The sequence below is a fragment of the Ekhidna sp. genome (assembly GCF_040223195.1).
Lineage (GTDB): Bacteria > Bacteroidota > Bacteroidia > Cytophagales > Cyclobacteriaceae > Ekhidna.
This window is the reverse complement of the sequence record NZ_JAVKDX010000017.1, coordinates 230,686-287,651: the sequence shown is the minus strand read 5'-3', so window position 1 is coordinate 287,651 and position 56,966 is coordinate 230,686. Positions and strand designations below refer to the sequence as shown.

Here is a 56,966-nt window from a genome sequence, read left to right as displayed (position 1 = left end):
TCATGCCCTTATTCAGTTCCTCCTGGGTTCCAGGCATGATATCGTGTACCATGCCTCTCCATTTCAGCTCTTCTACAAAATCTTTCATTGTGACCGTTTATATGAGCGGCAAAAATAGGAGGGATGTGCCTTTGGTTCAACAAAAAGAAATTCTTTGTGACTTCAGATTAAATATTCATTCAAATTTGAGGCAAATACGGCTTGAATGATCTGGATGAGCCTATATATTTGTTGCCGGTCTGAGATAGCACCAGTAAATCTTCATTCATGCGTATTGCAGTATTATCACGAAACCCCAACTTATACTCAACCAAAAGGTTGATGGAGGCAGGCAGGAAGAAAGGTCATGAGATGATCATCATCGACCACTCCAAATGCAATATTGAAATAGAAAAGAAGAAACCCAAGATATATTATAAAGGTGAACAGGTAAATGATGTGGATGCGATCATCCCCCGGATAGGTGCCTCTGTTACGTTTTTTGGAACAGCGGTGGTGCGCCAGTTTGAAATGATGAATGTATTTTCTACCACTGAGTCTGTTGCGCTGGTGCGATCCAGGGATAAGCTGAGAAGCCTTCAGATTTTAGCAAGAGCCGGCCTGGGCTTACCAAAGACCGTTTTTACTAATTATTCTAAGGATGTGGAAACCCCTATCAATGCAGTTGGAGGAGCTCCCTGTGTGATTAAGTTATTGGAAGGGACTCAGGGGCTCGGAGTGGTTTTGGCTGAGACCAAAAAGGCAGCAGAGTCGGTTTTAGAAGCTTTCAACGGGCTACAAGCTCGCGTGATTGTTCAGGAATTTATCAAAGAAGCTGGTGGGGCGGATGTTCGGGTTTTTGTAATTGGTGATCGAATAGTGGGTGCGATGAAGCGGCAGGGTAGAGAGGGTGAGTTTAGGTCTAATCTTCACCGGGGTGGTTCTGCCCAAATTATTGAGCTTTCAGATGCAGAGGAACGTGCAGCACTTAGGGCGGCTAAAGCGATGGGACTTGGTGTTGCCGGAGTGGATATGCTTCAGTCCAGCAGGGGGCCGCTCATCCTGGAAGTAAACTCATCGCCTGGATTGGAAGGAATAGAGGCTGCTACTCAGAAGGACATTGCCGGGGAAATCATCAAGTACATTGAACGCCATGTGGATTACGATGATGAATAATTTATTGATAATCAATAGGTTAATTTTTTATCAAATTATATAATTCTCCTTACTTTATTTCCATAAAAAATTAATAATCAGATAGTTAAGTTTATTTACTTTGATTAATTATTAAAGATTTTTAATTTTCTGCCTAAATCAGTAAATTCAAACTCATGCGGGCAATCTGGAAAGGACATATTCGGTTTTCAATGGTCACCATTCCGATAAGGATTTATAATGCCATTGACACTGCGCAGAAGCTCAATTTCAACCTGCTTTCCAAGGAAACTAACAATCCGGTTAAATACGAAAAGCGTGACAAAGTAACGGGCGATGTGCTCCGTCAGGAAGATATAGTTAAAGGTTATCAGTATGAGCCCGGTCAGTTTGTGATTGTGGAGCCGGAGGATTTTGAAAAAGTGAAGCTCAAGAGTACGAAGGTGATTGAGATTGAGGGGTTTGTGGATGCGAAGGAAGTACATGAGACGCTTTATGATTCACCCTATTTTGCCGGCCCGGATGGAGATGTGGCAAGCAAGACCTATGCATTATTGAGTCAGGCTCTCAGAGAATCGGGAAAAGTGGGAGTAGGGAAAGTAGTACTTCGGGATCGGGAGAGTGTGGTGTTGCTGACTCCCCATGATCGGGGAATAATGATCTACAAGCTCAGATATCCCAACGAAGTACGCAGCATCAAAGACGTGCCCAATGTGCGAATAGAGGAAGATGCTGATGAAGAACAGCTCAAACTTGCTAATATGCTCATCAAATCGATGACCAAAAAGTTTAGGAAGATTGAGTTGGAAGACAAATACAATGATGCCCTCCGGGAGATGATTGAGAGCAAGATTCAGGGCAATGAGGTGGTATCTTATGTAGAAGAGGAACCAGAGGTGGTAGATATCATGACGGCCCTGAAGGCCAGTATAGACCAGGCAAAGCAATCCAAGAAGCCAATGAAAAAGGCAGATAAGCAAATCGAAGAAAAAGAAGAGAAGCGAAAAGCAAGCTAATCCATGACCAAGGTTGTTCAGTTTCCGGTATCCCCCCCTCAAAAGCTAGGCCCTAAGAAGGCACGGAGAAGAAGGCGTCCTAATCTGGAGGATTTTGGTCAGTTGAACATGTTTGACGAACTATCAGATACTCCTGTGGTATCCCTCCCTAAGGCAGGATCTTTTTTTGAGGAAGCCATCAGACTTGATGAATTGGGTGAGGAAGAGGCTGAAAAGTATTACCTGCTGGCCATCGAAAATGATCAGTCAGCCGAGGATGCATTATGCAATCTTGGGATTCTTAAGTCAGGTCAGGGTGATCTCACTAAAGCTATCGACTATCTGACGCAGTGTCTGAAGATGAACCCACGACACTTTGAGGCGCACTACAATCTGGGTAACGTGTATTCAGATTTGGGGAACCTGGAGCTGGCCAAGGTTCACTATGAATTGTCTACCCAGATTGAGCCGGAATATCCCAACAGTTACTATAACCTTGGTTTGGTACTGATATCCCTCAAAAAGTATCGGGAGGCCATCCTAAGTATAAATAAATACGTAGAATTAGCTCCAAGCTCGGAGCATCAGATCGCAAATGAATTAATCAAGACCCTTAACGCCATATCCAAATGACCAAAGACAAACACCCTGTACTGAGCGAACATTTCGAGAGACTCAAGGAGTTGATGCCAGATGTATATGCCAAGCACTTTAGAGAAGAGCGAGAGACCAAGAATCAAAAACTATTTCGGATGCTGAAGCATTCGTTGGGGGTTATTGAAGCTGTCTATTTGCAAAATTCTGACAATTTCTCGCTATCGAAGGCAGAGGAATACAGTAAGATCATTGAGGAGCTTGAACAGCTCGGGTATAACTATTCAGGACAGCCTGAGCTGATGAGCCTGGCAGCAAGGTACATGATTATGAAGTCCAAAAAGCCGATGGAAAAGGCACTGGGCTCGCTGGCAAGGGAGGATGGTGAGGATCGTAAGGCAATGTAATTTTTAGCTTAATGTGAAAGCTGGTTACGTCTTTTGTTCGTAAATAGCTGAAAAGCATAGTCTTGATTAGTATTATTATTCCTACGCTTAACGAAGAAAAGTACCTTGGGTCACTTTTGCGATTTTTGCAGTACCACGCTGACCGAAGCAAGTACGAGGTTATTGTGGTAGATGGTGGAAGTGAAGATCAGACGCCTCAAATAGCCAAATCTTTTCAAATAGTCCGGTTTTATCAATCCAATCAAACTTCCCGCGCCCATCAAATGAACCAAGGAGCGAAAGTCGCCAAGGTTGATATTCTTTATTTCGTTCATGCGGATGTGAAGCTTGTTGAGAGCTTCGTTGATGATATATCCAAGGAAATAAATAGCGGAACGGAAAGCGGTTGTTATCGCTATCGATTTACAAAGCCACACCATCCGCTACTTCATATCAACGGTTTCTTTACCCGATTTCCTTTTTCCTGGTGCAGAGGAGGGGATCAAACATTGTTTATTTCAAAGGATCGTTTTGAGCAATTGGGAGGGTTTGATGAATCCTTTGTGATTATGGAAGATTACGAATTTTTGGATCGTCTCAGCAAAGCAGGAATTTGTTTCAAGGTAATTCCCCGGAGTATTGAAGTCTCAGCCAGAAAGTACCTGAACAACTCGTACTGGAAAGTGCAAATGATCAATCTTAAAGCCATGAGTATGTATAAAAGGGGGGTGTCACCTGATGCAATCAGGTCCTTTTATCGCACGGAGTTGAATTAAAAGCAGCCCTTCATCCATTCCACAGACTTCTTCGCCAAAAAGGTCATCACATCTTCTTTGGACATTCCGCTTTTCTTGGGCACATTGAAGGAATGATCTGCGCCATCAATTACCTCCATCGAAGATTTAGGAAGGTTAGCCTGAACCTCTTTGATCAGCTCCAGATTAGCAAGCTTGTCTCTTGAACCCTGAAGAAATAGCTGGGGTTGGCGGATCTTTCCCAAATGATCTGCCCGATCCTTGGAATCTCTTCCTGGCGCATGCAATGGAAATCCATAGTATATGACTCCTTTCACATCCACATCTACTTCTGCAAGGAGGTGAGATGCCATTCGACCACCATATGATTTACCGGAGATGAATACAGGCATGCCAGGATACTGAGCTTTGATGTGCTCCACAATCAACTCCCAGGTCTTGATATTGGTTTTGGGTGAACCCGGCGATCTTCTCCCTTCCTCCATGTAAGGAAAATTGAATCTGATTGTGGTGACACCCAGATCAGCTATTTTTCCAGCCAATGAGTGCATAAACGGGTGATGCATACCAGCACCCGCTCCGTGAGCCATAATCAGGATTGCCAGCGGTCTGGGTGCAGACGTTTCTTCCGCACTGATTTTTCCAAGTTTGTCATTTAAGAATAGCTCCATAGGGTAAATTTAAGTCATGGAATTAACTGTACTCGGGTGTGGCGATGCGTTTGGAAATGGAGGTAGAAATCACACCTCTTTTCTTTTTTCGGCAGGCAATGAGCGGGTTTTGCTCGATTGTGGAGCGAGCACGCTCATTCGATTAAAGCATGAAAAGATTGATCTGGAAGAGATATCCACGATTATCATCAGCCATTTTCATGGGGATCACTACGGGGGTATTCCTTTCTTTTTGATTAGTAGCATGTTTGAACGTCCACGTGTAAATCCACTCTCTATTGTAGGTCCGGAAGGGATAGAGGGAAAAGTATATGAGCTTCAGGAGACCATGTATCAGGGAACCTCGGAGAAGATTTCTGACTTCAAAATCAGCTTTCATGAATACCGACAAGGTGCGGAACTGGAATTAGGGGATAAGATCATTAAAGCCTGGAAAGTGGAACACAGCCCACCATCTAATCCTCATGGTATCCGGCTGGAGTGGAAAGGAAAGAAGGTTGCTTTTACAGGAGATACCTCCTGGACAGACCATTTATTGGAACTGGCTGATGAAACCGATCTCTTTATTTGTGAGTGCAATTTTCTCAACAGGCCGAGTTTCGGTCATCTGTGTTATGCAGAAATTCGGGAGAAACTGAGTTTGTTAAATTCAAAGCAGGTGTGGCTGAGCCACATGGCGGATGAGGTGATAGCATCAGACGAGGTGGAGCTAAACAGGCTGTCGGATGGTCTTAAGATCAATTTATGAAAAACCATAGATCAATCATCTGGTTTATTCCTGCCCTCACCATAGCGCTGGGGATATTTCTTTTATCCACTATTCTCTCTGTGCCAGTGCAGGTGAAGGATGTAGGCTACTTTGATAAAATAGAGCATTTCTTTGCCTATTTCGTTCTGGTTATCGCTTTTCTAGTAGCCTTCAAAAAGACCAACACGATATCACTGCAAGCTTCCGTTTTGCTTGTGCTTGGAGCCAGTATATATGGATTTTTATTGGAATTAGCTCAATATTCCCTGTTTCCCGACAGATACTTTGAATGGATTGATGCCGGAGCTAATGTGCTTGGAGTGATAGTAGGTTTTACTTTGTTCAAATTGCTTGTTCGTGAGTAAGCCAAAACTTTATTTCATAATTCATAAGCCCTTTAAGGTCTTAAGCCAGTTTACGGATGAAGCTGGTAATCCTGGGTTGAGGAGCGTCTTCCCTGATCTACCCAAAGATGTGTACCCCGTGGGGCGTCTGGATCTGGATAGTGAGGGGTTGCTCATTCTTACCAACGATAAATCGCTAAATAACAAGCTCTTAAATCCAAAATTTCAGCACAGCAGAACCTATTGGGTGGAAGTAGATGGGGAGACAAATGCTAAGGCACTAAAGGAATTAGCTGGCGGAGTGGAAATTAACATTAACGGAAAAACCCACCGGACTTTACCAGCACACGTTCGCTTTATACAACCTGAGATGGCAGAGCGAAATCCACCGGTGAACTACACTAAACATCCACAAAGAACCTGGCTGGAAATCAAACTGACGGAGGGTAAAAATCGACAAGTGAGAAGGATGACAGCCAAGGTAGGTTACCCGACGCTTCGCTTAGTGCGTGTGGCCATCGAGGATTTGAGATTGGAGCCTTTGAAGTCCGGGGAGATTACTCAAATAAGTGAGAGGGTGTTGAAGAAGAAACTAAATCTGTCATAACCTCCATTCCAGCGAATACCCGACCGCTACCAAGCAGGTAGAAAACTGTTTCTCAAAATGAGGCTTGCAGGATTTTCGTAAACAATTCTTATGGTTTCTTTATTTTAACTGCCCGCTTATATACTCTCGGGGAGCCAATGATAATTTTCGTAGTTTCCCAAAACCTGGCTAGCGGCTTGGGCCTACTCTCGTCCTTCTCCACCGACTCAAAAAACCTGATGATCTTTTTCAGGGTATTGTCGAGCAGTGAGAGATAAAGTACAATCGTCATAAACCAGATAAATGCAATGTTGAAGTAAAAGGTAGAGACTTCCACATCCCCAAATACCTTGAATGGAGCATAAAAATGCGCCCTCCCAATGGAAGAGTATGGTCTCATATAAATAGGATCCTTTTTCTGAATCAGCTGATCCTCTCCACGATAAACCATATCCAGATGGGCTCTATTCATCAGCAAGTCTGCCAAAAACTGGTTATGATACTTCTGCTCCAACTCGATAAATCCATCCCTACCCAATTTCTCCACCATCTGCTCATATAGCTTATCACGCTCTTGTTGGGCTTTCAGGTATTCGTTTGCAAAATGATCCCTGGCACTTTTTAGATAGGAATCCAGTCTTTCTGAGATAGAGGTGCTGAAATACTCCGGAGTTATCTGGTCCTGATAAGGAAACGGTCGCAATCCATGTACTTCCGAAAGGCCTCTGACGTCATTATTGAGAATGGTAAAATTTTGCTCTTTATTGCTCCAGTCTGCACTATCACGATAAATTTCCCTATTGATGTTTATGAGCTCAGGCACCATAAAGGAACGGTAGGCAGAGTTTTTACTTATTCGTTGATTGACATCAAAAAAGTGCTTTTCATATTCATTGTACCGAAACTGGGCAACAGCCAGAGCCTCATAGGCCCAGCGGGATGCCATCATATCACCCACAATTGGGACGTTTTTCTGATTGTTCAGCGAATGATGCAGCTCATCAAATTTGATCATGGCGCCTCCCAGCAATAGCTGAGGGACGAGGATGAAAGGGATGAGAATGTAAATATTGATCACCGAATTCAGTGCGGATGAGATGTTCAGCCCAATCAGGTTTGCAAAGCAGGAAACTGTGAAAAGCACCGCCCAATAGTAGATGGTCATGCCATGGATCTCCAGAATAAAATTTCCGATCAACACAAAGGTGAGTGTTTGAATGGCCGATAGCACAAACAGAAACATCACTTTGGAATTGATATAGCTGAGTCTTGAGAGATTAAGGAAGGATTCACGCTCCAGTATTTGCCGGTCTTTGTAGATTTCCTGTGCGCTGACAGTGAGCCCCATGAAGAGTGAAACCACGATTGACATAAACAGGTAGACGGGCAGGTTTATGTTTTCGGAGAATGCATACACTTTTTCAGGCGAGTACTTGGAGAAGTACCCAAGGATAAATGCGAGAAGGGGCGCTTCAAACAAGTTGATAAGAATGTATTGTCTATTGGCAATCTTTGATAGCAGATTCCGCTTGCTGAATATTTTGAATTGATGCCAGCTATCCGGGATGCGGAAATTGGTAGGGGGTAGTACTGATTCATATTTCAGCCTGACCAGCTTCGGTAATATGTTCTCCTTGTACTTAGAGTACCAGACCGATGGATTGACCCGTCGTTTTTTTGTGGATCTGCCGCGCTCGTCAATTTCGCGAGCCTCAATAATTTGCAGGATCTGCTCAGGGATCACATTGCCACATCTCGGGCACTCACTTTCTGCCGCATTTACCTGCGTATTCATGGTTTTGAAATACACCACCGCATCAATCGGATTTCCATTATAGATAGGGTATCCGCCCTTGTCAAGTATCCAAAGCTTGTCAAACAGTTTGAAAATCTCGGATGAGGGCTGGTGGATGATAGCAACAACCAGTTTCCCTTTTCGGGTGAGGTCTTTGAGTAGTTGCATCATCTTCTCCGAATCCATGGATGAGAGGCCGGAAGTGGGCTCATCTACGAAAAGCACCGATGGCTCACGCATGAGCTCAAGTGCGATATTTAGCCGCTTTCGCTGACCGCCAGAAATGGTTTTGTTTAGTGGGTCTCCAACCTTCAGGTTCTTGATGTCCTCCAGGTCCAAATCTTCCAAAACCTTATGAACCGTACGATCAATCAGTTCTTCTGAGAAATCGCTAAAACAGGTCTTGGCATTGAAGTAAAGGTTTTGGTAGACCGTCAATTCCTCAAAGAGAAGGTCATCCTGAGGTACATACCCGATCACACCTTCTGCTGTGGCCTGCTCAAGTGAAAAACCATTGATATGAAGGCGGCCACTATCCAGGGATATCTTTCCATTTAGTATATTCATCAGCGTGGATTTACCCGTTCCACTGCCGCCCATGATCCCCACCAGCCTGCCGGAATCCTCCGAAAATGAAAAGGACTTTAATCCATTACTGCTGTTTTTAAACTTGAATTCAATATTGTCGCCAGCTAAAACTACCCGTGTGCTGGTTTCATCCTGGATAAATTTTCGCGTGATTTCTGACTCATAAATAGAGGAAATATTAGGGCCTTTTATAATCGATCCGGGTTTCAGGATGTAGGATTTGGCCGAAATCACCTTTATTCCTTCAAGATAAAGATTCAGCGGGCCATCATATCGGAAGACAAACGTGTGAACGCTCTTTAGATAGAGCACAGTAATCTTTCCAAATAGATTTTGGACGAATAGGTGCCTGACTTCATTCGTCTTTTTCTTCTTCCGGATGATCCAGGCCATCTCCTCTGGCCACTCCGTTTGCTTGTTGTCTATGATGAGAACTTTATCTTTATTTATTTCATCCTGATTAGGCTTAAGAATGAAGTTTTTGAGGTTAGATACGTCTTCCTGATCAAGGTTAAAATTCAAAGCAACCAAAGCTGCAAATTCTTCTTCCTTGGCAGTCACTTTATCATCTGCACGGATTAGTTCCATCAGTTGCATGAAGACAATCAGTCGTTCGGAACGATGCAGCTCTTTATTTAGCTGATTGCAGATTTTGGCTATCTGTAGAATGCTGGTGCTATCTATGATGATCCCTTCTTCGGTAACGCCGGTTGTTGGTTGTTCTTTATAAAAATTGAGGTAATCATAGAAGAGCTTGATGTACTCTGCCGTTAAGGTGTCGTTGTTGAGGTTTTTTTGGAGATAGGGCCGAATGACCAACTCGCCGGAATCTACAACATCTGTATCCTCCTTGGCGCTCTCAATAATAGCGAAGAGGTGTACAAGTGCATTAATGATCGATTCGGTCATGTGTTTTTTAAAAGTATAAAAAAAGCCTCAACGGAAGTCGAGGCTCTAAAAATATTATTTCAAATATGATTATCCAACGATGTGGGCTCTCATCTCTTTTACGCTATTGGCAATATCGGTAAACTGGCCTTCGGTCATCTCAGACTGCTCACCAAGCTGTTCGTAAGTCAGGCCAATAAACCGAAGATTAGGAAGCACTTTTTTCACGTTTTCATCGCTATCCTCATATCTTTCCATCAGCTCTACAAGTTTTATTACCTGCGCTTTTTGGCTGGCAAGCACAGCCATCAATTCACCTTTGTTTTCGCTCATTTTCACAAGCTCACATGTGATATGCAGGCCTTCAATCACACTACCGGCAATGACCAGGATAGAGGTCTTTTCTTCACCATTTTGGTTTAGGTAGTTGTAAGTATCATAAAATGACTCTGTCACGATAAAGATCAGTGAGTCAATGTTTTCCATATTGTTTTCAATTCGCTGCGCCATAGAAGCATTGAACGCTGAAGTGATATTCAACTCATCAATCAGCTTTTTAGAGGCATCTAGAAAATCAATGGTCTCCTGAGTCTTGTCAAAAGTGGCTGCATAGCTAAGGTCAGCCCCGTAAACGCCAAGGTTGGTTGCTTTTTGCCAGGTAGCTACATACTCGTCCACTTTCGAAGGATCATTTACGATATCAGCAGAGTAGGAGGTATTGGCATTGCCTAGCATTTGAGAAACTTCAAACGCTGTAGGTAGCGGGTAAGTAAACTCCTTTTCAACAAAACTTTCAATTTCTTCTTTCTTTTCAGCCGTTTCTTCATTTGAGCTTTTGCCTCCACCACAGGAGATTAGAAAGAAAGCTGAAGCAAATAGAGAAAGGTGTATGATATTCTTTTTCATGTGTATATAAAATTTGTTTTTTGTGGCTAATTGGAACTCGCATGATGGCAATTTTTATATAGTTGGCGATTCCCAGATCATGCTCATGGTTTATTATCTACTAATTATAATTCAAGATTAAACGTTTTATTACATTCATCAAACACTTATTGTGCCTATTTGCCCTTATCAAGGCCAAAATCTGTCATATGCCATGCCCGCTCATGGAGATAATAAAACAACATCTTCAGAATGCTCTCAACAATAGCGATGCTTGTTGCTTTCTCCATTGCGCCGGGATCTTCTTTAAAGATGAAATAGGCAATCAGAAAGGTAGTGATGGATGCAATGATCCTCCAGGTCACCGTTTTGAAAAAATGGCGAACACTACTCTTGACTTTCAATTTCACATTGTACCAGATACGCTCATGGTAGTAATAGATGGCCATTTTCAGAATGGTCTCAATTAAAGCCACCCAGCCAGCTTTTTCAGTAGCATTGGGACTTTCCCGAAAGAAAATCATGGCCAGAACGAACGTGGTGCTTGTGGCTACAATCCGCCAGGTGATTGTCTTGGCAATGTGTCTTTTTCTGCTTTGCATATTTTTAAAATAGCTCGCAAAACTATACTTGGATTCCTTACCAGACCAGTTAGTTCTTTAAAACATCAGGATTAAGCTTTTGGATGGAAAGGTTTCCACTGAATATGCACTCATTATTTTACTGACTCATAATTAAGTACAATTCATTCGCATTTTTTTCCTGATATCATCCATATTTACACATCATCTCCTAAGTAATGGCGCTCGGTAATAACCTTAATAAAAAATCCACCTCCGAAAGGGTAGAAGCAAATCCGGTTTTAGCTGAAAAACAGGGAAATGAAAAAGTGGCTTCTGAGACCCAGGTTCTAGAATCAGAAAATGAGAAATCGGAAGCTTTCCATCAGTTCTGTGTATTCAGCTCAGGAGGAGAGGAGTATGCCATTCCCATTAATCTTGTCAAAGAAGTTGTACCATTCCCTCCGATTGCTGAAGTGCCCCAAATGCCCGAATACATCCTGGGTATGGCCAATGTGAGAGGAAATATATTCGGTGTGCTGGATCTCAAAACTTTCTTTCAGGGTGAGGATGATTCAGAGACAAACTACCGTTTCATGCTTGTTTTGGAGCATGATATTTTTCAAATGAGCATAGCAATCCCTGATGTACCTGATACTCTCATGGTTTCAGGGAAGATGATTGAAAAGCTAACTGCCTCTAGATTAAAATCAGTATTGGGGCAGAAGTACCTCAAAGGGATTATAAAAAAAGACAAGCGGATGATCATCCTATTTGATATATTAGGAATGATTTCCAGTGAAAAATTCACCCAAACCAGTTGATTATCTCAGAAATTAACCATAGTTCAGATGTTTAAGAACTTTACAATACGAAGAAAAATGATGCTGTTGATCTTAGGGTTGACAGTGATAATCTATGTTGTATCTATTGGCTACATCAGTTTCAACCTCAGGAAAAATGCCATCTCTGAGGCTGAAAAGCTTGCAGATTCATACGCCAGGCAAAAGGCCAGTGAGATCAAGGCAATCATCGACGAAGATCTGGCTGTTGCCCGAATAATGGCCGAAGCAGTAGAGGAATATACTTATCTCCCAAAAGCTCAGAGAGATGAACTAAGAAAGACCTTTCTGGACAAAGTGCTATTACTCTACCCAAAATATGATGCCACCTGGATGAGCTGGCAGTTGGAGTTTATTGACAAGAATTGGGACAAAAGCTACGGTAGGGAGCGCTTCAATTCGTACATGGATGGAAACGAAGTAAAATCATCCATGGAGTTGGCTGAATTGGATGGAAGGAAGGCAAGCTCCATCTATGAAAGGTTTAAGGTAGAAGATGATTTGGAGGAACTCCTGAGTGAGCCCTATTGGTATCTGGACTATGATTATTCATCCAGTACCAGGGATTCGCTGCTGGGTATTTCGCCGACTGTACGCATGGAAGTGGATGGAAAATTTGCCGGAGTAATAGGCACAGATATGTCCGTAGATGATTTTCAGGGCATCTCAGAAGTTGATTTCTACGAGAGCGCATTTGCAATGTTGGTATCAGCCGGGGGAGTTATCACAGCCCATAAAAATGCCAGCCTGTTCAATAAACCAATTGACACCCTTAGTTTCATCAGGCAAAGCCCAATGAATGTAAAGGAGAGTTTAAAGGCAGGAAAGCCTTTTTCCTACCGTGCATTTGACGAAACCCTCAATGAGGAAGTCTATGTCTCATTTGCGAGCATCCCTATTGGAAGATCAGGAGATTCCTGGTGGGCTGTGTTTGTGGTTCCGGTCACCGAAATTACAGCAGCATTCAATTCCACATTCAGATGGACGATCATTATGGGCTTTTTGGGTCTTGTTTTGCTCACCTATACCATTTGGAAGCTGGCCAATAGCATCACAGATTCTCTGGATAAGTCTAATACCCAACTAAAAAATCTAGCCAAAGGAGTTTTGGATAGCTCTATGGAGATCAAGAAAGTTTCCAATGATGAACTGGGTGAGATATCGCAATCTGTTAATGTCCTTCTGGAGGAGCTAAGGAAAAAGGCCAAATTCTCGCGTGAGATTGGGGAAGGTAATCTGAATGCTGAATTTGAAGTATCAGGAGAAAATGATGTGCTGGGCGCTTCATTGATTATGATGAGGAATAACCTACTTTCTGTCATTGATGAGACCAATGAAGTAGTGCAGCATGCAGAAGGAGAAGGGGACCTAAACTCCAGAATTAGGCCCGAAGGAAAAACGGGAGCATGGAAAGAACTGGGCGAATCGATTAACAACCTGTTGAGTTCAGTTTCAAGGCCATTTGTGGTACTGAATGAAATAGCCAACAAAATGGCTGAAGGGGATCTGACTGTTAGATATACCGAAGAAGCCAAAGGAGATATTCTCAACCTTGCCAATAACCTGAATAAGGCGTTGGACAACCTTGATGAGCTGCTGGATGGCATTGTGAAGAATGCGAACATCATTGGCGATTCTTCCATGGAGATGCTTTCTGCCAGTGAAGAAATGAACACCAACACGGGCGAAATTGCTTCGGCAATTGCTGAAATGAGTAGCGGAGCACAGACCCAGGTGAGCAAAGTAGACGAATCTTCGAACTTGGTGGAAAATATTCAGCGAGCGGCATCCAGCATGAGCAATCAGGCAGAGGAGATCAATGCAGCTGCTCACAAGGTTTCTGAGAGTTCGGAAAACGGCCTGAAAATGGTCAATAAGGTAGGTTTTAGTATGAAGGACATCAAAGCCTTCGCTAAAGAGACAGACCAATCTATACAGGTGCTCACAGAGCGCTCCAAGGAAATCACACGGGTGCTTGGTATCATCACGGATATCGCACAGCAAACAAACCTGCTGGCGCTGAATGCTGCTATTGAGGCGGCACAGGCCGGAGATGCGGGCCGTGGGTTTGCAGTAGTTGCTGAGGAAATCAGAAAGCTTGCAGAAGATTCACGAAGTTCGGCACGTGAAATCGAGAAGCTGATCAAAGACGTACAGAACGACACTGCCGCAGCAGCTAAGGTAATAGAGGTGATGAATGAAAGTATCCTTGGGGGAGAGAGTGCCTCCAATGATGCGTCTGATGCCTTCCGGGAAATTGCGTCTTCTTCCAATCAAAACCTGGAGATATCCAAGCAGATATTGGAAGCGACCAAGGAGCAGATGGACAATATTAAAAATGTGGTGAGTATAACCGAGGGGATCGTGGTGATTGCCGAGGAAACAGCCGCCGGAACTGAGCAGGTGGCAAGCTCTGCCACTGAGCTCTCCGCAGGTATGGAAAGCTATACGCAGCGATCTGAAGAAGTAACTGAGATAGCCAGAAACCTGAAGGAGAAAGTAGGCATGTTCAAATTGTCCAATAGATAAGTTCGGCTGCAGACACTACGTCAAATTCAGCAACAGACTATGCCAATAATATCAATCGTAAATCAAAAAGGAGGTACAGGCAAAACCACTACCTCTATGAACCTGGGCAGTGCGCTTGCCAAGCTAGGCAAACGTGTCCTGGTGATTGATATGGATTCCCAAGGTAATCTTGGCTATAGCCTTGGATTGGATCCAGGTCAGACCATTTCGGATGTATTTGAGGGAAATGCTACCATTCGGGATATCATTCAGGAGCGTGAAGGGATGCAAATCGCCCCGTCTGACATGCGGCTGGTAGATATTGAGCTTTCACTGATCGATCTGGACGATCGTCATGAGACACTCAGCTCCAAGATTGGAACACTTTCAAAAAGCTATGATTACATACTGATCGATTGTCCGCCATCTCTTTCGATATTGGCTGTCAATTCGCTTTATGCATCGGATCAGGTGATTATCCCCATGCTGATGGAAGTGTTAAGCCTGCAGGGATTGGATCAAATTATCAATACAATCCAAAAGATCAATTCCAGTTATGACAAAAAACTGGAGGTAATGGGCATCCTGCCAGTGATGGTAGACAAGCGCAGGAAATTGAGCGAAGAGGTGAGGGATTACATCAATGAGAATTATGACGTGAAGATTTTCAATTCCATGATCCGCAATAACGTAAAGGCGTCAGAGGCTCCATCATTTGGTCAAAGTGTCATTGAATATTCCCCCTCTTCAAATAGTGCCAAAGACTACATGGCGTTTGCCGAGGAAATTGTGAAGTTAAACTGACTGAAGGATGGCGCTGGGAAACAATCTAAAGAAAAAGAAGCTGATCGAAGATAAAAAGGAAGCACCTAAAGAGGTGGCCTCAAAGAGCAAATCCAAAACTTCGAAAAAAAAGAAACAGACTCCTTCAACCAAGAAGAAGCAATTAATAAAAAAACCTACAGCAACCAAACCAGCAAAAAAAACCACCACCAAGAAGAAGGAAAGTAAACCGAAAGCAGCAAAGAAGCAGAAGGCTGGTTCGCCTCAAGGGCCTGATCAGGGACTACCAATATTTATTGCACAAGAGCTCAAAGAGCGTAAAAATGAGCTTCGTAGAAGGTACGAGCAGGAAGTAGCTCAGCTCCATGGCAAGATGGTGCAATTTGTAGTATTTGAAGTTGGGGGTGAATCTTATGCGGTAGATATCGACTGTGTTAAGGAAGTGGTTGCTGTTCCATCCATTTCCAAAACCCCAAATACGCCCGCACATGTTTTGGGAATAGCGAATGTGAGAGGAAAAACCTATGTGGTTTTTGATCTTGCCACCAAGTTCAAAGTGACAACCGAGACATTCGCCAGGTATTTAATGATTGTAAACCACGATGGAATCAAGGCTGGTCTTACATTAGGACTACTACCCACTACATTCAAAGTAAATGGAGACAATATTTCCAGCGCATTCCACATGATTGAGGATGCCTCATTGGATGTGTCCTATATCAGGGGATTAATTCAGCATGAAGAAAAATTGATTTACTACCTGGATGTGATCGAGCTACTCAAAAACGATAAAGCAATTGTGGTACCCGATAAGCTGGCCAAAACAAAATGAGCAAGAAGCTGAAAATATTGGTGGTTGATGATTCGGCATTCATGCGATTGCTCATTTCAGACTTGGTGTCAGAAGATACTGGCGTTGAGGTAGTAGGTACTGCCAACGACGGCCTGGAGGCCGTCGAAAAAGTATTGGAATTGCATCCGGATGTCGTCATCCTGGATCTCAATATGGGAGATTATGATGGGCTCTACGCAGTGCGTGCCATCATGAAGGATCGCCCCACGCCAATACTCATCCTTAGTTCCGTGGGAAACACAGATCTGCAACCAGTCTTCGAAGCACTAAAGAGCGGCGCGGTGGATTACATGAACAAGCCCAATCGCAACAAGTCCAAAATGCGGGAGATTGGAGCCGAGCTGATTCAAAAGGTAAAAAGTGTTGCCCGGGCGAAACCACGAAAAATTGCTGACCCGATTTCCCCATCAAAACGTGTAGTTTCCTCAAGAAAGAAAAGTGATTATTCCATCATAGCCATAGGTGCATCCACGGGTGGGCCTACTGCCATTGAGCGGGTTCTGTCTGTGCTTCCAGCCGATTTCAACATCCCGATAATTGTCTGCCAGCACATGCCGCAGGTGTTTATTCCCCCTTTTGTGCAAAGGATTAACACGCTCACGGAACTGGATGCCTTTGCAGCCACGAAGGATGTGGAGCCTACTCCCGGCACAATTATGTTTTGCCCAGGCCATTCCAATCTTATCCTAAGGGACAATGATGGAAAGATCCTGGTAGACTTTACAGATAAGAAATTCAAAGAGTACAACAATCCCTCCATCAATGCAATGATGTTAAGTGTGGCGCAGGTATATGGAAAGACGGCAGTTGGGGTTTTACTTACAGGTATGGGCAAAGATGGGGTGGAAGGAATGACTGCCATTCATAAGGCCGGTGGGCGAACGATAGCCCAGGATAAGGAAACAAGCATTATTTACGGCATGCCAAAAGCCGCTGTAGAGGCCGGGGTTGTGGACGAGGTTTTAGATATCAAAGAGATTGGAAACTATCTGGTAAATGAGCTCTAAAGAAGAAGAATATCGACAATTATTTCTGACCGAAGCTCTTGAAAACTTTGAGGAGCTTAACCGGCTTTTCGTGGAGCTGGAAAAAGATCATTCCAGCAAGAAAGCCATTGCCAACATCTTCCGGATTGTCCACACCCTGAAAGGAAACGCCATGGGCATGGGCTATGATAAAATTGCCGACCTGGCCCATACCGTGGAAGATGTATTCGGGGCTATCAAGAATGGAGAGATTTCCCTGGATAAGGAACTTGTAGACAGCTTATTCCGTGCCAATGACAAACTTGGCGGACTCATAAATGCCGTTACTTCAGGTGAGCGAGTGAGCTATCTGGGCATTAAAACCAAGCTGGCGGTTTACCTCAAAAATGCCAGGGAGGAGGATAGTGGTGAAAGTGATCAATCAGGAGATGGGCCATCGGATGCTCCAGATAGCCCCGAAGAAGAATCCCAGGAGGAGACCAATGAAGCAGATAGTGACACAGAAGATACAGGAATCAAGTTTGCAGATGTGGTGCAGATTCCCGTCAAGAAGATGGACGACCTGCTTAATATGGTTGGAGAGTTGGTAATAGAGCGAGACCGGTTGATTGCGCTTTTTGGATCAGAGGGAAAGAGCACACTGGAATTTGAACGGATCAAACGCATATCTTCCAATCTTCACTACGGCATCATGAACGTAAGGATGGTGCAGATGGGATTCTTGTTCAATAAATTTCATCGCATCCTTCGGGATGCTGCTTCCACTGAAAATAAGTCCGTGGAGCTTGTTTTGAAAGGCACTGAGGTTGAAATAGACCGAAACATCCTTAAAATTATCAGCGACTCCATGGTTCACCTGGTGAGAAACGCCGTTGGGCATGGGATCGAAACGAAAGAAGAGCGAAAGGATTCGGGCAAACCCTTGACTGCCAGCGTGACCCTGGAAGCTATTTTGGAAAAGGATAGTGTTGTCATCACAATATCTGATGATGGTAAGGGTATTAATACCGTCAAAATCAAAGAGAAAATCGTGAAGCAGAACATGGTATCTGCGGAGGTTGCAGATAAGCTCGGGGAAAAGGAAATTATCCGATACATCTTTGAGCCCGGATTTTCCAGTGCCGATAAAGTAACAGAGATTTCCGGACGGGGTGTGGGGATGGATGTGGTAAAGAAGGCCGTAGAATCCATAGGCGGACAGGTTCTGGTAGATACTGAGCTTGGAAAGGGCACTTCCATTCATTTGGTCCTACCATCATCGCTCGCACTCAAGGGAGCGCTGCTATTTGAAGTACGAGATCAGGATTACGCCATTCCATTGACCTACATTGACTCTGTGGCTTATTTGAAGAAAGGAGATATCCATCTTCTGGCAGACAGCCTGATGGTAGATTATCAGGGTCAATCCATTCCTTTGGTTTTTTTAGATGGCTTGCTCAAAACCAGGAACATTAACGACATTGACCAATCCACTATAGGCCAACAGTACCTCAAAAAAGTAGATAAAGACCATCAGCTCAATGTGATCATCACGTCCCACTCTGGGCGGCTTTTGGGCCTGGTGGTAGACAAGCTGCAACGGCAAAAAGAAATTATTGAGAAAAAGCTACCTAAGCCATTGGACAATAGTAAGTTAATAAGTGGATCGACCATTCTGGGTTCAGGAAATGTATGTCCTGTGTTAGACGTAGCATCCATTATGGATGTGCTTTTTCAATCAGCAACTAAAACCGTACAGTCATAGCTACCATTAGTACCGATATGATCAGCGATGAGGAATTGACTGCTTTGATGCAGGCGATCAACAATCGGTATGGTCTTGATTTTACCAACTATGAGCGATCATCTCTAAAGCGCGGCATTGTGCGGTTGATGATGAAACACAAGATGGAATCGATCATAGAACTTTGGTCTTTGATTTTGAGGGACAATGAGTTTTTCCTGGGTGCTATAGACGACCTGCTTGTCAACCTGACGGAACTATTTCGGAATCCTGATGTGTGGATCAAGTTGAGGGATACGATTATCCCCGATCTTTCAGGAAGACCATTAAAAATATGGCATGCTGGCTGCTCCACTGGAGAGGAAGTCTATACGATGAATATTGTACTGGAAACTCTCAACTTATTGAATAATAGTAAGTTAATAGCGACAGACTTAAGTAGTACCGCGCTGGGGAAAGCCCGAAAGGGAGACTATTCTTTGGTCACACTCAAGCAATATCTGGTTCCCTTTCTTAAGTTTTTGCCCAATAGAGATATGGCAGACTATTTTGACTATCATGACAAGCATGCCACGATCAAGTCAAAGTACCAGACCAATGTTAGCTTCAAGAAGCACAACTTGGTGATGGAGCCAATGGGGGAGAAATTTGATATCATCTTTTGCAGGAATGTAATGATCTATTTTGATGAGACGCTCAAAAATCGTGTGTTGGATCTGCTGCATAGCTGCTTAAAAGACGATGGGTTTTTGATCATAGGATACTATGATATTATGCCGGATTATGGTAAAAATAAATTCAGCATTTACGATGTGAAAACAAGGATTTATAGGAAAATCGCTCACTAACATTAAACAATAGATTATGCGAGTACTTATTGTAGATGACTCCACTTACATCCGATCCAGCCTCAGGTCTCTTTTGACAGATCAGGGCTATGATGTAATTGGGGAGGCAAAAAATGGCGAAATGGCCATCGATCTCGCACTGGAACTCAAGCCCGATGTAATCACACTCGATAACATTCTACCGGATATGACAGGTCTCGATATCCTGAAGGCATTGAATACCAGTGATTTTAAAACGTCTGTGATTATGATAAGTGCAGTAGGTCAGCAGTCGGCAATAGTGGATGCTATGAACAACGGGGCGAAGTATTACCTCGTGAAGCCATATGATGAATCCGAATTAATCGGGATTTTGAGGGAACTCGATGAAGAATCCTAATTGTTCGCCTAAAACATTAAATTGATTAAGAATAAAGGGCTATTTTACAAATTAAGATACAACCAGACGTAAAAGAATATGTTAGCTGATTTAAATGATAACGAGCTCAAAGTAGCAACAAAGCTAATTTTTGACGGATTGTCCATGGCAAAATCATCTATGGAGCAAATCCTTCAGAGCCCAATAAGTATTGAGCAAATTGACTATGTAAATGCCGAACTTGATACAACCCGTTTCGGTGGACCGGATGAAGATGTACATCTCATCAAAACCGAACTAATGGGAGAACTCAAGGGAACAAGCCACTTGATCTTTTCTCAAAAGGAAGTTGCCAAGATGTATGAAGCATGTCTGCCTGAGAGTATTGTGAAGGATGATTCCAAAGAGAGCACCATCATGAAGCTTGGATTTCTCACCGAGATTGATAATATGGTTTCAGCTGCCGTTATTACCGAGTTTTCCAACTTCCTTGATGTGGAAATCTATGGAAATGTTCCGTCCCTCAAAGTTTTGAAAGCAACTGACCTGAATGATTTTATCGTTAGAGAATCCAGCGAATTCGAATCAATTATTCATTTTAAGGCGGTTTTTCATGGAAAAGAGCTAGATATTTGCCCTGATTTTATATGGGTGTTTCACAATAAATTTGTGGACAAGATTAAGAACCTGGTTTAGTTACTCATTATCACCCTAATCGCACTAGCTGTTAGCAGTGTTAATCGTAAAACAAAGTGATAAAACAGTAATAAAAAGAAAATGAGCAAAACAGTTTTGATTGTAGATGACTCCATTTACATGCGGTCATTGATAAAATCCGCAATGGAAGGAGCAGGATTTGAAGTGGTTGGAGAAGCCCAAAATGGTGAGAGCGCAATTGACCTTGCCGTTCAATTACAACCTGATCTGATTACATTGGATAACATTCTTCCTGATATGATGGGTTTTGAAATACTTAAGGTCCTGAAAGATGAGGGAGTGCCATCCAAAGTGATCATGGTGAGTGCGGTGGGCCAACAGACGGTAGTAAACAAAGGACTCTCCCTAGGCGCTTCAGAATACATTGTCAAACCATTTACTGAAGAGGACCTGCTAAAGGTTGTCGAAAAAGTACTTGCGTAACACCTTTAGTGTGCAGCTTTCATGATTAAAAGATTAACCAACTTACCCATACGCCAGAAATTTGCGGTAATAATTATCCCGCTTATTGTCATCATCCTGGCGTTTGATTATTTGCAAGTTCGATACCACTACCTTGATTATTCTGATAGTGTTCGTTTGAATAAAGCCATTACTGTCGGGATAGAAATCAATCACGTAGTTCATGAGATTCAAAAGGAGCGAAGTATCTCATCTGGTTTTCTAGCCAATGAAGGTGAAAGCTTCGGTGTGAAGCTGAATAAGCAGCGAAACAGCACGGATAGTACCCTTCAGAAGTATTACAATGAGATTACAAGCAGCGAGCTGAATGATCTGAAGGCGATACACCGTGCCGACCTTGATCAATTGAATACTTTTTTTGATAAACTGGCTACCCTTCGGAAGAGTATTGACCAACACAGAATTTCATCGGAACAATCAATAGATCGTTTCTCCGAGATCAACAATGTAGCGTTGAATACCGTCATCAAGCTCATTGATGAAACGAGGGACAAAGAGATTGCACAGCAAATTCATGCGATCATTTACTTTCTTAAATCAAAGGAATATGCAAGTATTGAGAGAGCGATAGGTACACAGGCCTTTTCTCATAGCCACATCGATTTTGACCTTTACAATCGATTTACCACACTAGTAGCCAGGCAAAATTCTTACCTGGATGCATTCAGAATCATCGCAAATGAGGAATCCAATGCTTATTACGAGCAGATTGTGAGAGGAGAAGAGGTAAATGAGGTGGAGCGAATGAGGCAAGTACTCTTTGCCAATGATACCCTGGCTGAAAATCCGGATAACTGGTATGAAGCGAGCACAACAAAGATCAACCTACTAAAAAGAGTAGAGGATTACATGTCCGACAACATCCAGTCAAGGACTGAGGTGATAGCTCAAAGATCGGTTAGAAACTTCTGGACTTTTCTGATTCTTGATGTCACCATTGGTATCATCGCATTTTGGCTGATGACTACCCTGGTCACCAACCTATTGAAAAACGTGAGCATTCTTGAAGCCTATACGAGGCGCATCTCGGCCGGCGACATGTCCAAGAAGGTGGTCATCCCGACCAAGGACGAATTGGGACAGTATGCCAATACGTTTAATCGAATGGTGGTGGAGATCAAGAAGTCGCAATTTGAATTGAGAAAGCAGCGCGACAGGGCCAAATTCCTGTACAAAAACATCTACGGGGTATCGCTGGTAGTGTTCGAGAATATTCAGCAAGGCATATTCCTACTGGACAAGGATTTCAAGATTTCGAAGTTCCACTCCAAGGCAATGAAAGAAATCTTCAACAATGACAGGATTGCCGGGGAAAACTTTGCCAATTTCATGCGCCCGCTCATTCTGCCAAGGGAGCTGGAGGCACTCGAGATGTTCATGCGTCACCTCTTCAATGAAGATATGGATGAGGAAGTGGTGAATCAACTCAACCCGATTGATCAAGTGAAGATTCACACGGAGCAGAATGGCATAGTAGCCACTAAGTACATCCGGGTAGAATTTACAAGAATCTATCGCAAGGAACGAATTCAGAATATCATGGTATCTGTTTCGGATGAGACAGAATCAATCTTACTGCAGCAGCACTTGAGCGAAGCAGAGAAGAAAAAACAGCAGGAAACAGAGCGAGTGCTGAGCATCCTAAAAATTGATCCTTCGATTCTCAGAGGATTCCTTCACAACTCGCGCAAGATGCTCAAGAGCATCTCCGAAAAATATGAGAAGAACGATCAGGACGAGTACTCTGAACTCTTAAGCTTCACTTTTGACATCATCCATAATCTGAAAGGAAACGCTGTGGTAATTGGTATGGAGCTAATGGCCAACAAGTTCCATGAAATTGAAGATGCAATCACAGAATTACAATCCAAGGATGTAAGAGGCAAAGACTTCCTGGCCATTCTTTATGAAGTGGACGAGGCAGATCGGATGATAGGCGAGATCGCAGACATGCTTTACAAGATCATTAATATCTATAAGAAATTCCCTGCGGAAGGCGACTCGGTTTCTAATATAATGGTGATCGACTCACTGGAAAGGGGAGCTGAGCTGATAGCTAAGGAAGAAGGGAAATCAGTCAATCTGACATTTGAGAATATTGAGAATGTAATTCTGCCTGAAGCCTACATCAATCCTTTCAAGGACATGATGATTCAGCTTGTGCGAAATTCTATCGTTCATGGAATAGAAGCGCCAAGCGTAAGGATGAATAACGGGAAAGCGATCATGGGAGAGATCATCATAGAGCTATCCAAAAGTGACAATGAGCTTTTTATCCGGTACAAAGATGACGGCAGAGGGTTGGACATTGAACGTATTAAGCGAAGGGCCATTGACAAGGGAATTGTGACGGAGACCCAGATCAATAAGATGGAGGATTTTGAGATTGTCGAGCTCATTTTTAAAGAAGGGTTCTCTACAGCCGACAAAGCAAATACCAATGCCGGCAGAGGCCAGGGAATGAATCTGGTAAAATCCATTATTGATAAGAATAAAGGAGCTTATACCATCACTTCAAAGCCTGGAGAGGCATTTGAAATGATTATTAAGCTGCCAGTCTTGAATGTTGAGAAGGAGGCAGAGGGATGAAAAAGCGATTACTAATAGTAGACGATTCATCCGTGATGCGACGGACCATTGAAAAAAACCTTGAAAATTATGATCTTGAGATCATAGGTCAGGCAGCAAATGGGGTAGAAGCCGTGCAGATGGTGATGGATAAAAAACCAGATGTAGTGACATTGGATATCACCATGCCAGAAATGGATGGGATCGCTTGCCTGGAAGAAATTATGAGGATAAACCCGGAGACCAAGGTGATGATTATCACAGCTCTGGCAGATAAACTGACCGGCCTAATTGCCCTGGACAGAGGAGCACGTGGATTTATGTATAAACCTGTGAATTCGGATGACCTTTCCCGTGCATTTGATAAACTATTGAAACGAGAGGATGGAGAGTAGGAAAGAAGAATTTGAAGCAACCTGTAATCTGTTCATCAATTCGGTGAGTAATTACTTCAAACATCTCACAGAGATTGATTCTGACATGAAGGTTCCATACCTGAAGGAATCTGATGGTCTGGTTCTAAAGGATTTTACTGGGATGATCGGGATATCCGGCAGCAGGAAGGGATTTGTGTACATTTCAGCCAATAAAGAAATGTTTGCAGATCTGATCAACCTTTTCATTGGAATTGAAGATCCTTCGGATGAGGATATTCTGGATATGGCTGGGGAAATATCGAATGTAGTAGCAGGAAATGTGCGTGCCAATCTGGGCGCCAATTTTATGATTTCCGTGCCTACTGTTTTCGAGGGAATGCCGGATGAACTTCACATCCCGGAAAACGTTTCTATGTATGTGATTCCTATCAAATGGAATAATCATGAAGCATTTGTGGTGTTAGGATTAGACTGAGAGAAAACTAGCTATGGGCGAAGCTCAAAAGAACATAAACGAATCAAACTGGATCATCAACTTTGATCAGATTGAGGATAGTACCCGGAGAAATTACTTTTCCGTGCTGCCTCAGGAGAACAGACTGATGGAGCACTTTTCAGAAGCTTTTGTCATCAACAAGCCCAAGGGGAGGGTTGGTGGTGATGGTTTTTGGCTGCATAGCAATGGAGACGATGTGTACTTGGCACTCTTTACTTGCGTAGGCGAAGGCCACCTGGCCAGTATGATGATTCGCATCTACATGAATGCCCTGAAAAAAATGGTTGACGGCTATTCCATTGATTTTCCCGGATCCATTTTACAGTTTCTTCACAGGGAGGTCCAGGCCCGCTTCAAAGACAAGAATAACATTCTATTGAATACTAACGCCAACGTTGGAATCGTCAAACTAAATACAAAGACAAAAGAGATGGAGTTTGCCGGGGCGAACATGGATCTCATGCAGGTGAATAAGGATGGAGTGAAGATCATAGAGGGAGAGAAGCAACAGGTAGGAGAGACCTCCGAGAAACACCACAGCTTCAGCTCAAATTCACTCAGTATGACTACTGAGTCAAACTTTTACCTGTGCAGCTCTGGTATTTTCAACCTTGTTGGAGGCCCGGACTTCAAGAAACTATCGATGGCGCAGGTTGGGGATTACCTTTTTGAAAAAAGGGAGGCTTCCATCCAGGAGCAGAAACATTTGACTGAGCAATACCTCGCCACCTGGACAGGTGCCAACCGCCAGAATGATGACATCATGGTCATCGGTTTCAAGGCTTAGACCACCATCAACTTCTTTTTCTCCAGATACTCGTCATACGTACTCAGGGTATCCACATATCCGTCAGGCTTCAATTCAACAATCCTGTTTGCAATAGTCTGAGTAAACGTGTGGTCATGAGAGGTGAACAAAATCGTACCCGGAAATTCCTTCAGCGAGTTGTTCAACGCCGTAATAGACTCAAGATCCAGGTGATTCGTTGGCTCATCCAGAATCAACAAATTGGCACCCTGTAGCATCATTCGGGAAAGCATGCATCTTACTTTCTCACCCCCGGAAAGCACATTGCACTTCTTCAACGTTTCCTGTCCGGAAAAGAGCATTTTACCCAGAAAACCACGGATATAGACTTCATCCTTTTCTTCTTCGCCACCCGTAGCATATTGTCTTAACCAGTCAATTAGGTTGTCATCTGAATTGAAAAAAGAGGAGTTTTCATTCGGAAGATAGGCGTGCGTTATGGTCTGACCGAATTTGAAAGTGCCACTGGTAGCCTTTTGCTCATCCATAAGAATCTGAAAAAAGGATGTTACAGCCAGGCTATCCTCACTCACCACTGCTATTTTATCCCCTTTATTCACAAATAGATCAAGGTCTTTAAAAAGATATTCACCATTGATTTCCTTGCTGAGGCCTTTGGTTTCCAGTATTTGATCGCCGGCAGTACGGTTTTGCTTGAAAATGATAGCAGGATACTTTCGGTTTGAAGGTTGGATTTCCTCCACGTTGATTTTCTCAAGCAATTTTTTTCTACTTGTGGCCTGCTTCGATTTTGCTGCGTTGGCACTAAAGCGGGCAATGAATTCCTGAAGCTCCTTCTTCTTTTCCTCCGCTTTTTTGTTTGCTGAAGATCGCTGGCTCAGTGCCAGTTGGCTGGATTCATACCAGAATGTATAATTACCGGTATAGAGTTTTATCTGGCCAAAATCAATGTCGGCAATGTGTGTGCACACCGTATCCAGAAAGTGACGATCGTGAGAGACCACAATCAAAGTGTTGTTAAACTCCAGAAGATAGTCCTCCAGCCACGAAATCGTATTGATGTCCAGGTCGTTGGTAGGTTCATCCAGGATTAGGATGTCAGGGTTTCCAAAAAGCACCTGAGCCAAAAGTACACGCACCTTTTCGGTTCCGTTCAGTTCTTTCACCAGTTTATAGTGGTCGTCTTCAGTAATCCCCAGGCCACTCAACAAGGCTGCCGCATCGGATTCTGCGTTCCAGCCATCCATATCAGCAAATTTTGCTTCCAGCTCTGAGGCTCTGTTGCCATCTTCCTCGGTGAAATCAGCCTTTGCATAAATGGCATCTTTTTCTTTCATGATGCTCCAGAGCTCTTTATACCCCATCATTGCGGTATCCAAAACTGGAATTTCGTCATATTCATGGTGGTTCTGCTTCAAAACAGCCATGCGCTTGCCAGGCTCTATTTTCACTGACCCTGAATTGGGCGAAATCTCCCCTGATAGGATTTTAAGAAAAGTAGATTTTCCGGCTCCATTTGCACCAATAATGCCGTAACAATTGCCCGGAGTGAAGTTGATATTCACTTCGTCAAAAAGTACCCTTTTGCCGTATTGAAGGGATATATTTTCAGTTGAGATCATATTCGAACGAAATTGAGGCGCGAAGGTAACTATTTCCGACCCATTAGGAAGAATTGTCCGATTATTCACTTTGATTAAGGGATATCCTGATTTCAAAATCTAGGATTGAGGCTTCTACATCGGACGGAGTATCCAATCCATCGAAACGTCTGATTTAGAAGGATTTGGAAGGTTAATTTACATTCAAATTTATCTTTTGATAATTCGGTGGGAGCGCTCCTCACGACATGAAAAAGAATACTGCGATCTTTTCAGAACTGGATATTAGAAAACTTACGATTAGGATCATACTTGCTTTCCTGGTAGGGGTGACCTCCGTTCTGGCCATTGCATTTGTGGCCAATAGGCAAGTGCAGAAGTTTGCAGAAGTAAATTCTCAACTGGAGCAACTTTTGGCTACCTGCGGCAAGCAGCGTACCCTGAGTCAATACCTCTCGAAAAATGTACTACTGCTCGATATTGGTGAAGCCATCAACCCACAGGTTGTTGAGCGCCTGGATTCGGCCGTGAGTGCCTTTCACGCCAACCATTTGAAAATCAGAGAAGCCAATGAATTTCTTGCTGGTAAAGGAATTGCTTTAGAAAAAATCGTATCTATCTATGCAGAAATGTCTCCCTCCATCTCGGCCCTTATTAAGGGGAGCTATGGTATTCAGGAGGCTAGGAATGTTGGCTTATTCCGAAATATTATCCTTCAGCAGGAAGGTTCTGTGATGCCCCTTCTTAATGAATTATCCGATAGATATCAGACTCTTGCCGAAGATGTAAATAGTCAGCTCTCGAGGACTATTTCTAGGCAATATTGGTTCATTGGAATCACAGTTATTTTAGCGGCTACATGCGTGTTGACTTTCACCATTCAGCTCGTGCGTATTCGGGTGAAATCGTATAGAAAGCATTTTGAAAAAGTCTTTGATTCACAAAAAAGGTATGAAAACCTCACAAGAGGCACCAGGGATGTGGTATATGAAATGGATGGGAATGGCAAATACATTTATATCAATCCTGCTTTTGAGAAGCTTTTTGAGAGCACGCTGAATGAGGTGAATCAAAAGAAGTGGTACGACTATGTAAGACAGGATCATAGAGAAGAGGTCATAAGGTATTATGCAGAGGTTATCAGGGAGCAAAAGCCATCTTGTTATTACGAATTTCCGATTGTGACTTCCATGGGCGATCGAAAATGGATCGCTCAAAGCACGGCATATACCTATGATAAGTCTGGAAATGTGACAAATATCTACAACATTGCCCGGGATATTACCGGACTCAGGTTTAATGCGGAAAAGGAGCAAAAGTACAAGCAAGGCCTCAGGCTATTGAATGAGCTCAGCTCTAAAACAGAATTGTCCATTCAAAAGCGACTGGAAGATGGCCTGAAACTATGTCTCGAATATCTTGGCCTTGATGTGGGCATTGTCAGCAAAATATGGATGGATGAGTACCGCGTGATAGCTTTTTACCCGGAATCATCAGGACTAAGCCTCAACCAAAAATATAAGTTAGGAGATACTTATTGTGATATTACTCTTTCAGAAAAGGGAAGGGTTTTGAGCATAGACCACATGGAGGCTTCTGATTATAAAAATCATCCCTGCTTCAAAAAATTCAATCTTCAATCTTACATAGGAGCAGCGTATCGCGTGGAAGGAAAAGTAGCTGGCACAGTGAATTTCACCAGTGCGGTTCCTCGCACCAAGTCATTTTCAGACTATGAAATAGATTTCATGAATCTGGTTGCTAAGTGGGTTGGCTCATTGATGGAGCAGGAAGAAAATCAAAATCGGCTTCTTGAGGAGCAAAGCCTCCTTAAAACCTTTGTATCTAGTGCGCCTGTGGCCATCGCAATGCTCGATAAGCACATGAATTATATCTCTGTGAGTCAGAAGTGGTGCATTGACCAAAATATACCTGAAGATATTATCGGTAAATCGCACTATAAAGTCTTCCCAGAGGTACCAAAGATTTGGAAGGAAATGCACAAGCGAGCCCTCGATGGGGAGATCATTAAGCCAGGCATTGAAAAATTTGTTCGTGCAGATGGATCTTTTCAATGGATCCAGGGAGAAGTGCACCCTTGGTATACTCATAAGGACAAAGTAGGAGGCATCATTATTTTCTTCAATGACCTTACTGACATGAAGCGTCAGGAAGTGGAGCTAAGGAAAGCCAAAGAAGAAGCTGAGGAAGCAGGCAAAATCAAAGAACAGTTTCTTTCTACCATGAGTCATGAAATTCGGACTCCACTGAATGCAATCATAGGAACGACCAATCTGCTGGAACTCGAGCATCCCGAGCTATCGGGGAATAGCCGTTTGAAAATGCTCAAGTTCGGCAGCAATAACCTGTTGACACTTATTAATGACATCCTTGACTTCCAGAAGATCGAGTCAGGCAATCTTGAGATCGTTAAAGAAGATGTGAATCTGCAGGATTTGGTGAACAACATTATCGAGACGTGGCGTGCAGTTCCACAGTCCGGGACTGTATCATTGGTGTGCCAATACGATGAGGGCCTTTCCAGTCACTACATATGTGATGAAGTACGATTGACCCAAGTGCTTAATAACCTGATTAGCAATGCATTAAAGTTCACCGATCAGGGAAAGGTGGAAATAACCATAAAGCCAGAAAGTGACGGGAAAGTCTATTTTTCAGTGAATGATACAGGCATTGGAATTCCCGAGGATAAATTGGGTGTAATTTTCGAGACCTTCAAGCAGATCAACAACCAGCACTCCATGAAAGCCGGTGGTACTGGTCTCGGCCTTTCGATTTCAAAAAGGCTTGTGGATTTGATGGGAGGGCAATTGCAAGTTTCTTCAATTGTGAGCAAGGGCACCAATTTTTACTTCTCTATTCCTCTTGAAGCTTCACATGGTAAGTCTGCCTCAAGAAAAGTGGATATCGTAAGCACTGCCAATCTGGATATTAAAGTCTTGCTTGTGGAAGATAATCCAGCAAACCAGGAAATAGCTAAAAGCTTCCTGACAAGGTGGGGAGTGGAAGTGGATATTGCTAATCATGGCAAAGAAGCCCTCGAGCAAGTAGTGAGTAAGAAGTATGATGTGATTTTGATGGATGTGCGAATGCCAGTCATGGATGGATATGAGGCCACTATGAACATTCGATCGATGGATGATGAATACTTCAAAACCGTGCCTATCATCGCATTGACTGCCAGCACCTTGGCAGAATCTCGTACCAAAATGGAGAGTAGTGGCATGAATGAGATCGTTTCCAAGCCATTCGATCCTCGGCAGCTATTTGAAAAGGTCAGTTTATTTGGGAAGGCAAAACCCGGAACCGAAGTACTCAAAAATGAAGAGGTGCAACATGAGACGGACAGGACCATTGCACGGTTTAAATTTCTGGCAGAGGTCCTTGCAGGCAATGAGGAGAAAATCCACATGATTGCAGAGATGGCAATCAAATCTATTGACGATGACTTGAAGGGGAGCCGGGAAAAAATGAAGAAACAGGATCGTGAAGAAACCTATAACCACCTTCACAAAATGAAATCTAACCTTGCCAACCTTGACTTAAGAGAGCTGGCCGCCTCAATGCCAGACTACAAAGCAGAAGATTTCTGGGAAAACCTGCCACCCTTTTTGGATGAGGTAGAGGTAGAATTGGCCCGGGCCAAGGAGTATCTTGTGTGTTGACTCAAAACCTCACGCTTTTAATTTTTTTTGGCTCCAGGACTGTTATGGCACTTCCATTAATTTCAATCCATTGGTCTTTTTTGAATTCGGAGAGTATCCTGATCACAGATTCGGTGGCGGTTCCTACCATCCCGGCCAGATCTGCTCTGGCTACATCAATTGTGACTTTTTCAGTATCGCCGATATATGTTTCATATAATTTGATGATGGAGTCGGCTGTGCGTTTTCTTACTGTATTGTAGGCCATTTCCATCAATTCGTGCTCACGCTGGACCAGGTTGTTGGAAAGCATTTTTATGAATTTTCCAGAAATCTCCCGGTTTTTAAAAATGAGCTCCTGAAAATCATCCTTTGGAATCAGAATCAATTCTGAATCCTCCATCGCTTCAGCAAATTCAGTACGTGTGGTGTCCTGGATCATGGATCGCTCTCCAAGAAAGTCCCCTTCCTTTTTGATGTCATAGATAAACTCCTTTCCGTCCTCGTTGATCCGATAGGTCTTTATTTTTCCCTTCCGAATCTTGTAGACAAAATTTCCATAGTCCCCTTCACGATAAATGATATCCTTCTTCTTGAAGTTTTGTGTCTTTCGTTCCTTTTCAAGTTCTTCAAGGTTTTGATACTTTGATGCCTGCTGAATAAATTCATCCATATTGGAGGCCTGAGATAGTTCACCGTACTTTTTCAGTCTTCGCTCAATGGCACCAAGCAATTCCATCTCCTCAAAAGGTTTGGTGATATAATCATCTGCACCCATGTTCATCCCTTTTCTAAAATCGGCCTTTTCTGCTTTAGCAGTGAGGAAGATGAACGGGAGTGAGGCTGTGGTAGGATTTTTTGAAAGTAGATAGAGTACTTCATAGCCATCCATCTCTGGCATCATGATGTCGCAAAGGATCAGGTCTGGCGGTGTATCAAGGGCCTTTTTCACCCCTTCCTTACCATTTGGTGCGGAGCGAACCTGATAGTTGGAAAGCTCCAAAAGCTCTACAATATTTTCACGTACATCCTCCTGGTCTTCAATGACTAGTATCTGTTGTTTGTTCATAATTGCAATGCCTTTTTTTCAGAGGAGCCAAATTACTAAAATCACCTGACGATAATCACCTGTTTACCAAAGGAATCTCATAAGCGGTAATTGAGAAAATCTGTCAATTTGCTAAAAAGAAAAGTCATGGACAGCTGGATCATTATATCAATTTTTGCTGCTGCAATCGCAATCTATTCTATGATTGACATTTTGCAGTCAAGGATTTCATTAAACAGAAAGATGGTATGGTTTGCGGTAGTCGTTATCATCCCACTTATAGGCCCGCTGGTGTACCTGCTGAAACGAAAGGCCATTGCTAATGCGAAGTAAGTGGCAACTGCAAGGTGAAAGTGCTACCCTTTCCTTCGGTGCTGGTAAAGGAAATTTGTCCGTTTAGCAGGTCAGTGTACTTCTTTACAATATTGAGTCCCAGGCCGGTTCCCTGGATGTTGGTGGCATTGCCAGCCCGGAAAAATCTGCCGAAAAGCTCCTTTTGTTCACTTTTGGGGATACCAATGCCCTGGTCAGTCACATGAATGAGAACAGAGTCTCTCACTTCAATCTTAATTTCAATCTTGTCTTTCTCCCCGGAGTATTTACTAGCATTGGAAATCAGGTTGATAAGGATATTTTTTAGAATATGAGGGTCTGAAGTGATGGAAGTAGCACTTCCAGTGATCACGATTTCCTGACCTTCTTTCAGGCTGATACTCATTTCTTCCACCACATCTCTCAATAGTTCGTAGAATTCTACATGCACAAGGTCCACCTTTTGAGCTCCACTTTCCAGCTTCTCAATGGAAAGGAAATCATTAAGAATACTGGTTAGGTTCTGCACACTTTTTTTGATCCGATCGATGTGCTTCTCGCGAGCATCCTGCTGGTCTCCTTCGGTATATCTGGCAATCAGGTTTGCCGATGAAAGCACGGTAGTCAGCGGAGTTCTGAATTCATGGCTAGCCATGGATACAAACCTGGATTTTAACTCACCAAGCTGTTTCTCCTTTTCCAATGATTTCAGAATTTCCTGCTCTGCTTTTTTCAGATCTTGCAAGCTTTCCTTCAAGGCTTCTTCCGCAAGCTTTCGTTCCTGAATCTGGCTCTGGAGCCCAAGGTTCATATGTTCCAGCTCGCTGGTTCTTGCTTTTACTTTCCTTTCAAGCTCAGAGGTGTACTCTTTTAGCTGCTGGCGTTGCTCTTCAAGTTTCCGTTCATTTTCCTTCCTTATGGAAATATCTGTAATGAAGGCGATAATGAGCTTTTCTCCATCACCAGTTATGTGGCTTAGACTTATTTCAAGAGGAAATGTTTTCCCATCTTTTCGTAGGCCTTCCAAATCCCTGCCCACACCCATGCGTCGCGGCTCGGCATCCTGCTTTATATAATTATTCCTCAAGGATGTATGTGAGCTTTTTGATTCTTTGGGAACCAAGATTTCTATCCGCTCTCCCAGAAGCTCTTCTTCAGTGTAGCCAAACATCTCTTCCGCACGTGGATTTACCAAAATGATTTTGCCTTCATTATCACAAAAGATGATTCCTTCACTAGAACTCCTGCATAGCGTTTCAATGGCATGAAGTCCTTCATTGGAAAAAATGTGCTTATCGGCAAGTTTTGTGTGCTTCATACTACCAAAGTAAAGATTGTTAGCCGATGTGACAAAATTCAATTTGCCTCTTGACGAATGTCAATTATGAGGAGGCACCAGAAAACTAGTTTTGAATTCAAATTCAGAAAAAAGCGAGTGATCTCTAGCATACTAATCCCTACAGACTTCTCACCAGCCTCCTGGACGGCCACCCAGGTTGGGCTCGAACTGTCCAAACTCAGCAAAGAGTCTACCATTTCATTTCTTCATATTTACCCGAATTCGGCGAAGTACAGTTCCAAAGACGCCAAAGATGCTAGTCAGCATGTATTGGAGGAGATGAAAGACCGTATGAACCAGCTTTCCCTACGCCTGTCCGATCATCCTATAGAACGTATTAATAATGTGGTGCTTTCGGGAAATGTGGAAGATACCATGCTGAAATTCATAAAAGAGCATAAGTTTGACTTGGTAATAGTAGGGGTCAATAGTAATGGGCTCAACAATGAAATCGGGAGCCATACTGTAAGCCTCATTGAAAAAAGCGGTACACCTGTCTTGGTAGTGCCAAACAATCCGGCACCATATGGAGCTATTGCAAGTTGAAGAAGTCATATGCCATCACTGTGGAGATCCCTGCGATGAGTCAATAAAGAGCGATGACCATACGTTCTGCTGTTATGGGTGCAGGGCGGTGTATGAGTTGTTGGAGCAAAGCAATTTGGGTCAGTATTATTCTGAGACCTCTCAGGAAAACAAATCTATCTCTCAGGTAAAGGCTGAAAGAAAGTATGCCTTCCTGGATAACGAGGACATCAAACAGCAGCTTCTTCGATTTAAGAGTGAAGATGTTTCAGTGATGAAATTTTTCCTCCCAGGAATTCATTGTAGCTCGTGTATTTACCTACTTGAACATTTATCAAAGCTTGAGCCGGCAGTATTAAGATCTGAAGTGAACTTTGTGAAGAGAGAGGTGGTCATCACCTTTGATCATTCGAAGAAATCACTTCGAGACATTGCAGTTCTTTTGTCACAGCTTGGCTATCCGCCGGATATCTCGCTGGAGAGTCTGGATAAGACAAAGAACCATGTTTCAAAATCTAACCTGGGCACCAAGATAGCCGTGGCTGGCTTTTGTTTTGGCAATGCCATGCTCATGAGTATGCCGGAGTATCTGGACAAAAACTTCCTGCTCACCGATGACTTTAAGCAGGTTTTCAACTGGATCAACTTAGTGTTGGCATTTCCGGTGCTGCTGTACTCGGCCAGTGATTATTTCAGTAAAGCATGGAAAGGACTCAGGTATCGAAATCTCAATATTGATGTGCCGATAGCCTTGGGTATACTCACACTTTTTGGTAGGAGTGCCTACGAGATCATTTCGCAATCAGGGATGGGGTATGTAGATTCCCTTGCCGGATTGGTGTTCTTTCTATTGATAGGTAAGTGGTATCAGAGCAAGACGTACCAGGCATTGTCTTTTGAAAGGGACTTTTCCTCTTATTTCCCAGTATCCATCACCTGCCTGATTGATAGTTCTGAGGTTCAGTGTCAGCTGAAGGAATTGAAAAAGGGAGATGTCGTGATTATTCATAATGACGAATTGATCCCTGCAGATGGAAAAATACTTGAAGGCTTGGCAAACATCGATTATAGCTTTGTTACGGGTGAAGCAAAACCTGAGCAGAAATCTGCGGGTCAGCTAGTCTTTGCAGGGGGGAGGCAAAAAGGAGGAGAATTGGTTATAGAATTAACCAAAACAGTAAACAATAGCGAGCTTACCAGCCTCTGGAATACCGACACCTTCAAAAAAGATAAGGAGGATCTCCACACATGGGTGGATAAGGTCAGCCAGTATTTTACCCTCACAATCATTTTTCTGGCCATAGGTACTGGTATTTATTGGTGGTTTGCTAATCCTGACATTATATGGAATTCTGTGACAGCCGTTCTGATAGTAGCGTGCCCATGCGCTCTGGCACTGGTGCTTCCGTTTGCCTACGGCCATGCCATGAGGCGATATGGCAGGCAAGGTCTTTATCTCAAAAATGCTGAAGTAATTGAGTCCATTGCAAAGGTGGATGCATTGGTGTTTGACAAAACAGGCACACTTACCACAATTGATGCTGGTATTTCCTATCAGGGGGATGTAATAGACGGAACCAACTTATCGGTGTTAAAGTCGTCACTAGGAAATTCAGCGCACCCCCTCAGCAGATTATTTCATTCTGAGCTTCCATCTTGTGAAAAGCTCCCAATCAAATCATTCAGGGAAGAAACGGGGAGGGGATTTACCGCAGAAGTGGCTGGTGTAAACGTGAAAGTGGGGTCAGCGGGGTACCTCGGTAAAAAAATGGAGAGTTCGGTGAACGAGTCCAGAGTGTATTTGAAGGTTGGAGAAAGAGAGGGTTTTTTTACTGTAAAAGCCAACTACCGCCAGGGGATATTTGAGATGCTGGAAGAGGTACGGTCCGGGTATAAAACATATCTACTTTCGGGAGATAATGAATCAGAGAAGGAGAGGCTGCAACCGTATTTTGAACGGGCATTGTTCAATCAAAAGCCCCTGGATAAACTTCACTTCCTGGATAATGGAAACGCAAACTACCTGATGATCGGTGATGGACTGAATGATGCAGGAGCTCTGAAAAAGGCTTCTGTGGGTATTGCTGTCTCTGAAGATATCCATCAGTTTTCACCTGCATGTGACGCCATCATCAGTTCGAAAAATGTCACAGAGCTGCCCTCAATCCTGCGGTTTTCAAGACAGGTAATAAAGGTGGTCTTCATTGCTTTTGGTTTGTCATTTCTGTACAATATCGTGGGGCTTTCCTTCGCCATAACTGGCCATCTTACGCCATTGATTTCGGCCATTCTCATGCCGATAAGTTCAGTTACGGTGGTAGGATTTGTCACGCTAATGATCGGTTTGATTGGGAGGAAGAATTTTTCCTAATCATCTCTTCACTCTATTTGGATGAATGAGGAGGGCATTCCTATTTGCAACCGACTAAGCATTTTCTTAATATAATAATCGTATTAAGTTTACGATACTTAATTACAGCCTTTCGGGATTTTTCAGATTCGTCCAAAGCCTCAAAATATTGATCACCTTATCATCATAGGAATAAAAAATAGTTGTCTTTTTGGAGTGTTGATATTCCTTTGTCCCTTCCTTTCTCAAGGAGTCTTTTGGTTGGTGAGGAGCTTCTTTGATATTAGACAAGCATTCTTCTAAGCGAGCAAAGAAGTTGCGGACTTGTTCATCGGTCCACTTTTCTCCAAGGAATTCAATAATCTCATCCAGATCATTGACGGCTTCATCAGTCCAGTTTACCTTAAAAGCCATTTTTCATACTTCTTTCTCACTTCACTGTGTGGGGTTACTTTCCCTTCATCCACTTGCTCTAATGCTTTATCCAATGAAGCCGATAACTCTGACTCTTCTTCTAAAAATGTTTCAATTTTATCAATCTCTCTTTCATTGAATTGCATTACCCGTTCAATCAGGTGATATCTTTTTGCTTCGATACTCATGATTACAAAATAACGATAAAACTCTTTTTTTTATCAAAAGGATTTCAAAATTCTGCGAAATGTGAAATCCTTTTTGGTGGTGTAAATTCTTTCCAAAGCAAAATAAGAAGTACGAGATAATGGATTAGCCTTAATTTTTGAGTCGTCTTTGTGAACTGGCTAATACATTAATTGGATAGTTTCACGCCTCCACCGGCAGATCAGAAGGCTGTCCCCATTCACTCCAGGAGCCATCGTAGACAGTCAGGTCTTCATAGCCGGCTATGTGAGCGGCCAGCAGCACAATGCATGCCGTAAGTCCGGATCCGCAGGAAAAAACAAGCCTTTTTTTGTCCCTAAGATCGTATTGATTGAATACGGATTTTAGCTCGTTTTTAGATTTCAATACCAGGCCATTACTCAATACCTCAGGGAATGGAATGTTGACAGAATTAGGGATATGACCTCCTCTCAATCCTGCTCTTGGCTCAGGCTCGATTGCATCAAATCTTCCTTTGGATCTGGCATCCAGTACAAGAATATCCTCATCATCCAAATGCTCAAATATGTATTCAGCATTCACAAAACATCCACGCTCATAGGTAGCCTTGAAATTGCCGTTTCCTTTATTCGACTTATTTTTTTTAGGTTCTGTGGGATAGTTCTTCTGAACCCATTTGGGTAAACCACCATTGAGTACAGCCACCTGCTTGTGACCCATGGACTTAAGCATCCACCAGGCCCTGGGGCTGGAGTAGACTCCATGATCATCATATACAATCACAAGGCTGTCATTGTTGATACCTAATGCTTGCGCTGCGTTCTCAAACTGCTCTGCGTCACACATCATGTGTGGCAAACCAATGGAAGCATCTGAAAATCGAGAATCTATATCAAAGAATTTGGCCCCCTGGATTTGAACATCTTTTGGAACATCTGGCTCCATACCCTTTGGCTTGGCCAAGGTAGCATCAAGAATGACTAGGTTGGGAAGATTGAGGTTTTCAATGAGCCAGTCAGCAGAGACAATATTCGATATCATGGAGGCAAGTTACGCCTTATCTATTGCCTGGGCTAAGATATGTTTAGGCATGGCACCAGACTGCCGCCATAGCTGCTTTCCCTGCTTGAATAGGATGAAAGTGGGGACACCTCTCACATTGAACCTTTGAGCTGCAGCCTGATTTTTATCAATATCTATTTTGATGATACGTGCCTTATCACCGATCTCTTTTTTCAATTCTTCCAGAACAGGAGCCATCGTGTGGCAGGGCCCACACCAGGTAGCATGAAAATCTACCAGTACTGGTTGATCTCCATTTATTAAATCATTGAACTTTGACATTGTTAATTATTTTGAGTTCATCATGAGCCTTTCGAAGGATTAAACATGATCAAACAATGTAAAAGTTTCCTTGTAATCAGGGATAGTTACATTCCATCCTCGCTCACCCATTTTTTTGCCAAGCGCTTCGGATTCTTCACTTTCTCCATGTACCAAAAAAGTCATCTTGGGACTGCTCTGGATATGGTCGGACCAATCAAGCAATTCTTGTTGACCGGCGTGTGCAGAGAGTCCATGAATATTGAGGACCTTGGCTTTTACGTGAACTTCTTCACCAAATATTTTTACTGAAGGGCTTCCATCCACCAGGTCTCTTCCCCGGCTACCGACTGCCTGAAAGCCTGTAAACATAATGATGTCCTGCTCATTGGGAAGCCGATGATATAAGTGATGCAATATGCGTCCACCAGTTGCCATTCCACTTGCTGAAATGATGACCGCTCGCTCCTTAATGGTGTTTAGTACACGAGACTGACTTTGCTCAGTCACATAATGTACGAAGGGGGCATCAAAAATGTGATGACCAAAATCACTATCCGGCTTGAGCCTGTGGTACCTTGAATACAGTTTGTAAAGCCGGGTGACACTAATAGCCATAGGACTGTCTACATAGATGGGGCGTGATCGAATGTTTTGAAAGACCTTCCATAAGTAATAAAGGATAAGTTGGGTTCGGCCCAACGAAAAAGCAGGGATCACAATGCATCCGCCTCGTTGATCACTTTCTTCAATGATTTTCTTTATCTCCAGCTCCATATCTAAAGGCTCATGGTTTCTGGCACCATAGGTTGATTCCATGAATAAGATGTCTGCCCTCTTAGGATACTCAGGTGAGAGGTGAAGTGGGTTATGGAAAGGGCCCAGATCACCGGAGAATACCATTGTCTTAACCCCTTGACTCGTATATACCTTTACTTCTACACTTGCTGCCCCCAGGATATGTCCAGCGTGAAAGAATTTTACTTCTACATTGCTATTGACCCTAAATGACCGATGAAATGCATGGGTTTTTATGGCTGGAAAAATGGCTTCAGCATCCCTTACGGTGTACAAAGGTTTGGCTGGGCTGTGCTTACTATATCCCTTTTTGTTGGCAAACTCTGCTTCTTCTTCCTGGAGTTTGGCACTATCCGTCAATAGGATTTCTACCAGATCTTTGGTAGGCTCTGTGCAATGAACTTCACCACCATACCCGTTTTTGAAAAAGAGTGGGAGATAGCCCGAGTGGTCAATGTGCGCATGGGTTACAATTACCGCATCAATTTCTGATGGCTCAATTGGAAGTTCATCCCAGTTTCTAAGTCTTAGTTCTTTTAGTCCTTGAAAAAGCCCACAATCTATGAGCAGGTTGAAATCATCTACAGTCAGTAAAAACTTTGATCCCGTCACTGAGCCGGCACCACCAAGAAACTTAATTCGTATATCCATGCATTAATTAAAAAACCAAGGTAGGTAAAAATTGAGCTTTATTGTTGAGAGGCTGATGATTCTGCTCAGGAGGGGAGGTGATCTTTATCCCAACCTGTCATTTCGAACGAAGTGAGAAATCTTTAAATTTAGACTATGTCTTTAAATCCAATGAGTAAAATAAGTTTAAAGGCGCTATTTGGGGTCATAATTATTTCAATTTTGATTGGACTTATAATTGGCGTAATAGTGGGTTAGATTCCTGATCTCCGTTTCACTTGGTTAGGAATTGCGCCACTTAGAAAAATAACTCTTCCAGATTTGCTTGGTTGGTCGTCTGAGACGACATATCAGAGGCCACAGGATTTTCTGTAAGGGCGCAAAACATATCCATGATTTTGAATCCCTTCCGTTTTTCATTAAATTTTACTTTCATATAGCGGATAGCCATTTGGAGTGACTGGTGAGGATTACTTAGCGGAATACAACCTGACAAAAATCATAAGTGACCCTAACACGCCTCATCGGTGACACTGCGTTGCTCCGCTAATCTTGTCTACGGATTATGAGTGTCATATTTATCCTTATCGCATGTAGTCTTTTGCTGGCAGGCAGCTTCCTGGGAGCCTTCCTTTGGGCATCCCGCTCAGGGCAGTTTGAGGATGATTATACACCATCAGTCCGCATTCTTTTTGATGATGATAAACCTAGTGACCAATGTCAGAAAACAACCAAAAAGTAGGTCTTGAGACCTTCCATTACGACAACACCACGGTCCGAAATTTCCTAATCGCTACCACGATCTTTGGAATTGTCGGCATGTCGGTGGGACTTCTTGTTGCATGCCAGTTCGTGTGGCCGGAAGCCAACTTCGGATTACAATACACCACTTTCGGGAGAGTAAGACCACTGCATACCAATGCGGTGATTTTTGCATTTGTGGGGAATGGGATTTTTGCCGGGGTGTATTATTCCCTTCAACGATTATGTAAAACCCGCATGTACAGCGATCTGCTGAGCAAGATCCACTTTTGGGGATGGCAACTAATTATCCTGGCGGCAGCAATCACACTACCTCTCGGAATGACTTCCGGTAAAGAGTATGCGGAGCTGGAATGGCCAATAGATATTGCCATTGCACTTATCTGGGTAGTGTTTGGTCTCAACATGTTCATGACAATAGTCAAGCGAAGGGAGCGGCACTTGTATGTAGCCATTTGGTTTTACATCGCAACGTTTGTGACGGTTGCTATGCTTCACATTGTAAACTCATTTGAGCTGCCAATTGACTTCATGAAAAGCTACTCCTGGTATGCAGGCGTACAGGATGCCCTGGTGCAGTGGTGGTACGGACACAACGCGGTGGCATTCTTCCTAACTACACCTTACCTGGGTTTGATGTACTACTTCATCCCTAAAGCTTCAGGCCGTCCGATCTACTCGTATAGACTTTCAATTATTCACTTCTGGGCATTGATATTTATCTATATCTGGGCAGGTCCTCACCACTTGTTGTATAATGCTTTGCCTGACTGGGCACAGTCACTAGGTGTGGTGTTCTCCGTGATGCTGATTGCACCGTCCTGGGGTGGTATGCTAAACGGTCTGTTGACATTGAGAGGAGCATGGGATAAAGTAAGAGAAGACGCTATTCTGAAATTCATGGTGGTCGCTATTACCTGTTATGGTATGGCCACCTTCGAAGGACCGATGCTTTCATTGAAAAATGTAAATGCCATTGGTCACTTCACAGACTGGATCGTAGGACACGTTCATATCGGAGGATTGGGATGGAACGGCTTCCTGACTTTCGCGATGCTTTACTATTTGATTCCTAAACTTTATGGAACAAAACTTCACTCGGAGAAGCTGGCAAATGTTCACTTCTGGATTGGTACGCTGGGAATCCTATTCTATGCAATTCCACTTTACTGGGCTGGGTTTACCCAAAGCTTGATGTGGAAACAGTTCAACCCGGATGGAACCTTGGTGTATAGCAATTTCCTTGAGACAGTGACTCAAATCATTCCAATGTATGCATTGAGAGCATTCGGAGGACTGCTTTACCTGAGTGGTGTGTTTGTGATGGTATTTAACCTGATAAAAACCGCTCGTTCCGGAAAATTCCAACCATCAACTGAAGCACAGGCTGCTCCTTTGATGAAGGATTATAAACCAGCCAAAAGCGATCATTGGCACAGAAGAATCTTCGAATGGAAACCGATGAGAATGCTCGTTTGGAGTTTGATTCTGGTGGCCATTGGTGGAGCAATAGAAATTATACCGACATTCCTGATCCAGTCAAACGTGCCGACAATATCCTCAGTAAAACCATATACTCCGCTGGAGCTAAATGGCCGTGATATCTACGTGAGAGAAGGTTGCTACACCTGTCACTCACAGATGATCCGTCCGTTCCGGTCTGAGGTGATGCGATATGATCCGGTAGATCTGGAATACTCCAAAGCTGGTGAATTTGTATACGATCACCCATTCCAGTGGGGATCCAAACGCACCGGACCAGACTTGCATCGGGTAGGGAAGAAGTACCCAGATAGCTGGCACTTCTATCATATGCTTGATCCCACGAGTATGTCACCTGGTTCTATTATGCCGCCGTATCCATGGCTTTATGAGCAAGAGTGGGACAAAGAAAGAACTCCTGCCAAGATCCGAGCGATGCAAACACTTGGTGTGCCATACGAAGAAGGCTATGATGAGAAAGCTGTGGCTGATGCCGAAATACAGGCTGCATTAATATCTAAAGGACTAGAGATGGAGGGAATCAAAGTGAGCAGTGATGCGGAGATCGTAGCGCTGATTGCCTACCTGCAGCGATTGGGCACGGATATCAAGAATGTAGAAGGAGTATCTGAAAATAAATAAACGGAAAGATCATGCTAAAATTCATTAAACATCACATGGAAACGATAGCAGGGATAGAGATCTTTCCCATCATTTCCTTCATCATCTTTTTCACCTTCTTTATTGCGCTAACTATTTATGTGCTGAGGGTGGACAAAAAGGTATTCAACGAAATTTCAAACATTCCATTGGACTCAAACGAAACTGATCATGAGCAAGCTTAAATACGTATTATCGACACTCATTTTTGCACTACCCGGACTGACTATGGCTCAGGAAGAAGCTTCGCAACGATCCTTTTTTGAGCAATATCAGATTGAAATTATTCTGGGTCTCGCTGTTGTCGTGGCGATTACTGCCGTGATTGCGATGTATACCTTATTGGTTGCCTTGAAAGTCGTCCTTCGTCTGAAACGTGCTGAGATGGGTATTGTGGAAGAGGAAAGCCAATTAATTGCTGTGAAAGAAGGAGAAGAGGGGGTTGGCTTCTGGCGAAGATTTTGGAATAGGCTCAATGATTCTGTGCCTGTGGCAAGAGAAGCGGAGGTTGCTACCGATCATGAGTACGACGGCATCCGCGAGCTAGATAACCGACTTCCACCCTGGTGGCTATATGGTTTCTATTTTACTATTGCCTTTGCTGCGATCTATATGTTTCGGTTCTACTTTCTGGATATGCCAAGGCAAGAGGATGAGTTTAAGGCTGAGATGATTCAGGCGAAGGAAGAGGTGAAGGTGTACCTGGCATCTCTGGATAACCTGATTGATGAGAACAGTGTGGAGCTCGCATTGGAAACTGCAGACATCAATGCCGGCAAGGCCATCTATGACGCAAACTGTGCTGTGTGCCATGCCGCAGATGGTGGCGGGGGCGTTGGCCCAAACTTCACCGATAAGTATTGGCTACATGGTGGTGACATTGTATCGGTTTTCAAAACGATTAAGTATGGTGTACCATCAAAAGGAATGATTGCATGGGAAACGCAGCTTTCTCCTAAGAAAATGCAGCAGGTAGCCAGCTATATCTATACCCTTGAGGGAATGTCATCTGCAAATCCAAAAGAGCCTCAGGGAGAGTTGTTTGAGCGGGAAAATGGAAATGGTGCAGAAGCTACTGAAGAGGAGAATCCGGACGCAGTAGATGATGAGGCAGATCTGGAAGAAGGGGAATGTTGCTAACCCGATGATCGGGGATTAATTAAATGGCTGACATAAAGGATATATATCAGGAGCAAGAAAGTGCCGAGGAAACCTTTAGAGACCACCTTTCTACGGTGGATAAGGAAGGAAAGCGTGTGTGGGTTTACCCAAAGAAACCTAAAGGTAGATTCACAAACTATCGCACGCTAGTTAGTTCTTTTTTGCTCCTGTTTTTGTTTGGAGCACCATTTGTCAAAATTGATGGACAGCCATTTCTGCTGTTTGATATTTTCGAACGAAAGTTTGTCATTTTTGGTCAAGTATTCTGGCCACAAGATTTCTTTTTGTTTGTAATTGGAATGCTCGCCTCCCTGGTATTTATCATTCTATTCACCGTTGTTTTTGGTAGGATTTTTTGCGGCTGGATCTGTCCGCAGACCATCTTTATGGAGGGGGTATTCAGAAAGATTGAATACTGGATTGAAGGTGACTATATGGCTCAGAAAAAGCTAGATAGACAACCGTGGGATAAGGAGAAAATTCTCAAGAAAGGTTCTAAACACTTCTTGTTTATATTGATAAGTACCTTCATCATGCACACCTTCATGGCCTACCTGGTGGGTGTCGATAAGGTATGGGAAATCATTCAGGGGGGACCTTCGGAAAACACCGGTGGCTTTATCGCGATGGTAGTATTCACCGGATTGTTCTACGGAGTATTTAGCTGGATGCGCGAGCAGGTCTGTACCACGATCTGTCCGTACGGTCGACTCCAGGGCGTATTGCTGGATCGGCAAAGTGTCGTAGTGGCATATGATCATCAGAGAGGTGAGAATAGGGCTAAATTCAGGAAGGATGAGAATCGGGAGGCACAAGGCAAGGGGGACTGTATTGACTGCAAACAGTGCGTCTATGTGTGCCCCACCGGGATAGACATCCGAAACGGGACACAACTGGAATGCGTAAACTGCACAGCATGTATTGATGCGTGTGATTCCATCATGGACCGCATTGGTAAGCCGAGAGGTTTAGTAAGATACGCTTCTGAACAAAACATTGCCGACAAGAAACCTTTTCAGTTCACAACCAGGATGCGAGCGTATTCAGGCGTCCTTATTCTCTTAATTGGTGTGCTGGTGACGCTCTTATTGGTTAGATCAGATTTTGAAACAACCATCTTAAGAACACCGGGAATCTTATACCAAGAGCGTGAAGATGGCATGATCACGAATCTGTATCAAGTGAATATGGTCAACAAGACCAATAACGCCATGGATGTACGGTTTGAGCTTTTGGAACCGGAGGGGCAAATTGAGATGGTAGGTGGTCAGATAGATCTCGCAGAACAGGGGGTAGGTGAGGGAGCTTTCTTTGTGATCATTGATCCCGCCAACCTTGAAAAGATGAGCTCTAAAATTGAAATTGGCGTGTACTCAGGTGAGGAATTAGTGGAGACTGTAAGTACCAAATTTTTAGGACCAGCGAACTAGCAATTGAGAATTGATAATTACCAATTGAGATATAGGATAAGCAAAATAAACAGAGTTATGTAGTGAGGTCTGGAATGCAGGCATTAAGCTTCTGACTACTTACTTCTGACTCCTAACAACTAAAAAATATGAATTGGGGAAAAGGAATCGTATTGGCATTTATCTGTTTTGCAGCGTTTATCGGCTACATGGTAGTTAGGTCTTTTCAGGAAGACTTTGATCTTGTGGCTGAGGACTACTACGCACAGGAGATCAACTATCAGCAAAAGCTGGATAAGCTCTCCAATACAGCTGAGGATGGACTGTCGGTTTCAGTAAAGCAGAATATGGAAGATGTGATTCTGGAATTTCCTGATCAAGCTTCCGGCAAGATAGACTTCTATCATCCATCCAGGAAGCTGTTCGACAGGTCGTTCAATATCGAGCTATCTAAAGAAAATATTCAGCGGATTGCAAAGTCGGATTTGGTGCCTGGAAGCTATCGGGTAAATATCTCCTGGCGTTCAAATGAAGAAGATTACTATCAGCAGTCAAGCATCTACATTCAATGATAGGCGCATTCATCATCGGGTTATTTGGAAGTTTGCATTGCGTGGGCATGTGCGGACCGGTGATGATGGCCTTTATGGGACCGAAGCAGTCTAAATCTGGTTTTGCCCTGTATCATACAGGTAGAATTTTGACGTATGTTTTGATAGGGCTGGGTTTGGGGTTGATAGGAGTCACGGTGGCCTTCTTTCAGCTTCAGCAAACATTGGCCTTTGTGCTAGGTTTCGGGTTGATCATATTGTACGGCATTCCGTCCATCAGACATCACATTGAGCGCTTTTATTACGAGTCAAAATTTTATCACTTCCTAAAGTCATTCCTTTCTAAAAACCTTTCGATGCGTAAGCGTTGGTTCCTGAGTGGGGTAGCAAATGGTTTCTTTCCGTGCGGACTCACATATGTCGCAGCAGCAGGAGCGGTAGCATTGGGCACTCCGGCAAAAGGTGCACTATTTATGATACTCTTTGGGCTGGGAACACTTCCGGCCTTAATTACGCTTTCCTTTGCAGGAAATGTATTTTCAAATCGACTGAAAATTTTAATACCACGGGCTATACCTGTTATCGCCATCATTTCCGGATCAATTCTCATCATGCGAGGGCTATTAACCACCCTCCCACAGTTCAACCAAATGGTGCAGGCCAATGCCGCCGGTTTGATTACAGTTTGTGGGTTGTGATATCGAAACGCCCTTATCAGAGAGACATTGTAAAAAGCTAAGAAGAGTCATGCTGAACTTGGTTCAGCATCTTTAAACAGATAGACCCTGAACTAAATTCAGGGTGACCTAAATAAAGATGATATAAATCATATCCCACCCTTCCATTCCTCAAACCATGCCCCCTCTCACACTTCTAGTTTTGAACCAAATTTTGATCCATGCCAGACCTAAGAAAGTACAACATTCCTGTCCCGCGCTACACCAGCTACCCAACCGTCCCATTCTGGGAACCGGAGAGTTTTACCATTGAGGCGTATGAAAGGACGTTACAGTCTGCATTCTGGGAGAGCAGCAAGGAGGTAAGTATTTACATTCATCTGCCATTCTGTGAAAGCTTGTGTACCTATTGTGCATGTAATACCCGTATTACGAAAAATCATCAGGTTGAGGATCCTTACATTGATTATTTGCTGAAGGAGTGGGAGTTGTATTTGGAAAAGCTACCTGAAAAACCACTGATCCGTGAAATTCATCTCGGAGGAGGAACACCTACCTTCTTTGCCCCTGAGAACCTGAATCGATTACTCTCAGGAATTATTGAGAGAGCAAGCCTGTCGAAGGAATTTCAAATGAGCTTTGAAGGCCACCCGGCCAATACCACCTCAAAACACTTGGAGACTTTACATGACATTGGCTTTGATCGTGTCAGCTTCGGCATTCAGGATTTCGATCTCAATGTGCAGAAGCTGATCAATCGCATGCAGTCATTTGAGCAGGTGAAAGCAATCACGGAAAAAGCAAGGGAGATCGGCTATACTTCTGTTAATTATGATGTGGTTTATGGATTGCCGGGACAAACAGTGGAATCAGTGCAAACCACACTTGATCAGATCATTCAATTGAAACCGGAGCGTATTGCCTACTACAGTTATGCGCATGTTCCATCTATGCGTCCGGCACAAAAGTCATACGAAGCTTATTTACCCGATGAAGACCATAAATGGGAATTTATGCATCTGGGGAAAGATGCTTTTCTTCAAGCCGGATACGAAGAGGTGGGTATGGATCATTACGTCATGCCCGGTGATGAACTCCTGGAAGCAAGAAGAGATGGAGAGCTTCACAGAAACTTCATGGGCTATACACCATTTACCAGCAAGTTGCTGATTGGTCTGGGAGCAAGCTCAATAAGTGATAGCTGGTCTGGTTTTGCTCAAAATGAAAAAAGCATTCCGAAGTACTATGAGATGCTAGATCAGGGTAGGCTACCTATTGTTAAGGGCCACATCCACACCAGACAAGATCTATTCTTTAGAAAGCATATCCTCAACCTGATGTGCAACTTTGAAACCACCTGGCACGAATCTGAATTTCTGGAGTACTGTGTAGCTTTGAATTATGATTTGCTGGATCAATTGCAGGAAGAGGGTCTTATCCTCTATGGAGAAACAGGCATGAAAGTTTTACCTGAAGGGCGAGAAGTCATTCGGGTGATCTGTACTGGCCTTGATGCAAAACTTAATGGCTCCAATAAATCACCAAAATTCAGTCAGGCAATCTAATAAATAATAAAAGATTAATTTATCCTTTATTAAAGAGATGCCTTATATTTACTTCCTGAAACCAAAGTTATGTTTTCAAGAGCCTGTGAATATGCCATTAAGATTATGATCTACATTGCTGTTAATGAGCAGGAGGGAAGAAGAACGGGAGTAAAGGAAATATCTGGAGCCATAAACTCACCGGAGGCTTTTTCAGCCAAAATCTTGCAGCAGCTTGTCAAGAGTAAATTATTGATCTCTTACAAAGGACCCACCGGAGGTTTTGAATTAGCTCCTAATGAACAAATCAAACTGGTAGATATTGTTAAAGCCATAGACGGAAACAAACTATTGGAAAGCTGTGTACTTGGTCTTGAAAATTGCTCAGCCAAAAACCCGTGTCCAGTTCATTTTAAGTTTATAGAAATACGGGATCGGCTAAAGGAAACACTACTTTCTACGGAAATAAGAGATCCTCAGTTAATAACGAAAGGCATAGACTGACCTAATTTTTATTTTAATAAAAGATAAAATGATCTTTTAATCTTGTAACATAACATAAATCATAAATGAGGTTGAAGAACATCATATTTCAGACACCTGATTCTTTAAAACTTTGAACCATTAAATAGTAAATGTCATGAACAGAGTATTATCAATTACTTTAATAGTCGCACTTTTCATCATCACAGCATGTGGTGGCGGAGGAGGGCAAAGCAAAATTGATCAGATCAAGGAGCAGTCGAAAATAGAACCTGCTAACAGCGAAAGTAATGTACCTGCCAGTGAGCGCATCACGCTAGACAATAAGGGAGTGGGGAGAATCAAGAATGTAACACTTTCGGAAACCATAGATCAGGAAATGGTTGAGAGAGGGCTGGCGCTCTTCAATACCAATTGCAGTGCCTGCCACAAAATAGACAAGCGATTCATAGGACCATCACCTAAAGGAATCATGAGCAGAAGAAGTCCGGAATGGATCATGAATATGATCCTTGATCCTCAGTTGATGGTGGAGCAGGACAGATGTGCCAAAGACCTTTTGGTGGAATTCAATGGAGCTGCAATGGCCAATCAAAATATGACTGAAGAGCAGGCTCGCGACATCCTGGAATACTTCAGAACCTTATAACCAAACCTATAATACTATGAAAAGTAAATTTTTGAACTCGGTGATCTTATTGGTGCTACCAGCACTGATCTGGTCCTGCACACAGCCAAATGAGGCTGGAGCTTCTTCAGAAGCATCTTCTGTCGCAGAAAGTCACCCGATGGGTCAGGCCTCTGTAGTAGACAATGTTTCGGATCCCAACATACTGCAGGTTGCGCTTACTTCAGAGCCTCATAGCACCCTTGTCACTGCAGTTCAGGCTGCCGGAATTGAGCATGTGATAGTCAATGCTGGGCCGCTGACCTTATTTGCACCGGTCAATGCGGCTTTTGATGCTTTACCCGAAGGGACAGTTGAAAACCTGCTTAAGCCGGAAAACAAAAGCGACCTGGCAACCATTCTTACCCGTCATGCTGCTCCAGGGTCATATGATCTGGATGCGCTTAAACGAGAAGCGAAAAAGGGAAGAAAACTATATATGGCTACCGGAGATTACCTGGAAGTGACTGTAGAGGGGGAAGATGTGATGGTAGGTGGTGCCAAAATAGTCGCAACAGTGCCCGCTTCAAATGGGATTATTCATGTCATCGAGAAAGTGATTTTACCTTAAACACGAACTAAAATGAAAACGACAATTTTAAAAAATACTTTATTTATAAGCGCTCTTGCCTTCTTGTTCTCTTGTGGTCAGGCAGGGGATAGAGGAGGTAATGGTGCGCTTAGCAGCAACATAGCTGAAAAAGTGTACGTAGCACCCGGCGAAAGGGATGAACAATACGCTTTCCTGTCTGGAGGCTATAGTGGTAACCTGACCGTTTACGGGTTGCCTTCTGGAAGGCTTTTCAAAGAGATTCCTGTCTTCTCTCAATTTCCAACATCAGGTTACGGCTATTCGGAAGAGACTAAGCCGATGTTGAATACTTCTTTTGGATTTATTCCGTGGGATGACCTTCACCACCCGGATATTTCTCAAACAAATGGTGAGCTTGATGGCAGATGGATTTTTGCTAATGGTAACAATACACCTCGTATTGCCAGAATTAGTTTAACCACGTTTGAAACCGAGGAGATCATCGAAGTACCTAACAGTGCTGGTAATCACAGCTCTTCGTTCATTACTGAAAACACCGAATATGTAGTAGCTGGAACTCGTTTCTCAGTGCCAGTACCTCAGAGAGACATGCCTATCAGCGAGTATAAGGAAAACTTCAAGGGCGCTTTGACCTTCATATCCGTTGAGCCTGAGCATGGACGTTTGGACATTAAGTTTCAGTTGTTGATGCCTGGTTTCAACTATGACCTGTCGCACCCGGGTAGAGGCAAGTCACATGGTTGGTTCTTCTTTTCTACCTATAATACTGAAGAGGCCAATTCACTACTTGAAGTCAATGCATCGCAGAATGACAAGGATTTTATTGCTGCAGTAAACTGGAAAAAAATCGAGGAGTACGTGAACAATGGCGGTGGCACTAAAATGCCTGCTAATTATGCGCACAATGTTTACGACGAATCTACTCATACCGCTACTTCTACCATGAAGAACGAAGTGCTTACTGTTAATCCTGCTGATGTACCGGGAGCGATTTACTTCCTTCCTACTCCCAAGTCACCTCACGGATGTGATGTAGACCCAAGTGGTGAATACATCATTGGGGCAGGTAAATTATCTGCAAACATCACTGTGCATTCATTTGATAAAATGCTGGCTGCCATTGATGCGAAGAAGTTTGACGGTGATGCCTACGGTATTCCTATCCTAAACTATGACGATGTTTTAGCTGGTAGTGTGCAAAGTGGTGGCTTAGGTCCATTGCATACCGAGTTTGACGGCAGGGGCAATGCCTACACCACGTTCTTTATTTCTTCTGAAGTGGTGAAGTGGAAACTGGACACCTGGGAAGTAGTGGATAGAAAACCAACTTATTACTCTGTAGGTCACTTGATGATCCCAGGTGGTAACTCAAGAAAACCGCATGGTAAGTACCTGGTAGCTATGAACAAGATCACTAAAGACCGCTACCTACCTACAGGTCCTGAAATGGAGCACTCTGCACAGATTTATGACATCTCAGGTGAGAAAATGGAATTGCTCTATGACTTCCCAACACATGGTGAACCTCACTATGCGGCTGGATGTAATGCAGAGCTTTTGGTGAATAATTCCAAGAAGATTTACAGAATCGATGAAAATAATCACCCGTATGCCATCAAGACCCCTGCTGAAGCTAAAGTGGTGAGAGAGGGTAATGTGGTGCACATCTACATGTCTACCATCAGAAGCCACTTTACGCCAGACAACATTGAAGGTATCAAAGTGGGTGATAAGGTGTATTTCCACATCACCAATCATGAGCAAGATTTTGATGTGCCTCACGGCTTCTCCATGATCGGACAGGGCACGTCAGAGATCCTGGTAATGCCCGGACAGACCAAAACTTCCCTTTGGGAACCTAAAAAAGTAGGTGTGTGGCCATTCTACTGCACAGACTTCTGCTCTGCACTTCACCAGGAAATGCAAGGATACGTACGAGTATCACCTGCAAATTCAAACATAGAGATAAGTTATACCCTCGATGGGGATGACATCTAAAAATGAATAACTGTAAGGCTGATGATGATTCAGTCTTACAGTTTTTTCAATTTCCCATTTAAAAAATCTTAAGCAAATGAAAAGGGCTGGTATCTTAATGATCATCGGAAGTGCAATGCTCCTTGGATTATTTGTTTTCCCCATGTGGAATATCCGATTGGGTGCGCCACAGTATCCTGAGCCGCTTGGCATTGACATTCATGTAAATGGATTGAGGGGAGAAAGTGAGTTTGACATTCAAAACATTGACGGATTGAACCATTACATAGGCATGAAAATACTACCAAAACCCAACGAAATGTGGGAGTTTTCCGTGTTTCCAAAGGTAGTGTGGATAATGACTGGCCTTGGGATTTTTATAGGTCTGCTTGGATTCTTGGAAAGAATATCACCGGTCTTTTTCCTGATATGGTTTGTAGCTATGAGTATCCTTGGGGCACTTGGTATCTATGATTTTAATCTATGGCTGGTGGATTATGGGACCGACCTGGATCCTAATGCGATATTGAAATTGGTCAATCCGGATGGAACACCCATGCAATACAATCCACCGCTATTTGGGCATAAAAAACTCCTCAATTTTGATGCATATTCCTACCCAAGGTTAGGGGGCATCTTGTTAGGTGTTGGTATGTTTCTTACGTTGGTTGCTTTCTACTTAGGCAAAAAATCAAAAGTTTCATTAAACTAACTACCTGGTAAAATGCGCAAATCCTATTTCGTCGTTTGGGTATTCTTACCCTTCATTTATTCATCCTGTAGCACAGGCCCTCAACCAATCAACTATGGGAGTGATGCCTGTAGCTTTTGCCAAATGACCATCGTGGATAATCAACATGCCGCTCAGTTGGTAACCGAAAAAGGGAAAAACTATAAATATGACGCTATTGAGTGCATGATCAATGACTTGAGAAAATGGAAAAGACCACCTGTAAAAACACACCTGGTTGCGGACTATTCCAACCCTGGAATGCTCACAGATGCGCTCACAGCCAGCTACCTGATTACTGAAAAAATCCCTAGTCCCATGGGTGCTAACTTATCTGCATTTTCCAGTGAATCCGGGCGAAATGAGACCCATCAATCTATGGGCGGTGACAAACTAAACTGGGAGCAACTAAGACTTAGGTGGGGCAAAAATCAAACACATAATCACCATTAAATATTGCTTCATAGATGTCAGTTCGAATCATCGTATTGCTATTTTGTTTTTTCGTTGGTCATTGTGGCCTGTGTAGTACCTACACCGTGTGCAATCAATGCGAGTTGTCCACGATCAAGTCGGCCATTGATAAAGCTTCACCGGGAGATACACTCATTTTTGATGCGGGGATTTATGAAAGTCAGGGGATAGAAATCACAAAATCTCTTGTATTGATTGGTAAGGAAGGAGCAATTTTGGATGGGGGAGGGAAGGATTACATTCTTAAAATACTAGCAGATGATGTTTCCGTCTCAGGGTTTGAATTGGTCAATTCCGGAAGGAGCTACACTAAGGACTATGCTGCAATATATATTTATAAAACATCCGGTTTTATCCTCTCAAATAATGTAATCACAAAGTCATTTTTTGGAATCTTGGCTGAAAAGTCAAAGAACGGGCAGATCAACCAAAATAAGGTCTTGGGAACTGCCACCAGAGAAGATCAGTCCGGGAATGGAATTCATTTGTGGGATTGCGATAGCGTAAAAATCGCTCAGAACGAAGTATCTGGCATGAGAGACGGGATCTATCTGGAGTTTGTGGACGCAAGCTTTGTCCAGGACAACCACAGTCACCACAATGTACGGTATGGATTGCATTTTATGTTTTCCAATCATGATGAATACAGGAGCAATACGTTCGAAAAAAATGGTGCGGGTGTAGCAGTTATGTTTTCCAAATGGATCAAGATGAAGGATAATAGGTTCATTCAGAACTGGGGAACGGCTTCTTATGGTTTGTTGCTCAAAGAAATCTACGATGGGGAGGTGGAGAATAACCTTTTTGATCGAAATACCATTGCAGTGTATGTGGATGGATCCTCACGGGTAACCTATTCCAATAATGTATTCAGGCAAAATGGCTGGGCTGTCAAAGTTTCGGGTGGTTGCTATGCCAATAGTTTTGTAGCTAATGACTTTATTAGCAACTCTTTTGGCATTTCGTACAATTCCATGCTCAACGACAATGTCTTTTCTGGCAACTATTGGAGCGACTACTCCGGCTATGATTTGGACAAAGACGGGGTGGGGGATGTGCCCTACAGACCAGTGAAACTGTTTTCCTATATCGCTAACAAGACACCCGAGACCATCGTGCTGATGAGAAGCCTGTTTGTGGACATCATTAATTTCTCCGAAAAAGTGTCTCCTGTTTTTACTCCAGATGCGCTGGTAGATCATTCACCTTCCATGAACCCTTTCAAATGATTCAGGTAAAAGAACTTTCCAAATCATTCGGGAAACTACAAGTGCTTGACAGCATTAGTTTCGATATAGATCAGGGGGGCATATTTGCCATACTCGGCCCCAATGGTTCAGGTAAAACCACTCTCCTTAAAATCTTACTTGGTATGGTGATCCCGGATGGTGGAGAGATCTTGTTTCAGAATGAAGATATTTCTCACACTCACGACTACAGAAAGAACATTGGGTATTTACCCCAGATTGCTCGCTTCCCGGATAACCTAAAAGTGAGTGAGATCATTGCCATGATCAAGGATATCAGAAACGAAGCGTCAGATTCAGAGTCGCTGGTTGCACTGTTTGGTCTTGAGAAATATTTGGACAAGAAACTGGGGAATCTATCGGGCGGCACCAGGCAAAAGGTCAATATCGTATTGACTTTTATGTTTGATACCCCGGTGATCGTACTTGATGAACCCACTGCGGGTTTGGATCCTGTCTCTCTGATCAAACTAAAAGACCTGATCAATAAGGAAAAGTCAAGGGGCAAAATCATTCTGATTACCTCCCACATCATGACGCTCGTCGAGGAGCTGGCGAGTGAAATAGTGTTTCTACTCGAAGGAAGAATCTATTTCAAAGGGACAATCACAGAGCTGAAGACAGCCACCAAAACGGAAGATTTAGAACACGCGATAGCAGCAATTATAGAACCATGATCAAAATCCTGAAATACAGTTTTTCTGATTTGATGCGTAGCAGATGGAGCTTCATCTATCTGGGGTTTTACCTGCTGCTTGGCTTTGTATTGCTGTTTTTAAACAATGACCTCTCCAAAGGCATCATCACCCTGATGAATGTGATCGTGGTACTCACGCCTATGATAGGCACCATCTTCGGCATCATGTACTATTACAACTCTAGGGAATTTACCGAGCTTCTACTGGCTCAGCCGGTAAAGCGTTCAACCATTTTCATGGGACAGTACCTTGGGATTGCCATATCTCTGTCCCTTAGTTTGGTGATAGGGCTGGGCGTACCTTTTCTGGCCTATGGATTGTTTAGATCGGGAGAAATACTGGACTTTGCACTTTTGCTCATCAATGGCACCTTTCTCACCTTCATCTTTGTAGCCATCTCCATTTGCATAGCCCTCTTCAATACCAACAAGATCAAAGGCTTTGGCTATGCCATACTGATGTGGTTGTTTTTTGCAGTGATCTACGACGGACTTGTTTTAATGTCTATGATGATCTTCAAAGACTATCCGTTGGATAGCTTCGCCCTGATTGCCAGCTTTCTCAATCCCATCGATCTTTCAAGAATATTGATACTCTTGAAATTGGATATTTCCGCTTTGTTGGGATACACAGGGGCATTATTTCAGAAATTCTTCGGCACTAATTCCGGGTTGTTCATTTCCCTTGGAGTGCTGCTCTTGTGGATAGTGATTCCTGCGGGATTGCTGGTTAGAAAAGCAACCAGGAAGGACTTCTGAAATGGAATTTAGGATATTTAGTAATTCAAAATCGGGCTTTTGGTTGAAATTGGATTAGGACATTCCATGTGGCCTTTAAAAACAACTATATACACATGAAAGAATTAATAGAACCGGCGCGTGTTTTTACTCTGAAAGAAACAGTCTCTTATGCGGAGGGGGCTGTCGTAAGTAAAACCATCTCAAAAAGTAAAAGTGGAAATATCACGCTGTTTGCCTTTGACAAGGGGCAGGGACTAAGTGAGCATACTGCACCTTTCGATGCGATTGCCATGATCATCGAAGGATATTGTAAAATCACTATTGGTGGTAATGAGCATCACCTTGAAGAAGGTCAAATGATTATCATGCCTGCAAATATTCCTCATGCATTGGAAGCGACGAAACAGTTCAAAATGTTTTTGATTATGATTAAAAACAAAGCAGAAGATTGAGTTGAATTTATCAAACGCTGATATGATAAGTTCTTCTTTATTTCAGTGGCTTTAAAAACACCACTAGCTGGATCAGAATTCCAAGTGTGATTAAAACAATTATTTCTATTCTTGAAATTAGATTGCTTTTGTCTATCGCTCGATTGGAGTTGTTTATTACTCGGTTACTTTCCATTAACTGTATTTTAAACAAGGCATCCATATCTTCATAAATGGATTGAAAATATTTTTCTTCACCTGGTGAAAATGGAGCTTCAGGAGCTAGGGATTCATTGAAGATGTTATTGTTTTCGTACCTGGATAGTAAGAGAATGTTCTCTTGGAGGGATGCAAAGTATTTTGATTCTTTCTCAGTAAGCTTGGTGGTTGCAAACTTGTTTAGCAGCGTTTGGATAGAATCATCCAGGGAGCGATTTATTTCTATCAGATTCTCCACACCGGGATTTTGAATCATTTCCTTTTTGAGTTGAATCTGTCTGGATAATTTGTAAAGATAGTCTTTGGCTAAAAGCCTGTCCTCATAGACAGTTTTGAGGTTTTCCTGGACAACACGGAAATGATTTTTGTCTATCAAATTGGTGGCCAATACGAGTAGAAAGACCACTACAAGAGATACACCAGCCCTAATTCTTTGAGATAAACTTAACTTCCAGCCCATATCCTTTATTCAACCATTATACCCTTAAAATGTAGCCATTTTTTAAGCTCTTTCTGATCTTTATGGTTCAAGAATCTAATTCCCTTCTTATATTCTTTCTTCACTAGCTCATCACTGAAGCTAACTTTATGAAGCAATAATTTACAGTATTGCAGCATTGTAATGGTTTTTTTGTTCTCTTTCATAAATAATTCTTTTAATAGAAATGCCTTAGAAATCAATGTGATCCATGCTCCCAAACTTTTCGTCTCATGTAGAAATGTTCAACATGCCTTTTAATGCGATTTACGCGCTTAGTCAGACGCTTTAAGTAACGATACATCACTACCTCTTGCGCATAGACCCTTCCACCATATGAGTGTGTTCCAAACCCAGCTTTATAATGATCTGAATATTTTTCTATTTTGGATTGGAAGGAGCATTGTTCTCTAAAAAAGCTTGTAAAATCATCTGGATTAAATTTTCGATCCAAGTGGTCCATGTGTTTTAATATTCTCTCAATTGTCCTTCTGGAATGGTTGAAAGTGGTCGACTTCAGATCTTTCTCCAGCATATCATGATACTCATGAATTTGATCCAGTAATTCAAAAATCGCATGTCTATAGCTGGCATTACTACAAAAGGATTTAAGGTTCTTATACTTTGCGAG

General features: G+C 43.0%; 60 protein-coding genes (2 of these 60 only partly in view). 44 read left to right on the top strand and 16 right to left on the bottom strand.

Features of this window, described 5'->3' with window-relative positions; translation table 11 throughout:
* A protein-coding gene (gene tyrS / locus RLN88_RS11840; protein ID WP_350221618.1) for a tyrosine--tRNA ligase crosses the window boundary here: on the bottom strand, positions 1-88 show its beginning. The gene continues 1,190 nt to the left of window position 1, outside the view; the window shows 88 of its 1,278 coding nt (coding positions 1-88); the start codon lies at positions 86-88; its stop codon lies beyond the left edge, outside the window.
* Positions 89-267: 179 nt separating this feature from the next.
* On the opposite strand from tyrS, the gene rimK reads away from it, so the two are divergent.
* From rimK to RLN88_RS11815, 5 genes are all read left to right on the top strand, one after another.
* On the top strand, positions 268-1,155 hold the full coding sequence (rimK, locus tag RLN88_RS11835) for a 30S ribosomal protein S6--L-glutamate ligase (protein ID WP_350221617.1): 888 nt from the start codon (positions 268-270) through the stop codon (positions 1,153-1,155).
* A 155-nt stretch (positions 1,156-1,310) separates the two neighbouring features.
* The gene (ku, locus tag RLN88_RS11830; protein WP_350221616.1) at positions 1,311-2,150 is read left to right on the top strand and encodes a non-homologous end joining protein Ku; all 840 of its coding nucleotides are present in this window, start codon (positions 1,311-1,313) and stop codon (positions 2,148-2,150) included.
* Positions 2,151-2,153: 3 nt separating this feature from the next.
* On the top strand, positions 2,154-2,762 hold the full coding sequence (locus RLN88_RS11825; protein ID WP_350221615.1) for a tetratricopeptide repeat protein: 609 nt from the start codon (positions 2,154-2,156) through the stop codon (positions 2,760-2,762).
* On the top strand, positions 2,759-3,130 hold the full coding sequence (locus RLN88_RS11820) for a hypothetical protein (RefSeq protein WP_350221614.1): 372 nt from the start codon (positions 2,759-2,761) through the stop codon (positions 3,128-3,130). Before RLN88_RS11825 ends, RLN88_RS11820 begins: the two co-directional genes overlap by 4 nt.
* 62 nt (positions 3,131-3,192) lie before the next feature.
* Positions 3,193-3,885, top strand: a complete 693-nt coding sequence (locus tag RLN88_RS11815) for a TIGR04283 family arsenosugar biosynthesis glycosyltransferase (RefSeq protein WP_350221613.1) — start codon at positions 3,193-3,195, stop codon at positions 3,883-3,885.
* Here the strand turns inward: RLN88_RS11815 and RLN88_RS11810 are convergent.
* Entirely contained in the window at positions 3,882-4,535 is a 654-nt protein-coding gene (locus RLN88_RS11810) for an alpha/beta hydrolase family protein (protein WP_350221612.1), read from the bottom strand. The two genes, RLN88_RS11815 and RLN88_RS11810, sit on opposite strands and share 4 nt — an antisense overlap.
* A 16-nt stretch (positions 4,536-4,551) precedes the next feature.
* Here RLN88_RS11810 and RLN88_RS11805 point away from each other — a divergent pair, with 16 nt between their 5' ends.
* Genes RLN88_RS11805 through RLN88_RS11795 form a run of 3 tightly spaced genes read left to right on the top strand, consistent with a single transcriptional unit; the run spans position 4,552 to position 6,234 of the window.
* A complete protein-coding gene (locus RLN88_RS11805) occupies positions 4,552-5,283 on the top strand; it encodes an MBL fold metallo-hydrolase (RefSeq protein WP_350221611.1) in 732 nt (243 codons plus the stop codon).
* Positions 5,280-5,648 carry a VanZ family protein gene (locus RLN88_RS11800; protein ID WP_350221610.1) on the top strand — a complete coding sequence of 123 codons (369 nt, stop codon included), beginning with the start codon at positions 5,280-5,282 and terminating at the stop codon, positions 5,646-5,648. The genes RLN88_RS11805 and RLN88_RS11800 overlap by 4 nt, the downstream gene beginning before the upstream one ends.
* Complete coding sequence (locus RLN88_RS11795) at positions 5,641-6,234, top strand: pseudouridine synthase (RefSeq protein WP_350221609.1); 594 nt, start codon at positions 5,641-5,643, stop codon at positions 6,232-6,234. Before RLN88_RS11800 ends, RLN88_RS11795 begins: the two co-directional genes overlap by 8 nt.
* 88 nt (positions 6,235-6,322) lie before the next feature.
* On the opposite strand, the gene RLN88_RS11790 is transcribed toward RLN88_RS11795, so the two are convergent.
* The 3 genes from RLN88_RS11790 to RLN88_RS11780 all read right to left on the bottom strand — a co-directional run bounded on the left by RLN88_RS11790 (position 6,323) and on the right by RLN88_RS11780 (position 10,971).
* Positions 6,323-9,505 carry an ATP-binding cassette domain-containing protein gene (locus RLN88_RS11790; RefSeq protein WP_350221608.1) on the bottom strand — a complete coding sequence of 1,061 codons (3,183 nt, stop codon included), beginning with the start codon at positions 9,503-9,505 and terminating at the stop codon, positions 6,323-6,325.
* A 69-nt stretch (positions 9,506-9,574) separates the two neighbouring features.
* Positions 9,575-10,390 (bottom strand): hypothetical protein, encoded by an 816-nt coding sequence (locus RLN88_RS11785; RefSeq protein WP_350221607.1) that lies wholly within the window; start codon positions 10,388-10,390, stop codon positions 9,575-9,577.
* Positions 10,391-10,545: 155 nt separating this feature from the next.
* Positions 10,546-10,971 (bottom strand): DUF2061 domain-containing protein, encoded by a 426-nt coding sequence (locus RLN88_RS11780; RefSeq protein ID WP_350221606.1) that lies wholly within the window; start codon positions 10,969-10,971, stop codon positions 10,546-10,548.
* Positions 10,972-11,168: 197 nt separating this feature from the next.
* Between RLN88_RS11780 and RLN88_RS11775 the strand changes: the two genes are divergently transcribed.
* The 14 genes from RLN88_RS11775 to RLN88_RS11710 all read left to right on the top strand — a co-directional run bounded on the left by RLN88_RS11775 (position 11,169) and on the right by RLN88_RS11710 (position 25,237).
* Positions 11,169-11,753 (top strand): chemotaxis protein CheW, encoded by a 585-nt coding sequence (locus RLN88_RS11775; RefSeq protein WP_350221605.1) that lies wholly within the window; start codon positions 11,169-11,171, stop codon positions 11,751-11,753.
* 27 nt (positions 11,754-11,780) lie between these two features.
* On the top strand, positions 11,781-14,300 hold the full coding sequence (locus RLN88_RS11770) for a methyl-accepting chemotaxis protein (protein ID WP_350221604.1): 2,520 nt from the start codon (positions 11,781-11,783) through the stop codon (positions 14,298-14,300).
* Positions 14,301-14,339: 39 nt separating this feature from the next.
* A complete protein-coding gene (locus RLN88_RS11765) occupies positions 14,340-15,083 on the top strand; it encodes a ParA family protein (RefSeq protein WP_350221603.1) in 744 nt (247 codons plus the stop codon).
* A gap of 7 nt (positions 15,084-15,090) precedes the next feature.
* Complete coding sequence (locus RLN88_RS11760; protein ID WP_350221602.1) at positions 15,091-15,894, top strand: chemotaxis protein CheW; 804 nt, start codon at positions 15,091-15,093, stop codon at positions 15,892-15,894.
* Positions 15,891-16,922, top strand: coding sequence for a chemotaxis-specific protein-glutamate methyltransferase CheB (gene cheB / locus RLN88_RS11755; protein ID WP_350221601.1), 1,032 nt, complete (start codon positions 15,891-15,893; stop codon positions 16,920-16,922). The genes RLN88_RS11760 and cheB overlap by 4 nt, the downstream gene beginning before the upstream one ends.
* A complete protein-coding gene (locus RLN88_RS11750; protein WP_350221600.1) occupies positions 16,912-18,645 on the top strand; it encodes a chemotaxis protein CheA in 1,734 nt (577 codons plus the stop codon). The genes cheB and RLN88_RS11750 overlap by 11 nt, the downstream gene beginning before the upstream one ends.
* Before the next feature lie 17 nt (positions 18,646-18,662).
* A complete protein-coding gene (locus RLN88_RS11745; protein WP_350221599.1) occupies positions 18,663-19,472 on the top strand; it encodes a CheR family methyltransferase in 810 nt (269 codons plus the stop codon).
* 16 nt (positions 19,473-19,488) lie between these two features.
* A complete protein-coding gene (locus RLN88_RS11740) occupies positions 19,489-19,851 on the top strand; it encodes a response regulator (RefSeq protein WP_350221598.1) in 363 nt (120 codons plus the stop codon).
* A 78-nt stretch (positions 19,852-19,929) separates the two neighbouring features.
* Positions 19,930-20,526: a hypothetical protein gene (locus RLN88_RS11735; protein WP_350221597.1), complete on the top strand. Its 597-nt coding sequence runs from the start codon at positions 19,930-19,932 to the stop codon at positions 20,524-20,526.
* 81 nt (positions 20,527-20,607) lie between these two features.
* Positions 20,608-20,970 (top strand): response regulator, encoded by a 363-nt coding sequence (locus RLN88_RS11730; protein WP_350221596.1) that lies wholly within the window; start codon positions 20,608-20,610, stop codon positions 20,968-20,970.
* Positions 20,971-20,991: 21 nt separating this feature from the next.
* Positions 20,992-23,598 carry a nitrate- and nitrite sensing domain-containing protein gene (locus RLN88_RS11725; RefSeq protein WP_350221595.1) on the top strand — a complete coding sequence of 869 codons (2,607 nt, stop codon included), beginning with the start codon at positions 20,992-20,994 and terminating at the stop codon, positions 23,596-23,598.
* Positions 23,595-23,972 carry a response regulator gene (locus tag RLN88_RS11720; protein ID WP_350221594.1) on the top strand — a complete coding sequence of 126 codons (378 nt, stop codon included), beginning with the start codon at positions 23,595-23,597 and terminating at the stop codon, positions 23,970-23,972. Before RLN88_RS11725 ends, RLN88_RS11720 begins: the two co-directional genes overlap by 4 nt.
* A complete protein-coding gene (locus RLN88_RS11715; RefSeq protein WP_350221593.1) occupies positions 23,962-24,429 on the top strand; it encodes a chemotaxis protein CheX in 468 nt (155 codons plus the stop codon). The genes RLN88_RS11720 and RLN88_RS11715 overlap by 11 nt, the downstream gene beginning before the upstream one ends.
* A gap of 13 nt (positions 24,430-24,442) precedes the next feature.
* Complete coding sequence (locus tag RLN88_RS11710) at positions 24,443-25,237, top strand: hypothetical protein (protein WP_350221592.1); 795 nt, start codon at positions 24,443-24,445, stop codon at positions 25,235-25,237.
* Here RLN88_RS11710 and RLN88_RS11705 read toward each other — a convergent pair.
* On the bottom strand, positions 25,234-26,841 hold the full coding sequence (locus tag RLN88_RS11705; RefSeq protein ID WP_350221591.1) for an ABC-F family ATP-binding cassette domain-containing protein: 1,608 nt from the start codon (positions 26,839-26,841) through the stop codon (positions 25,234-25,236). The genes RLN88_RS11710 and RLN88_RS11705 overlap by 4 nt on opposite strands.
* Positions 26,842-27,068: 227 nt before the next feature.
* On the opposite strand from RLN88_RS11705, the gene RLN88_RS11700 reads away from it, so the two are divergent.
* A complete protein-coding gene (locus tag RLN88_RS11700) occupies positions 27,069-30,506 on the top strand; it encodes an ATP-binding protein (protein ID WP_350221590.1) in 3,438 nt (1,145 codons plus the stop codon).
* Between the two features lies 1 nt (position 30,507).
* Here the strand turns inward: RLN88_RS11700 and RLN88_RS11695 are convergent, their stop codons facing one another.
* Positions 30,508-31,554 carry a response regulator gene (locus RLN88_RS11695; protein ID WP_350221589.1) on the bottom strand — a complete coding sequence of 349 codons (1,047 nt, stop codon included), beginning with the start codon at positions 31,552-31,554 and terminating at the stop codon, positions 30,508-30,510.
* A gap of 126 nt (positions 31,555-31,680) precedes the next feature.
* On the opposite strand from RLN88_RS11695, the gene RLN88_RS11690 reads away from it, so the two are divergent.
* Positions 31,681-31,866, top strand: a complete 186-nt coding sequence (locus RLN88_RS11690; RefSeq protein ID WP_350221588.1) for a PLD nuclease N-terminal domain-containing protein — start codon at positions 31,681-31,683, stop codon at positions 31,864-31,866.
* On the opposite strand, the gene RLN88_RS11685 is transcribed toward RLN88_RS11690, so the two are convergent.
* Positions 31,853-33,163 carry a PAS domain-containing sensor histidine kinase gene (locus RLN88_RS11685; RefSeq protein WP_350221587.1) on the bottom strand — a complete coding sequence of 437 codons (1,311 nt, stop codon included), beginning with the start codon at positions 33,161-33,163 and terminating at the stop codon, positions 31,853-31,855. The two genes, RLN88_RS11690 and RLN88_RS11685, sit on opposite strands and share 14 nt — an antisense overlap.
* Before the next feature lie 117 nt (positions 33,164-33,280).
* Here RLN88_RS11685 and RLN88_RS11680 point away from each other — a divergent pair, with 117 nt between their 5' ends.
* Both RLN88_RS11680 and RLN88_RS11675 read left to right on the top strand, forming a co-directional pair.
* Positions 33,281-33,730, top strand: a complete 450-nt coding sequence (locus tag RLN88_RS11680) for a universal stress protein (RefSeq protein ID WP_350221586.1) — start codon at positions 33,281-33,283, stop codon at positions 33,728-33,730.
* Complete coding sequence (locus RLN88_RS11675; RefSeq protein WP_350221585.1) at positions 33,711-36,080, top strand: heavy metal translocating P-type ATPase; 2,370 nt, start codon at positions 33,711-33,713, stop codon at positions 36,078-36,080. The genes RLN88_RS11680 and RLN88_RS11675 overlap by 20 nt, the downstream gene beginning before the upstream one ends.
* Before the next feature lie 102 nt (positions 36,081-36,182).
* On the opposite strand, the gene RLN88_RS11670 is transcribed toward RLN88_RS11675, so the two are convergent.
* From RLN88_RS11670 to RLN88_RS11650, 5 genes are all read right to left on the bottom strand, one after another.
* Entirely contained in the window at positions 36,183-36,473 is a 291-nt protein-coding gene (locus tag RLN88_RS11670) for a type II toxin-antitoxin system RelE/ParE family toxin (protein ID WP_350221584.1), read from the bottom strand.
* A complete protein-coding gene (locus tag RLN88_RS11665; protein ID WP_350221583.1) occupies positions 36,458-36,661 on the bottom strand; it encodes a hypothetical protein in 204 nt (67 codons plus the stop codon). The genes RLN88_RS11670 and RLN88_RS11665 overlap by 16 nt, the downstream gene beginning before the upstream one ends.
* Before the next feature lie 181 nt (positions 36,662-36,842).
* The gene (locus tag RLN88_RS11660) at positions 36,843-37,682 is read right to left on the bottom strand and encodes a sulfurtransferase (protein WP_350221582.1); all 840 of its coding nucleotides are present in this window, start codon (positions 37,680-37,682) and stop codon (positions 36,843-36,845) included.
* Between the two features lie 9 nt (positions 37,683-37,691).
* A complete protein-coding gene (trxA, locus tag RLN88_RS11655) occupies positions 37,692-37,985 on the bottom strand; it encodes a thioredoxin (protein ID WP_350221581.1) in 294 nt (97 codons plus the stop codon).
* 39 nt (positions 37,986-38,024) lie between these two features.
* Positions 38,025-39,413: an MBL fold metallo-hydrolase RNA specificity domain-containing protein gene (locus RLN88_RS11650; protein ID WP_350221580.1), complete on the bottom strand. Its 1,389-nt coding sequence runs from the start codon at positions 39,411-39,413 to the stop codon at positions 38,025-38,027.
* Between the two features lie 544 nt (positions 39,414-39,957).
* On the opposite strand from RLN88_RS11650, the gene ccoS reads away from it, so the two are divergent.
* From ccoS to RLN88_RS11560, 18 genes are all read left to right on the top strand, one after another.
* Positions 39,958-40,134: a cbb3-type cytochrome oxidase assembly protein CcoS gene (ccoS, locus tag RLN88_RS11645; protein ID WP_350221579.1), complete on the top strand. Its 177-nt coding sequence runs from the start codon at positions 39,958-39,960 to the stop codon at positions 40,132-40,134.
* Positions 40,110-42,278, top strand: a complete 2,169-nt coding sequence (gene ccoN / locus RLN88_RS11640) for a cytochrome-c oxidase, cbb3-type subunit I (RefSeq protein ID WP_350221578.1) — start codon at positions 40,110-40,112, stop codon at positions 42,276-42,278. Before ccoS ends, ccoN begins: the two co-directional genes overlap by 25 nt.
* A gap of 11 nt (positions 42,279-42,289) precedes the next feature.
* Entirely contained in the window at positions 42,290-42,481 is a 192-nt protein-coding gene (locus RLN88_RS11635) for a CcoQ/FixQ family Cbb3-type cytochrome c oxidase assembly chaperone (protein ID WP_350221577.1), read from the top strand.
* A complete protein-coding gene (locus tag RLN88_RS11630) occupies positions 42,468-43,436 on the top strand; it encodes a cbb3-type cytochrome c oxidase N-terminal domain-containing protein (RefSeq protein ID WP_350221576.1) in 969 nt (322 codons plus the stop codon). The genes RLN88_RS11635 and RLN88_RS11630 overlap by 14 nt, the downstream gene beginning before the upstream one ends.
* A gap of 23 nt (positions 43,437-43,459) precedes the next feature.
* Positions 43,460-44,887 carry a cytochrome c oxidase accessory protein CcoG gene (gene ccoG / locus RLN88_RS11625; protein ID WP_350221575.1) on the top strand — a complete coding sequence of 476 codons (1,428 nt, stop codon included), beginning with the start codon at positions 43,460-43,462 and terminating at the stop codon, positions 44,885-44,887.
* Between the two features lie 128 nt (positions 44,888-45,015).
* Positions 45,016-45,438: a FixH family protein gene (locus RLN88_RS11620; RefSeq protein WP_350221574.1), complete on the top strand. Its 423-nt coding sequence runs from the start codon at positions 45,016-45,018 to the stop codon at positions 45,436-45,438.
* The gene (locus tag RLN88_RS11615; protein ID WP_350221573.1) at positions 45,435-46,115 is read left to right on the top strand and encodes a sulfite exporter TauE/SafE family protein; all 681 of its coding nucleotides are present in this window, start codon (positions 45,435-45,437) and stop codon (positions 46,113-46,115) included. The genes RLN88_RS11620 and RLN88_RS11615 overlap by 4 nt, the downstream gene beginning before the upstream one ends.
* A gap of 200 nt (positions 46,116-46,315) precedes the next feature.
* Entirely contained in the window at positions 46,316-47,659 is a 1,344-nt protein-coding gene (hemN, locus tag RLN88_RS11610) for an oxygen-independent coproporphyrinogen III oxidase (RefSeq protein ID WP_350221572.1), read from the top strand.
* Between the two features lie 69 nt (positions 47,660-47,728).
* Positions 47,729-48,142 carry an RrF2 family transcriptional regulator gene (locus RLN88_RS11605; protein WP_350221571.1) on the top strand — a complete coding sequence of 138 codons (414 nt, stop codon included), beginning with the start codon at positions 47,729-47,731 and terminating at the stop codon, positions 48,140-48,142.
* Between the two features lie 136 nt (positions 48,143-48,278).
* The gene (locus RLN88_RS11600) at positions 48,279-48,770 is read left to right on the top strand and encodes a cytochrome c (protein WP_350221570.1); all 492 of its coding nucleotides are present in this window, start codon (positions 48,279-48,281) and stop codon (positions 48,768-48,770) included.
* Positions 48,771-48,786: 16 nt separating this feature from the next.
* Complete coding sequence (locus RLN88_RS11595) at positions 48,787-49,359, top strand: fasciclin domain-containing protein (protein ID WP_350221569.1); 573 nt, start codon at positions 48,787-48,789, stop codon at positions 49,357-49,359.
* Between the two features lie 12 nt (positions 49,360-49,371).
* Positions 49,372-51,339, top strand: a complete 1,968-nt coding sequence (gene nosZ / locus RLN88_RS11590; protein ID WP_350221568.1) for a Sec-dependent nitrous-oxide reductase — start codon at positions 49,372-49,374, stop codon at positions 51,337-51,339.
* A 76-nt stretch (positions 51,340-51,415) separates the two neighbouring features.
* Positions 51,416-52,030, top strand: a complete 615-nt coding sequence (locus RLN88_RS11585) for a hypothetical protein (RefSeq protein WP_350221567.1) — start codon at positions 51,416-51,418, stop codon at positions 52,028-52,030.
* A 12-nt stretch (positions 52,031-52,042) separates the two neighbouring features.
* Positions 52,043-52,501 carry a nitrous oxide reductase accessory protein NosL gene (locus RLN88_RS11580; protein ID WP_350221566.1) on the top strand — a complete coding sequence of 153 codons (459 nt, stop codon included), beginning with the start codon at positions 52,043-52,045 and terminating at the stop codon, positions 52,499-52,501.
* A gap of 14 nt (positions 52,502-52,515) precedes the next feature.
* Positions 52,516-53,751, top strand: coding sequence for a nitrous oxide reductase family maturation protein NosD (locus RLN88_RS11575; protein ID WP_350221565.1), 1,236 nt, complete (start codon positions 52,516-52,518; stop codon positions 53,749-53,751).
* Positions 53,748-54,446, top strand: coding sequence for an ABC transporter ATP-binding protein (locus RLN88_RS11570; protein WP_350221564.1), 699 nt, complete (start codon positions 53,748-53,750; stop codon positions 54,444-54,446). Before RLN88_RS11575 ends, RLN88_RS11570 begins: the two co-directional genes overlap by 4 nt.
* Positions 54,443-55,225 carry an ABC transporter permease gene (locus tag RLN88_RS11565; RefSeq protein WP_350221563.1) on the top strand — a complete coding sequence of 261 codons (783 nt, stop codon included), beginning with the start codon at positions 54,443-54,445 and terminating at the stop codon, positions 55,223-55,225. Before RLN88_RS11570 ends, RLN88_RS11565 begins: the two co-directional genes overlap by 4 nt.
* A gap of 95 nt (positions 55,226-55,320) precedes the next feature.
* Positions 55,321-55,659 carry a cupin domain-containing protein gene (locus tag RLN88_RS11560; RefSeq protein WP_350221562.1) on the top strand — a complete coding sequence of 113 codons (339 nt, stop codon included), beginning with the start codon at positions 55,321-55,323 and terminating at the stop codon, positions 55,657-55,659.
* Positions 55,660-55,696: 37 nt separating this feature from the next.
* Here the strand turns inward: RLN88_RS11560 and RLN88_RS11555 are convergent, their stop codons facing one another.
* The 3 genes in view from RLN88_RS11555 to RLN88_RS11545 are tightly spaced (at most 32 nt apart) and all read right to left on the bottom strand, a layout consistent with a single transcriptional unit that may run on beyond the window.
* The gene (locus RLN88_RS11555) at positions 55,697-56,317 is read right to left on the bottom strand and encodes a hypothetical protein (protein WP_350221561.1); all 621 of its coding nucleotides are present in this window, start codon (positions 56,315-56,317) and stop codon (positions 55,697-55,699) included.
* Positions 56,318-56,322: 5 nt separating this feature from the next.
* A complete protein-coding gene (locus RLN88_RS11550; protein WP_350221560.1) occupies positions 56,323-56,502 on the bottom strand; it encodes a hypothetical protein in 180 nt (59 codons plus the stop codon).
* A gap of 32 nt (positions 56,503-56,534) precedes the next feature.
* Positions 56,535-56,966, bottom strand: partial view of a hypothetical protein gene (locus tag RLN88_RS11545; protein WP_350221559.1) — the 3' portion only. The gene runs 141 nt beyond the window's last position; 432 of the gene's 573 nt are visible here — the last part of the coding sequence; its start codon lies beyond the right edge, outside the window; the stop codon is at positions 56,535-56,537.

Excerpts from the sequence above, each read along its gene's own strand:
- RLN88_RS11685 (WP_350221587.1), bottom strand. The coding sequence starts at position 33,163 with ATGAAGCACACAAAACTTGCCGATAAGCACATTTTTTCCAATGAAGGA.
- nosZ (WP_350221568.1), top strand. The coding sequence starts at position 49,372 with ATGAAAACGACAATTTTAAAAAATACTTTATTTATAAGCGCTCTTGCC.
- RLN88_RS11790 (WP_350221608.1), bottom strand. The coding sequence starts at position 9,505 with ATGACCGAATCGATCATTAATGCACTTGTACACCTCTTCGCTATTATT.
- trxA (WP_350221581.1), bottom strand. The coding sequence starts at position 37,985 with ATGTCAAAGTTCAATGATTTAATAAATGGAGATCAACCAGTACTGGTA.
- RLN88_RS11570 (WP_350221564.1), top strand. The coding sequence starts at position 53,748 with ATGATTCAGGTAAAAGAACTTTCCAAATCATTCGGGAAACTACAAGTG.
- RLN88_RS11770 (WP_350221604.1), top strand. The coding sequence starts at position 11,781 with ATGTTTAAGAACTTTACAATACGAAGAAAAATGATGCTGTTGATCTTA.
- RLN88_RS11715 (WP_350221593.1), top strand. The coding sequence starts at position 23,962 with ATGGAGAGTAGGAAAGAAGAATTTGAAGCAACCTGTAATCTGTTCATC.
- RLN88_RS11820 (WP_350221614.1), top strand. The coding sequence starts at position 2,759 with ATGACCAAAGACAAACACCCTGTACTGAGCGAACATTTCGAGAGACTC.
- RLN88_RS11765 (WP_350221603.1), top strand. The coding sequence starts at position 14,340 with ATGCCAATAATATCAATCGTAAATCAAAAAGGAGGTACAGGCAAAACC.
- RLN88_RS11740 (WP_350221598.1), top strand. The coding sequence starts at position 19,489 with ATGCGAGTACTTATTGTAGATGACTCCACTTACATCCGATCCAGCCTC.
- RLN88_RS11735 (WP_350221597.1), top strand. The coding sequence starts at position 19,930 with ATGTTAGCTGATTTAAATGATAACGAGCTCAAAGTAGCAACAAAGCTA.
- RLN88_RS11675 (WP_350221585.1), top strand. The coding sequence starts at position 33,711 with ATGGAGCTATTGCAAGTTGAAGAAGTCATATGCCATCACTGTGGAGAT.
- RLN88_RS11705 (WP_350221591.1), bottom strand. The coding sequence starts at position 26,841 with ATGATCTCAACTGAAAATATATCCCTTCAATACGGCAAAAGGGTACTT.
- RLN88_RS11710 (WP_350221592.1), top strand. The coding sequence starts at position 24,443 with ATGGGCGAAGCTCAAAAGAACATAAACGAATCAAACTGGATCATCAAC.
- RLN88_RS11565 (WP_350221563.1), top strand. The coding sequence starts at position 54,443 with ATGATCAAAATCCTGAAATACAGTTTTTCTGATTTGATGCGTAGCAGA.
- RLN88_RS11805 (WP_350221611.1), top strand. The coding sequence starts at position 4,552 with ATGGAATTAACTGTACTCGGGTGTGGCGATGCGTTTGGAAATGGAGGT.
- cheB (WP_350221601.1), top strand. The coding sequence starts at position 15,891 with ATGAGCAAGAAGCTGAAAATATTGGTGGTTGATGATTCGGCATTCATG.
- RLN88_RS11665 (WP_350221583.1), bottom strand. The coding sequence starts at position 36,661 with ATGAGTATCGAAGCAAAAAGATATCACCTGATTGAACGGGTAATGCAA.
- RLN88_RS11620 (WP_350221574.1), top strand. The coding sequence starts at position 45,016 with ATGAATTGGGGAAAAGGAATCGTATTGGCATTTATCTGTTTTGCAGCG.
- RLN88_RS11660 (WP_350221582.1), bottom strand. The coding sequence starts at position 37,682 with ATGATATCGAATATTGTCTCTGCTGACTGGCTCATTGAAAACCTCAAT.
- rimK (WP_350221617.1), top strand. The coding sequence starts at position 268 with ATGCGTATTGCAGTATTATCACGAAACCCCAACTTATACTCAACCAAA.
- RLN88_RS11760 (WP_350221602.1), top strand. The coding sequence starts at position 15,091 with ATGGCGCTGGGAAACAATCTAAAGAAAAAGAAGCTGATCGAAGATAAA.
- hemN (WP_350221572.1), top strand. The coding sequence starts at position 46,316 with ATGCCAGACCTAAGAAAGTACAACATTCCTGTCCCGCGCTACACCAGC.
- RLN88_RS11605 (WP_350221571.1), top strand. The coding sequence starts at position 47,729 with ATGTTTTCAAGAGCCTGTGAATATGCCATTAAGATTATGATCTACATT.
- RLN88_RS11730 (WP_350221596.1), top strand. The coding sequence starts at position 20,608 with ATGAGCAAAACAGTTTTGATTGTAGATGACTCCATTTACATGCGGTCA.
- RLN88_RS11750 (WP_350221600.1), top strand. The coding sequence starts at position 16,912 with ATGAGCTCTAAAGAAGAAGAATATCGACAATTATTTCTGACCGAAGCT.
- RLN88_RS11800 (WP_350221610.1), top strand. The coding sequence starts at position 5,280 with ATGAAAAACCATAGATCAATCATCTGGTTTATTCCTGCCCTCACCATA.
- RLN88_RS11555 (WP_350221561.1), bottom strand. The coding sequence starts at position 56,317 with ATGGGCTGGAAGTTAAGTTTATCTCAAAGAATTAGGGCTGGTGTATCT.
- RLN88_RS11580 (WP_350221566.1), top strand. The coding sequence starts at position 52,043 with ATGCGCAAATCCTATTTCGTCGTTTGGGTATTCTTACCCTTCATTTAT.
- RLN88_RS11695 (WP_350221589.1), bottom strand. The coding sequence starts at position 31,554 with ATGAACAAACAACAGATACTAGTCATTGAAGACCAGGAGGATGTACGT.
- RLN88_RS11650 (WP_350221580.1), bottom strand. The coding sequence starts at position 39,413 with ATGGATATACGAATTAAGTTTCTTGGTGGTGCCGGCTCAGTGACGGGA.
- RLN88_RS11780 (WP_350221606.1), bottom strand. The coding sequence starts at position 10,971 with ATGCAAAGCAGAAAAAGACACATTGCCAAGACAATCACCTGGCGGATT.
- ccoG (WP_350221575.1), top strand. The coding sequence starts at position 43,460 with ATGGCTGACATAAAGGATATATATCAGGAGCAAGAAAGTGCCGAGGAA.
- RLN88_RS11700 (WP_350221590.1), top strand. The coding sequence starts at position 27,069 with ATGAAAAAGAATACTGCGATCTTTTCAGAACTGGATATTAGAAAACTT.
- ku (WP_350221616.1), top strand. The coding sequence starts at position 1,311 with ATGCGGGCAATCTGGAAAGGACATATTCGGTTTTCAATGGTCACCATT.
- RLN88_RS11635 (WP_350221577.1), top strand. The coding sequence starts at position 42,290 with ATGCTAAAATTCATTAAACATCACATGGAAACGATAGCAGGGATAGAG.
- RLN88_RS11600 (WP_350221570.1), top strand. The coding sequence starts at position 48,279 with ATGAACAGAGTATTATCAATTACTTTAATAGTCGCACTTTTCATCATC.
- RLN88_RS11825 (WP_350221615.1), top strand. The coding sequence starts at position 2,154 with ATGACCAAGGTTGTTCAGTTTCCGGTATCCCCCCCTCAAAAGCTAGGC.
- RLN88_RS11630 (WP_350221576.1), top strand. The coding sequence starts at position 42,468 with ATGAGCAAGCTTAAATACGTATTATCGACACTCATTTTTGCACTACCC.
- RLN88_RS11595 (WP_350221569.1), top strand. The coding sequence starts at position 48,787 with ATGAAAAGTAAATTTTTGAACTCGGTGATCTTATTGGTGCTACCAGCA.
- RLN88_RS11690 (WP_350221588.1), top strand. The coding sequence starts at position 31,681 with ATGGACAGCTGGATCATTATATCAATTTTTGCTGCTGCAATCGCAATC.
- RLN88_RS11720 (WP_350221594.1), top strand. The coding sequence starts at position 23,595 with ATGAAAAAGCGATTACTAATAGTAGACGATTCATCCGTGATGCGACGG.
- RLN88_RS11670 (WP_350221584.1), bottom strand. The coding sequence starts at position 36,473 with ATGGCTTTTAAGGTAAACTGGACTGATGAAGCCGTCAATGATCTGGAT.
- RLN88_RS11785 (WP_350221607.1), bottom strand. The coding sequence starts at position 10,390 with ATGAAAAAGAATATCATACACCTTTCTCTATTTGCTTCAGCTTTCTTT.
- RLN88_RS11550 (WP_350221560.1), bottom strand. The coding sequence starts at position 56,502 with ATGAAAGAGAACAAAAAAACCATTACAATGCTGCAATACTGTAAATTA.
- ccoS (WP_350221579.1), top strand. The coding sequence starts at position 39,958 with ATGAGTGTCATATTTATCCTTATCGCATGTAGTCTTTTGCTGGCAGGC.
- RLN88_RS11560 (WP_350221562.1), top strand. The coding sequence starts at position 55,321 with ATGAAAGAATTAATAGAACCGGCGCGTGTTTTTACTCTGAAAGAAACA.
- RLN88_RS11745 (WP_350221599.1), top strand. The coding sequence starts at position 18,663 with ATGATCAGCGATGAGGAATTGACTGCTTTGATGCAGGCGATCAACAAT.
- RLN88_RS11615 (WP_350221573.1), top strand. The coding sequence starts at position 45,435 with ATGATAGGCGCATTCATCATCGGGTTATTTGGAAGTTTGCATTGCGTG.
- RLN88_RS11585 (WP_350221567.1), top strand. The coding sequence starts at position 51,416 with ATGAAAAGGGCTGGTATCTTAATGATCATCGGAAGTGCAATGCTCCTT.
- RLN88_RS11575 (WP_350221565.1), top strand. The coding sequence starts at position 52,516 with ATGTCAGTTCGAATCATCGTATTGCTATTTTGTTTTTTCGTTGGTCAT.
- ccoN (WP_350221578.1), top strand. The coding sequence starts at position 40,110 with ATGTCAGAAAACAACCAAAAAGTAGGTCTTGAGACCTTCCATTACGAC.
- RLN88_RS11775 (WP_350221605.1), top strand. The coding sequence starts at position 11,169 with ATGGCGCTCGGTAATAACCTTAATAAAAAATCCACCTCCGAAAGGGTA.
- RLN88_RS11810 (WP_350221612.1), bottom strand. The coding sequence starts at position 4,535 with ATGGAGCTATTCTTAAATGACAAACTTGGAAAAATCAGTGCGGAAGAA.
- RLN88_RS11725 (WP_350221595.1), top strand. The coding sequence starts at position 20,992 with ATGATTAAAAGATTAACCAACTTACCCATACGCCAGAAATTTGCGGTA.